60 protein-coding genes and 2 pseudogenes (2 of these 62 running past the window's edge) are annotated in these 57,671 nt (G+C 29.8%); 29 read left to right on the top strand and 33 right to left on the bottom strand.

Annotated elements, in window-relative coordinates:
* The 8 genes from L1S47_RS06615 to L1S47_RS06580 all read left to right on the top strand — a co-directional run.
* A protein-coding gene (locus L1S47_RS06615) for a metal-dependent hydrolase (RefSeq protein ID WP_238882688.1) crosses the window boundary here: on the top strand, positions 1–62 show its 3' portion. The gene continues 337 nt to the left of window position 1, outside the view; only the last 62 of its 399 coding nucleotides appear in the window; its start codon lies off the left edge, out of view; its stop codon occupies positions 60–62.
* Positions 63–168: 106 nt separating this feature from the next.
* A complete protein-coding gene (locus L1S47_RS06610) occupies positions 169–1,035 on the top strand; it encodes a hypothetical protein (protein WP_238882686.1) in 867 nt (288 codons plus the stop codon).
* Positions 1,036–1,219: 184 nt separating this feature from the next.
* Entirely contained in the window at positions 1,220–1,792 is a 573-nt protein-coding gene (locus L1S47_RS06605; protein ID WP_238882684.1) for a hypothetical protein, read from the top strand.
* 250 nt (positions 1,793–2,042) lie between these two features.
* Positions 2,043–2,588, top strand: coding sequence for an NADH peroxidase (locus L1S47_RS06600; RefSeq protein WP_238882682.1), 546 nt, complete (start codon positions 2,043–2,045; stop codon positions 2,586–2,588).
* A 36-nt stretch (positions 2,589–2,624) separates the two neighbouring features.
* The gene (locus tag L1S47_RS06595; RefSeq protein ID WP_238882680.1) at positions 2,625–2,942 is read left to right on the top strand and encodes a DUF1540 domain-containing protein; all 318 of its coding nucleotides are present in this window, start codon (positions 2,625–2,627) and stop codon (positions 2,940–2,942) included.
* Between the two features lie 188 nt (positions 2,943–3,130).
* On the top strand, positions 3,131–4,180 hold the full coding sequence (locus L1S47_RS06590; protein WP_238882678.1) for an ROK family protein: 1,050 nt from the start codon (positions 3,131–3,133) through the stop codon (positions 4,178–4,180).
* A gap of 44 nt (positions 4,181–4,224) precedes the next feature.
* Complete coding sequence (locus tag L1S47_RS06585; RefSeq protein WP_238882677.1) at positions 4,225–5,439, top strand: sugar efflux transporter; 1,215 nt, start codon at positions 4,225–4,227, stop codon at positions 5,437–5,439.
* Positions 5,440–5,664: 225 nt separating this feature from the next.
* Positions 5,665–6,519 carry a GNAT family N-acetyltransferase gene (locus tag L1S47_RS06580; RefSeq protein WP_238882675.1) on the top strand — a complete coding sequence of 285 codons (855 nt, stop codon included), beginning with the start codon at positions 5,665–5,667 and terminating at the stop codon, positions 6,517–6,519.
* Positions 6,520–6,633: 114 nt separating this feature from the next.
* Here L1S47_RS06580 and L1S47_RS06575 read toward each other — a convergent pair whose 3' ends face one another.
* Both L1S47_RS06575 and L1S47_RS06570 read right to left on the bottom strand, forming a co-directional pair.
* Complete coding sequence (locus tag L1S47_RS06575) at positions 6,634–7,911, bottom strand: FAD-dependent oxidoreductase (RefSeq protein WP_238882674.1); 1,278 nt, start codon at positions 7,909–7,911, stop codon at positions 6,634–6,636.
* Positions 7,908–8,900 carry a sulfide/dihydroorotate dehydrogenase-like FAD/NAD-binding protein gene (locus tag L1S47_RS06570; protein ID WP_238882672.1) on the bottom strand — a complete coding sequence of 331 codons (993 nt, stop codon included), beginning with the start codon at positions 8,898–8,900 and terminating at the stop codon, positions 7,908–7,910. The genes L1S47_RS06575 and L1S47_RS06570 overlap by 4 nt, the downstream gene beginning before the upstream one ends.
* Positions 8,901–9,156: 256 nt before the next feature.
* Between L1S47_RS06570 and L1S47_RS06565 the strand changes: the two genes are divergently transcribed.
* From L1S47_RS06565 to L1S47_RS06555, 3 genes are all read left to right on the top strand, one after another.
* On the top strand, positions 9,157–9,651 hold the full coding sequence (locus L1S47_RS06565; RefSeq protein ID WP_238882671.1) for a hypothetical protein: 495 nt from the start codon (positions 9,157–9,159) through the stop codon (positions 9,649–9,651).
* A 189-nt stretch (positions 9,652–9,840) separates the two neighbouring features.
* Positions 9,841–10,275: a MarR family winged helix-turn-helix transcriptional regulator gene (locus L1S47_RS06560; protein ID WP_238882669.1), complete on the top strand. Its 435-nt coding sequence runs from the start codon at positions 9,841–9,843 to the stop codon at positions 10,273–10,275.
* Positions 10,276–10,311: 36 nt separating this feature from the next.
* The gene (locus tag L1S47_RS06555; protein ID WP_238882668.1) at positions 10,312–11,280 is read left to right on the top strand and encodes an aldo/keto reductase; all 969 of its coding nucleotides are present in this window, start codon (positions 10,312–10,314) and stop codon (positions 11,278–11,280) included.
* A 275-nt stretch (positions 11,281–11,555) separates the two neighbouring features.
* Here L1S47_RS06555 and L1S47_RS06550 read toward each other — a convergent pair whose 3' ends face one another.
* Positions 11,556–11,939 (bottom strand): PadR family transcriptional regulator, encoded by a 384-nt coding sequence (locus L1S47_RS06550; protein ID WP_238882667.1) that lies wholly within the window; start codon positions 11,937–11,939, stop codon positions 11,556–11,558.
* A gap of 147 nt (positions 11,940–12,086) precedes the next feature.
* Here L1S47_RS06550 and L1S47_RS06545 point away from each other — a divergent pair, with 147 nt between their 5' ends.
* Entirely contained in the window at positions 12,087–12,311 is a 225-nt protein-coding gene (locus tag L1S47_RS06545) for a hypothetical protein (RefSeq protein ID WP_238882665.1), read from the top strand.
* 34 nt (positions 12,312–12,345) lie between these two features.
* On the opposite strand, the gene L1S47_RS06540 is transcribed toward L1S47_RS06545, so the two are convergent.
* A complete protein-coding gene (locus tag L1S47_RS06540) occupies positions 12,346–13,161 on the bottom strand; it encodes a TIM barrel protein (protein WP_238882663.1) in 816 nt (271 codons plus the stop codon).
* 150 nt (positions 13,162–13,311) lie between these two features.
* On the opposite strand from L1S47_RS06540, the gene L1S47_RS06535 reads away from it, so the two are divergent.
* The 8 genes from L1S47_RS06535 (at position 13,312) to L1S47_RS06500 (ending at position 21,528) form a co-directional block, all read left to right on the top strand.
* The gene (locus L1S47_RS06535; protein WP_238882826.1) at positions 13,312–14,022 is read left to right on the top strand and encodes a pseudouridine synthase; all 711 of its coding nucleotides are present in this window, start codon (positions 13,312–13,314) and stop codon (positions 14,020–14,022) included.
* Between the two features lie 11 nt (positions 14,023–14,033).
* On the top strand, positions 14,034–14,576 hold the full coding sequence (locus tag L1S47_RS06530) for a class I SAM-dependent methyltransferase (RefSeq protein WP_238882662.1): 543 nt from the start codon (positions 14,034–14,036) through the stop codon (positions 14,574–14,576).
* A 90-nt stretch (positions 14,577–14,666) separates the two neighbouring features.
* Positions 14,667–15,569 carry a MurR/RpiR family transcriptional regulator gene (locus L1S47_RS06525; protein ID WP_202766309.1) on the top strand — a complete coding sequence of 301 codons (903 nt, stop codon included), beginning with the start codon at positions 14,667–14,669 and terminating at the stop codon, positions 15,567–15,569.
* A gap of 79 nt (positions 15,570–15,648) precedes the next feature.
* The gene (locus L1S47_RS06520) at positions 15,649–16,872 is read left to right on the top strand and encodes an NAD(P)/FAD-dependent oxidoreductase (protein ID WP_238882660.1); all 1,224 of its coding nucleotides are present in this window, start codon (positions 15,649–15,651) and stop codon (positions 16,870–16,872) included.
* Between the two features lie 71 nt (positions 16,873–16,943).
* Positions 16,944–17,588 carry a (d)CMP kinase gene (cmk, locus tag L1S47_RS06515; RefSeq protein WP_238882658.1) on the top strand — a complete coding sequence of 215 codons (645 nt, stop codon included), beginning with the start codon at positions 16,944–16,946 and terminating at the stop codon, positions 17,586–17,588.
* Between the two features lie 57 nt (positions 17,589–17,645).
* Positions 17,646–19,538, top strand: coding sequence for a bifunctional 4-hydroxy-3-methylbut-2-enyl diphosphate reductase/30S ribosomal protein S1 (locus L1S47_RS06510; RefSeq protein ID WP_238882656.1), 1,893 nt, complete (start codon positions 17,646–17,648; stop codon positions 19,536–19,538).
* A gap of 110 nt (positions 19,539–19,648) precedes the next feature.
* Complete coding sequence (locus L1S47_RS06505; protein WP_238882654.1) at positions 19,649–20,641, top strand: hypothetical protein; 993 nt, start codon at positions 19,649–19,651, stop codon at positions 20,639–20,641.
* A 50-nt stretch (positions 20,642–20,691) separates the two neighbouring features.
* Positions 20,692–21,528, top strand: coding sequence for a GNAT family N-acetyltransferase (locus L1S47_RS06500; RefSeq protein WP_238882653.1), 837 nt, complete (start codon positions 20,692–20,694; stop codon positions 21,526–21,528).
* 28 nt (positions 21,529–21,556) lie between these two features.
* On the opposite strand, the gene L1S47_RS06495 is transcribed toward L1S47_RS06500, so the two are convergent.
* Positions 21,557–22,477 carry a hypothetical protein gene (locus L1S47_RS06495; RefSeq protein ID WP_238882652.1) on the bottom strand — a complete coding sequence of 307 codons (921 nt, stop codon included), beginning with the start codon at positions 22,475–22,477 and terminating at the stop codon, positions 21,557–21,559.
* Between the two features lie 243 nt (positions 22,478–22,720).
* Positions 22,721–22,885 carry a hypothetical protein gene (locus tag L1S47_RS06490; RefSeq protein WP_202766616.1) on the bottom strand — a complete coding sequence of 55 codons (165 nt, stop codon included), beginning with the start codon at positions 22,883–22,885 and terminating at the stop codon, positions 22,721–22,723.
* Between the two features lie 179 nt (positions 22,886–23,064).
* Here L1S47_RS06490 and miaB point away from each other — a divergent pair, with 179 nt between their 5' ends.
* The 6 genes from miaB to L1S47_RS06460 all read left to right on the top strand — a co-directional run bounded on the left by miaB (position 23,065) and on the right by L1S47_RS06460 (position 31,638).
* Positions 23,065–24,399: a tRNA (N6-isopentenyl adenosine(37)-C2)-methylthiotransferase MiaB gene (gene miaB, locus L1S47_RS06485; protein WP_238882651.1), complete on the top strand. Its 1,335-nt coding sequence runs from the start codon at positions 23,065–23,067 to the stop codon at positions 24,397–24,399.
* Positions 24,400–24,497: 98 nt separating this feature from the next.
* Positions 24,498–27,137 carry a DNA mismatch repair protein MutS gene (gene mutS, locus L1S47_RS06480; protein WP_238882649.1) on the top strand — a complete coding sequence of 880 codons (2,640 nt, stop codon included), beginning with the start codon at positions 24,498–24,500 and terminating at the stop codon, positions 27,135–27,137.
* A 22-nt stretch (positions 27,138–27,159) separates the two neighbouring features.
* A complete protein-coding gene (gene mutL, locus L1S47_RS06475; RefSeq protein ID WP_238882647.1) occupies positions 27,160–29,055 on the top strand; it encodes a DNA mismatch repair endonuclease MutL in 1,896 nt (631 codons plus the stop codon).
* Between the two features lie 9 nt (positions 29,056–29,064).
* Positions 29,065–29,991: a tRNA (adenosine(37)-N6)-dimethylallyltransferase MiaA gene (miaA, locus tag L1S47_RS06470; RefSeq protein ID WP_238882645.1), complete on the top strand. Its 927-nt coding sequence runs from the start codon at positions 29,065–29,067 to the stop codon at positions 29,989–29,991.
* Positions 29,992–30,043: 52 nt separating this feature from the next.
* Positions 30,044–30,280 (top strand): RNA chaperone Hfq, encoded by a 237-nt coding sequence (gene hfq, locus L1S47_RS06465; RefSeq protein WP_202766298.1) that lies wholly within the window; start codon positions 30,044–30,046, stop codon positions 30,278–30,280.
* 71 nt (positions 30,281–30,351) lie between these two features.
* Positions 30,352–31,638, top strand: a complete 1,287-nt coding sequence (locus L1S47_RS06460) for a methionine gamma-lyase family protein (protein ID WP_238882644.1) — start codon at positions 30,352–30,354, stop codon at positions 31,636–31,638.
* A 37-nt stretch (positions 31,639–31,675) separates the two neighbouring features.
* Here L1S47_RS06460 and lexA read toward each other — a convergent pair whose 3' ends face one another.
* Positions 31,676–32,275: a transcriptional repressor LexA gene (lexA, locus tag L1S47_RS06455; protein WP_202766296.1), complete on the bottom strand. Its 600-nt coding sequence runs from the start codon at positions 32,273–32,275 to the stop codon at positions 31,676–31,678.
* A gap of 140 nt (positions 32,276–32,415) precedes the next feature.
* On the opposite strand from lexA, the gene L1S47_RS06450 reads away from it, so the two are divergent.
* Entirely contained in the window at positions 32,416–32,847 is a 432-nt protein-coding gene (locus tag L1S47_RS06450) for a hypothetical protein (RefSeq protein ID WP_238882643.1), read from the top strand.
* Between the two features lie 136 nt (positions 32,848–32,983).
* On the opposite strand, the gene L1S47_RS06445 is transcribed toward L1S47_RS06450, so the two are convergent.
* The gene (locus tag L1S47_RS06445; protein WP_238882642.1) at positions 32,984–33,976 is read right to left on the bottom strand and encodes a tyrosine recombinase XerC; all 993 of its coding nucleotides are present in this window, start codon (positions 33,974–33,976) and stop codon (positions 32,984–32,986) included.
* 375 nt (positions 33,977–34,351) lie between these two features.
* On the opposite strand from L1S47_RS06445, the gene L1S47_RS06440 reads away from it, so the two are divergent.
* The gene (locus L1S47_RS06440) at positions 34,352–35,230 is read left to right on the top strand and encodes a hypothetical protein (protein WP_238882640.1); all 879 of its coding nucleotides are present in this window, start codon (positions 34,352–34,354) and stop codon (positions 35,228–35,230) included.
* 190 nt (positions 35,231–35,420) lie between these two features.
* On the opposite strand, the gene L1S47_RS06435 is transcribed toward L1S47_RS06440, so the two are convergent.
* The 23 genes and pseudogenes from L1S47_RS06435 to purB all read right to left on the bottom strand — a co-directional run bounded on the left by L1S47_RS06435 (position 35,421) and on the right by purB (position 55,848).
* Entirely contained in the window at positions 35,421–36,281 is an 861-nt protein-coding gene (locus L1S47_RS06435; protein ID WP_238882638.1) for an alpha/beta hydrolase, read from the bottom strand.
* A gap of 18 nt (positions 36,282–36,299) precedes the next feature.
* Positions 36,300–36,488, bottom strand: coding sequence for a hypothetical protein (locus tag L1S47_RS06430; RefSeq protein ID WP_238882636.1), 189 nt, complete (start codon positions 36,486–36,488; stop codon positions 36,300–36,302).
* A 78-nt stretch (positions 36,489–36,566) separates the two neighbouring features.
* Positions 36,567–37,376 (bottom strand): aminoglycoside phosphotransferase family protein, encoded by an 810-nt coding sequence (locus L1S47_RS06425; protein ID WP_238882635.1) that lies wholly within the window; start codon positions 37,374–37,376, stop codon positions 36,567–36,569.
* 15 nt (positions 37,377–37,391) lie between these two features.
* The gene (locus tag L1S47_RS06420) at positions 37,392–38,012 is read right to left on the bottom strand and encodes an HD domain-containing protein (protein WP_238882634.1); all 621 of its coding nucleotides are present in this window, start codon (positions 38,010–38,012) and stop codon (positions 37,392–37,394) included.
* A 30-nt stretch (positions 38,013–38,042) separates the two neighbouring features.
* The gene (locus tag L1S47_RS06415) at positions 38,043–38,996 is read right to left on the bottom strand and encodes a radical SAM protein (RefSeq protein WP_238882633.1); all 954 of its coding nucleotides are present in this window, start codon (positions 38,994–38,996) and stop codon (positions 38,043–38,045) included.
* On the bottom strand, positions 38,938–39,222 hold the full coding sequence (locus L1S47_RS06410; RefSeq protein ID WP_238882632.1) for a hypothetical protein: 285 nt from the start codon (positions 39,220–39,222) through the stop codon (positions 38,938–38,940). Before L1S47_RS06410 ends, L1S47_RS06415 begins: the two co-directional genes overlap by 59 nt.
* Positions 39,223–40,371: 1,149 nt before the next feature.
* A complete protein-coding gene (locus L1S47_RS06405) occupies positions 40,372–42,090 on the bottom strand; it encodes a methyl-accepting chemotaxis protein (protein WP_238882631.1) in 1,719 nt (572 codons plus the stop codon).
* A gap of 79 nt (positions 42,091–42,169) precedes the next feature.
* Positions 42,170–42,751: a phosphatase PAP2 family protein gene (locus L1S47_RS06400; protein ID WP_238882630.1), complete on the bottom strand. Its 582-nt coding sequence runs from the start codon at positions 42,749–42,751 to the stop codon at positions 42,170–42,172.
* An 83-nt stretch (positions 42,752–42,834) separates the two neighbouring features.
* Complete coding sequence (locus tag L1S47_RS06395) at positions 42,835–43,515, bottom strand: DedA family protein (RefSeq protein ID WP_238882628.1); 681 nt, start codon at positions 43,513–43,515, stop codon at positions 42,835–42,837.
* A gap of 184 nt (positions 43,516–43,699) precedes the next feature.
* Positions 43,700–44,299, bottom strand: a complete 600-nt coding sequence (locus tag L1S47_RS20705; RefSeq protein WP_373689040.1) for an IS3 family transposase — start codon at positions 44,297–44,299, stop codon at positions 43,700–43,702.
* 315 nt (positions 44,300–44,614) lie between these two features.
* Positions 44,615–45,025, bottom strand: coding sequence for an HTH domain-containing protein (locus L1S47_RS20700; protein WP_306796790.1), 411 nt, complete (start codon positions 45,023–45,025; stop codon positions 44,615–44,617).
* A 118-nt stretch (positions 45,026–45,143) separates the two neighbouring features.
* Positions 45,144–46,702: pseudogene (locus L1S47_RS06385) on the bottom strand (IS3 family transposase).
* Between the two features lie 349 nt (positions 46,703–47,051).
* Entirely contained in the window at positions 47,052–47,750 is a 699-nt protein-coding gene (locus L1S47_RS06380) for a DUF421 domain-containing protein (RefSeq protein WP_238882627.1), read from the bottom strand.
* 213 nt (positions 47,751–47,963) lie between these two features.
* Positions 47,964–49,343 carry an ATP-binding protein gene (locus L1S47_RS06375; protein WP_238882625.1) on the bottom strand — a complete coding sequence of 460 codons (1,380 nt, stop codon included), beginning with the start codon at positions 49,341–49,343 and terminating at the stop codon, positions 47,964–47,966.
* Between the two features lie 2 nt (positions 49,344–49,345).
* A complete protein-coding gene (locus L1S47_RS06370) occupies positions 49,346–50,026 on the bottom strand; it encodes a response regulator transcription factor (RefSeq protein WP_373689036.1) in 681 nt (226 codons plus the stop codon).
* Between the two features lie 67 nt (positions 50,027–50,093).
* Complete coding sequence (locus L1S47_RS06365; protein ID WP_238882622.1) at positions 50,094–50,495, bottom strand: PepSY domain-containing protein; 402 nt, start codon at positions 50,493–50,495, stop codon at positions 50,094–50,096.
* Positions 50,496–50,545: 50 nt separating this feature from the next.
* Positions 50,546–51,091 carry a hypothetical protein gene (locus tag L1S47_RS06360; RefSeq protein WP_238882621.1) on the bottom strand — a complete coding sequence of 182 codons (546 nt, stop codon included), beginning with the start codon at positions 51,089–51,091 and terminating at the stop codon, positions 50,546–50,548.
* Position 51,092: 1 nt separating this feature from the next.
* Complete coding sequence (locus L1S47_RS06355) at positions 51,093–51,851, bottom strand: ABC transporter permease subunit (RefSeq protein WP_238882619.1); 759 nt, start codon at positions 51,849–51,851, stop codon at positions 51,093–51,095.
* A 1-nt stretch (position 51,852) separates the two neighbouring features.
* Positions 51,853–52,803, bottom strand: coding sequence for an ABC transporter ATP-binding protein (locus L1S47_RS06350; protein WP_238882617.1), 951 nt, complete (start codon positions 52,801–52,803; stop codon positions 51,853–51,855).
* Positions 52,804–53,083: 280 nt separating this feature from the next.
* Positions 53,084–53,260 carry a hypothetical protein gene (locus tag L1S47_RS06345; RefSeq protein ID WP_238882616.1) on the bottom strand — a complete coding sequence of 59 codons (177 nt, stop codon included), beginning with the start codon at positions 53,258–53,260 and terminating at the stop codon, positions 53,084–53,086.
* Positions 53,261–53,310: 50 nt separating this feature from the next.
* Complete coding sequence (locus tag L1S47_RS06340; protein ID WP_238882822.1) at positions 53,311–53,586, bottom strand: zinc ribbon domain-containing protein; 276 nt, start codon at positions 53,584–53,586, stop codon at positions 53,311–53,313.
* 48 nt (positions 53,587–53,634) lie between these two features.
* Positions 53,635–54,054, bottom strand: a pseudogene (locus tag L1S47_RS06335) (recombinase family protein); the annotation flags it as partial.
* Positions 54,055–54,417: 363 nt separating this feature from the next.
* A complete protein-coding gene (gene purB / locus L1S47_RS06330; RefSeq protein WP_238882615.1) occupies positions 54,418–55,848 on the bottom strand; it encodes an adenylosuccinate lyase in 1,431 nt (476 codons plus the stop codon).
* 143 nt (positions 55,849–55,991) lie between these two features.
* Here purB and L1S47_RS06325 point away from each other — a divergent pair, with 143 nt between their 5' ends.
* Positions 55,992–56,210 carry a DUF378 domain-containing protein gene (locus L1S47_RS06325; RefSeq protein WP_238882613.1) on the top strand — a complete coding sequence of 73 codons (219 nt, stop codon included), beginning with the start codon at positions 55,992–55,994 and terminating at the stop codon, positions 56,208–56,210.
* Between the two features lie 33 nt (positions 56,211–56,243).
* On the opposite strand, the gene L1S47_RS06320 is transcribed toward L1S47_RS06325, so the two are convergent.
* Positions 56,244–56,504: an HPr family phosphocarrier protein gene (locus tag L1S47_RS06320; protein WP_202766281.1), complete on the bottom strand. Its 261-nt coding sequence runs from the start codon at positions 56,502–56,504 to the stop codon at positions 56,244–56,246.
* A gap of 98 nt (positions 56,505–56,602) precedes the next feature.
* Positions 56,603–57,671 carry the 3' portion of a pyridoxal phosphate-dependent aminotransferase gene (locus L1S47_RS06315; protein ID WP_238882612.1) on the bottom strand. It continues 125 nt past the right edge of the window, so the window shows 1,069 of its 1,194 coding nt (coding positions 126–1,194); the start codon falls outside the window, past its right edge — the gene reads right to left on this strand; its stop codon occupies positions 56,603–56,605.

The raw sequence follows: 57,671 nt of genomic DNA, 5'->3' as shown, positions 1-57,671 counted from the left end.
CAGAGGATTTATTTATATCCTTAATACTAATTTATATAATTATATCAGTGATAAGAAAGTAAAAAAAGCTAGGAAAGTTCCTAGCTTTTTTATATTAAATATTATTATCAATTTTGAATGTTAATTCATAATTATAAATAGAATTAAATAAGTATTGGAGGAAATTTTTTGAGTAGAAAATATGTGTATGGAGATGGAGGATCATATGTAGAAGGGAATACACTATACGGAAGAAATGGTGAATATTTAGGGTATGTTAGCGATAGTGAAAAGAATAATGATGATGTATTGCGTGATCGCATAAACTACAATGATCAAAGACAAGAAGAACAAAATAACTACTTTCAAAAAGATTATACTGCGAATAGTAATGAAGTATCAGAAGATAATTCACAAAGTCAAACATATTATAACTACCAATATGATGAGCCATTTATTAACCCATTTGATGATTCTTCAAATTCAGAAAATACTAATAGTATGAAGCAAACTAATTCAATAGATTGTGAAAATATTAAAAAAGCTAATAGTAAATATATGAGGAATGAAATCCAATCTAAAAGGTCTTTACCAAGTTATACATCAGTATCTTTAATCCTATCAATACTTACTATTTTTTTCCTATATATTTTAGAGAAAAAACTAAATAAAGATATTATGCCAGATCCATCTATTAGTGTGGATGTTATATTTTCATATAGTTTTATTGTTGTATTTGTATTTGGGGTATTATCGTTTATAAGATGGATTTTTATCAAGAGTAAAACAAAAAAGTCTTTTCTTTCATTGATATTTTCAAGCTTTATTCAAGGTATCGTTTTGACAGTTTTTCTGTTAGCAATATTTGTTACTCTTCAAGATAACAGTATCACTATTCCATATCTCAGTGGGTATTTTAGTAAATTAATGGTTACCATACTGCAATTATCAAATAGTCGAGATTCTAATACTTTAATAGAGTTACTTTCATCCTTTACTCCAGGTTGGGCATTCTTTTTTATCGTAGGAGTAATTAAGCAACGAGGATTTTATTAGTGCATTATCTTAGCTAGGAATTCCCTAGCTTTATTTTTTTCTAGAAAAATGTCTATAGCTAAAGAAATGCTAATATAAATAAGATGAGTTATTAAATAAAGAAAGCTTCAATTTTTCGTACCAATGAAATTAAAGTTGATTTACTTTTGATGGGTAAATTAGTATGAGAGAATGGGGTGAATGAATGTTTAATAGGATAATTAAGAAATTAACTAAAATGGTTGAGAAAAAAGTTGAGGTTAATGTTTTTGTCTTAATGTCATTATTTCTTGTAGCAGTATTAGTGGGTTCTATGATTACTAAACATAACTATAGCGTGTGGGAGTTTATTCGAAATCAAAGAGGTAATATGATAATCGGAATATCAACAGGGCTTATTTCAGGATTAATACTAACTGATTATTTCAGGAAAATAGATAAAGATATAGAGATGCAAAAGCTATTAAATGAGGTGGTTATGGATTTAATCAGTATAAGATATTCTCTATCTGATGGATTTAAAGGTTCTAATTATGAAAAACTAATGGATATAATAAAATACAATAGAAGGTTTTTTTATGGAGAACTTAAGAAATATAAATTAGATCCAGAGATGAAAAAATTAATTAATATTGCAAGTGAAGTACCGTCTGATATACACCAAGCAATACTAATGCATAAAATTTTAAAAGAAGACTATGTTAAGAAAACAGAAATAAAGTTATTTAGCCTAGCTGGAGCTATAAGGTTTTATCCTAACTGTAAATATGAGCCTTAGGGCTCTTTTTAATTTGTAAAAATACTGAGAAACCAAAAGATTTCACTTAAAATTTTATATAATAAATAGTTTTTGTTTAATAGGAGATAATAGTAATCAAGGTTTTATATACCTATAATTTAGGGTTTTAAGTTTAACTAATAACTTATTCATGCCTGAAAATGTCTAGAAGCCGACATTTTCAAACAAGAATAAATTAAGTTTCCTATAAAAAACCCTATAACTAATTACTGTTATGGAGGAATTTTGAATGAAAAGATTTATTTGTACTGTATGTGGTTATGTCCATGAAGGGGACACTCCACCAGAAATCTGCCCTATTTGTAAAGCTAGTTCTGACAAATTTAAAGAGATGACTGATGAATTAAATTTTGCTGATGAGCATAGAATTGGTGTTGCAGATGGCTGTGACAATGAATTACTAGAAGGATTAAGAGCTAATTTCATGGGTGAATGCACAGAAGTAGGAATGTATTTGGCAATGTCTCGCCAAGCTGATCGTGAAGGTTATCCTGAAGTAGCAGAAGCTTATAAGAGAATTGCATGGGAGGAAGCAGAACATGCTTCTAAGTTTGCTGAACTTCTAGGTGAAGTTGTGGTCCCAGATACTAAAGCTAATTTATCAGCCAGAGTTGAGGCTGAATATGGTGCCTGTGAAGGTAAAAAGAAGCTTGCTACAATAGCTAAACAAAATAATCTAGATGCAATCCATGATACAGTTCATGAAATGTGTAAAGATGAAGCAAGACATGGGAGAGCTTTTAAAGGCTTGCTTGACAGATACTTCAGCAAATAAAAATATTCTTAAATTTATATAAAGGAGTGTATCTTTGTGCAAAAAATTAATTGTAGTGTTACAAGTTGTTCACATAATAAAACTGGAGTTTGTTATTCAAACAGAGTTGATATTGGAGGTGTTACTGCATCCACTGAGAGCGGAACTGTATGTGGTTCATTCTTAAATAGATATGAATACAGCGATTTAACTAATAATACTAATGCTTTTGGACCATGTGATGCTCTTACCTGCAATGTTGTAAGTTGTAATCATAATGAAAACAAACTTTGCAATTTAGACTCGATAAAAGTTGAGGGAACTGAGGCTCATATATATACTGAAACTGAGTGTTCCAGCTTTGATACGAAGTAAAGATGTAAATTTATATGATATTGTTTGATATACGATACATATATAAGAAGCAGCATGATTTCCTATATACTTTTATATTAATATAGAAATTTATTACATATTGTATACGAAATGGTACTATGATAAACTTATTACATAAACTTTATAAAGGTTGTGTAATAAGTTTTTTTGTATTCTGGAGGAACAAAATGAGGGAGATTTCAGGAAGACCTAATATTTTAAAAAGATTAAATAGCGATTTGATAAAAAATACCTTAAAGGAGTTAGGTTCGGCAACTAAGGCGGAACTGGCTAAAGAAACTGGTATAAGTCTCACAACGGTTGGGCTTATACTAAGCTCACTTGTAGCTGAAGGTGAAGTTTTAAATCAAGGATATGATGAATCAAGCGGGGGACGAAGAGCGGAGCGGTATACTATAAATGTTAATTATTCTCTTGTGGTTGCTCTTTGTGTGGAAGAAAAATATATCAATTATGCAGTAGGCAACGCCACTGGAGAGATATTTGAAGAGAGCAGGGTTGAGATTGAAGAACCTAGATATACTGAAGCTGTAGAAGAACTTATTGATTCCTTGATTGCAAGATTCAATTCAATAAAATGTATTGGTATAGGGGTACCTTCAGCTGTAGATAATGGAATGCTATTTACTGGGGAGAAACTTAAGGAATGGCATAGCTTTAATGTTAAAGCTCATCTTGAAGATAAGTATAACCTACCAATTATAATGGAAAATGATCTTAATGCAATTGCTACAGGGTTTGCTCATAATAGGCTAAAAGAAGCTGAACTTACAACTTCACATGCTTTAAACATGGTTTATATTAATTTCACTACCACTGGAATAGGGGCAGGTATTATTACAAATGGCATGCTTGTAAGAGGTTTTTCTCATTACGCTGGAGAAGTTGCTTTTCTTCAACTTGGTAATGGTAAAACCCTTTACGAAGTTGCTTGGGGAGAGCATACAGATGAAGAATATGCTGATACCATTGCTACGGCGATTGCCAATATAAACTGTATAATAAATCCTGAGTATGTTGTTATTGGAGGAGAAGGCTTTGAGCTTAATAATCTTGAGTTAATTGAAAGTTATTGTTCTCGATATATACCGGAAAATATTAGACCGGAAATTATGCATGTAGAGGATCCTCTAAAGGATTATATTGCTGGAGTAATGTATATTACAATTGAGGAAATGAATTCTGGAATCAAATTAGTTACAACAAAAAGGTTATAAAATTAAAATAGAAAGTTTTATGTTTACTTAAGGGGGAATGGGAATTGTTTAAAAAATCAAAAAATTTGTTTGGAATCCAAGGATATATGTTACTTACCATTTGTATGCTATTGATGGGTATAGGAGTCTCTGTTACAATGCCATATTTGTCGTTATATTGCACAGAAGAACTTGGAATGAGCGCAGGATCATTTGGTATTTTTATGGCGTTTAGTTCAATAAGTGGAGTTATTGTGAATTCCATTATTGCTAAACGTTCAGATAGCGGAATGGATAGAAAAAGAGTCATTATTTTATCTATGATTTCATCGGCTATTGGATATACATCTTTTATATTGTTTCATAATTTCTTTATACTAATCATAGCTGTAACTCTATTTAATGGATTAGGGGCAGCCTCAATGCCTCAAATCTTCGCTTACGCACAAGAATCTGCAAATGAAAGTAAGTCTGATAATAAGACCTTTGCAATGTCTGCATTACGCTCACTTTTCTCTCTTGGATTTTTAATAGGGCCTTTAGTAGGAGCATTGATTTTCAATGGTATTGGATATAAGGGACTATTTTTAGGAACAGTCTCAGTCTTTATAATTATTGCGGTTGTTGTATTGCTATTTTTGCAAAAGCGAAATGTTGTTCAAAATAACATCAGTAGGGAAGATAATGCAGATTCTTCATTATTTAAAAACAAGAAGATAATGAAGCCATTTATTGCACTTACCATTTTATTTGGTTTGAATGCTATTAATGGAATCAATACACCTCTATTTATTGTAAATAGTCTTCATGGTTCCATTGAAAACGTTGGACTAGTAGCTAGTATTTCAGCAGGTTTGGAGATTCCAATAATGCTTGCGTTAGGAGCTATAGCAAAAAAAATATCAAATCATAAACTAATGATTTATAGTTGTTTTGTTTCATTAGCCTATTATGGAGTATTAAGTATAGCTACACAACCTTGGCAGATTATCGCAGCACAGATACTTCAGGCAACAACTGTAGCTGTAGTATTTGGAAACGGATTAGGCTATTTTGCAGAATTACTACCTAATTCACCAGGAATGTCAGCAACAATGTATTCTAACGGTTCTACCATAGGAAGACTTGTAGGAACTCTTGGAGGAGGTATGGTTGCACAATTTGCAGGATATCGTAATGTTAACTTGGTGTGTTTGGGAGTTGTGGTTATCTCACTAATTATACTCTTGAGAACAGAAGTGAATGTTAATGTGGAAACAACTGTAGGACAGGATGTATAAGCCTAGAAGAAAATATCATAAAGTGTATTTAATATAAGGAGGAGTACCAAGTTCAGATGGAGGAGGTGCTCCTTCTTATTTTGTTTCTAGAAGAAAAAATTCTATAAATATAAAATTTGCAAATTATCAGTGGAGAAAATAGTATAATATGTTATAATTAGTGCCGAAATTTATATTACTACAAAGTAATATATATACAATTCTTTAGGTTAGGAGAGAATAAGAATGTTTATTTACAACACAATTGAAAATATAAGTATTGAAAAATTACATAATACATTTTTAGATGCATTTTCAGATTATCAAGTAAAAATGGATTTACCTCTTTTAAAGCTTCAGCAGATGCTCCAGCGAAGAGGTTATGTTGCAGAAGCTTCAATAGGGGCATTTAACAATAATATTTTAGTTGGATTTCTTTTAAATGCAATTAGACAATGGAATGGAAAAGTAACTGCCTATGATACAGGAACAGGTGTTATAAAGAACTATAGAAATCAGGGGATAACAAGTAATATGTTTCTGAATGCCAAAGAATTACTAAAAAAAATGGGAGTAGAACAATATTTACTCGAAGTAATTCAATCAAATACATCTGCAGTTAATATCTATAAAAAACAAGGATTTGAAATTTTAAGAGAGCTTGAATGTTTTAATTTAGATAAAAATAATTATGAATCTATAAAAACACATAAGGTTGAACATATAAATATAATCACTGAAAGTATATGGCAAGAGTTAATGAAGTTTTGGGATTTCAAACCATCTTGGCAGAATTCTATTGATTCAATTAATGCTGTATCAGATAACTTTATGTATTCTATTGTAAACATCGAAGATACTATTGTTGGCTATGGAATCATAGATAAAAATACAGGAGATATTCCTCAAATAGCAGTAGATAAGATTTATAGAAGTAAGGGGATTGGAAAGAGCATACTTATAGACTTATTGAAACTTACAGAATCAGATAGTGTTAAAATTCTAAATGTAGATAGTAAGAGCGATAGCATGAAGAGTTTCTTAATAAATTTAGGGTTTAATCAAAATGTTAAACAATACGAGATGGTTTTAAAATTATAAAATAAAAAAGGGTAATTATATATTCAAATATTGATATACAAAATAAACTATGAATTAAAAAGAAGAGTAAAGTTTAGAAAATAAATGGAACCCAAAAGGGTTCCATTAAAATTCTTATATAAGTTTTTGATTAAATACACTATCTAAATTAACTTTTCTCACTCTGTTTTTGATCTCTTCAACATTAGTACTATATAAATTTAATGATTTCATTCTGTTAAAATAATCAGAACCAGCGAAGGTATATCTTGTTTTTCTACCTTCACGAGTTTTAGATTTTTCATTAGCATAGGATATTAAATCTCCAATGCATAGTGAAGAGGGTAGAGTTAATAGTGGAATACCCAAAGCTAATCTTACAGCATTATGGCCTGCAAGTGCTCCTGTACACATAGCTTCAGTGTGTCCTACAAAAAGACCAGATTTTTCACCTGCACAGAATAAATTATCTACGCCTATAACCCTCATATTATTATCTCTAGGAGCAACTGATAGATATCTTATGGAATTTCCTATAGAACCAGCAAGAGGATCCACATATCTTGCTTTTTCAAGTCCAGGGATTTTTCTTAGCTTTTCTAGTGGATAATAGGTTGTCATTAATTTTGCATGGCCAGTATCTAATAAAACAATATTTTCAGCAAATTCCTTTAAAGCATATTGTTGACATACCTTAGCTTCAAGCTTTCCATAATTAACATCTTCAGGGGGAACCTTTAATACTGCAACTCCTTCTTTTTCTAAAACTTCTTTTAACTCTTCTGAAAGACTATCTTTTGCAACTTCACAAGAACCAGAAAATGCACCTAATTTATCATCATTTCTTTCTCCAGAAAAATCCTTAACGCCAGCTCTTTCACTTATAGATATTCTAGGCCCATATGAGGGACATCTAAGTATACACATAGCACAGCCGTTTCCGAAGCGCTGACAATTACCCATAGGACCTGTTGAGCCTGTGGTTTCTATAATAACATCTCCCTCGATATATTCTCCACTAGAAAGATGTATACCCTTGATGCTTTTATCAGTTTGATCTATATCTGTAACACGTGTAATTAGGTGTAAGTTAATTCCCATGTCTAATAGTAGTTTTTTAACATCAGGTTCAATTGATGTAACATCGTATAATGAAGCATGTTCGTGTCCTGGGAACTTTATATTCTTATGTTTAGAGTTATTATCACATATTTCCATAAGTTCACCACAGCCAAGTTCAATTAATTCTTCAGCAGCAGTAAAACGTCCATTATTACGCATAATTCCGCCTATATTACCTAAACCTAAAAGTAAATCAGTCTTTTCAAAAACGTGTACCTCTGCACCTGCTTTTCTAGCTGAGATTGCAGAAGAAACTCCAGCCCAGCCTCCACCTACAACTAATACCTTCATATAAATCTTCTCCCTTCAAAAATATCTCTTGGATCTGCTTGAACTTTACATAGTCTTTTTACTCTGTGACCAGCAAATCTTGCAGTGCAACTTCCACATACTCCTTCTCCGCAACACATTTTAGAATTATTACAACAGGATAATTTAATACTTTTTTCACCTATAGAATCTAAGTATTGCATCACTTTAAAGGTTAATATATCTGCACCTCCACAATGTATTAATTTGATATTATTATTTTCAATGGAATCTTTTATATAGGCTTTACATTTATCAGATAGCTTTCCAGCATCAAGTAAAGACATTTCGTTATAAGATAATCCAAGATTAGATAATATATCATTAACATATACATCATCAAATGGTGCTTTATCAATAAGAATATCAAGATCATTTCCTTGATTTTTAAGAGCCTTAATTACTGGAATCATAGGAGCCATTCCAATACCTCTAGCTAGAATTAAACATTTAGAATTTGTAGTATTCTTTATATTTTTTAACCCAAAGACTCCATTCCAATAGGGACCTCTTATTACTAGATTCTCAACTGATTTTGTATTTATAAGGTGTTTTGTTTTAATACCTCTTATCTCAATTAATATACTAGCAGTGTTAGCATCAGTGTCACATTCCATTATAGAAATTGGTATATCAAAATAAAAATTATCATCAGTTCTTAGAAAAATAAAACTACCTGGCGTTGTTAAATCAAGAGCTAGATCTTCAGGTAATTTGAATTTAATAAGTAATAGATCCTTTTGAAGTAATATCCAGTCTTCTATTTTACATGAGTAAGTTTTTCTTCCTTCCTTTGGTTTAGAGCCGTTAGCTATCCATCCTTGATAAATACATACTCCTTTCCAGTTTAGACAGTCGCAAAAGCATTCCCCGTGTAATTGGGAACATAATAAGCATTCATTTGCTTCTGCTAGATGGCAAGGACAAAATTTACTCCCACTATCTATACAATCAATTTTTTCACCTTTCATTGTTCCTCCAAAAGAGATTATTCTATTATTAAGGTATTTATATTTATTTCATTTGTTACAAATAAATATATTGTTTTTTACTCTTGCCTAATTTCCTAATATGCTATTAGAAAGTCAGATGCAGAAAAAATCGACAGCTTATAATGGATTTGAGGATTTTTTTTAAGAATTTATTGTAGGTTAGGAAAATAGTGCTATAATATAAGTAGACTTAAGTATACATATGCGCTATTAATTAGATCTAGGAGGAGAAATTATGGGAAAACGTATCGATAACTATAATAAATATAAGACACAAATCAGCAATATTTTTGTAGAGAACTTAAAACAATTGGATCTTGATGCATTATTTAACCAAGTACAAGAAAGCTTAGATAATAGAGACCCTAAGCATGAATATGGAGTTCTATGGGATAATAGACCTTTCCTAAGAATTAATTTAGAAGAATACAAAGATATTGATTTATACATACCACATGCAGAAACAATTGCAATACTTAAAGAAGCTGACAAGGAAACTCTAGATAATACAGTTTTCTTTAGATATAAAGATAGTATGTCAGGAACACACTACTATAACAATACTTTTGATGTAATATATAATAAAGCTAAAAAAGAGCTTATTTATGATGGCCCAAGAGGATATTTAAAAGTTCAGTTAGATGAAACTACATCAATTGAAAAAGGTTGCTACGATAAAGAGTACATACTATTTATTTTAAGTACAATTTCTGATTACTATAATGTATAAATAATTGAATTATATAGGATGGTTTAAGGTTTATTACCTTAAGCTATCCTTTTTTGTTTGTTTTGAACACCCTTTTTTGAATGATTTTAAGAAAATCGCTAAATTTGGTTTAAACAGTTGTTGACTGGTCAACTATAAAGTAATAAAATAAGTGTTGACTAGTCAATTAAAATAAAGGTGGTTTTATTTATGGAAAAAGAAAGCATGCATTTCATAATGCTAATTAGTAAGATTTTTAGAAACACGCAAATTTATTTGGATAAAGTTTTATATGAATATGAACTAAGTAGTGGCTCTTGTTCATATTTAATTGTTTTAGAAAAAAATGAAGGTATAAGTCAAAATAAACTGAGCGAAGAAATAGGTAATGATAAGGCAATGTCAGCAAGGACTATTTCAAAATTAATAAAGCAAGGCTATGTATATAAAGAGCAGCATGAAAGAAATAGTAGAGCATATAAGTTATATCTAACAGAAAAAGCTAAAGGGATTATGCCTAAGATTCATAAAGAAACTCAAGCTTTGGTGAATTTAGCAGCAGAAGAATTATCAGAGGAAGAAATGCTTATTACTATGAGGTCTTTAAAAAAGATATTTAACAGCACCCATAGAGTTCGGGAATGATGAGAATTGCCTTTGAATTAAATAGGAGGAATTAAAATGAAATATAAAAAAAATGACTTAGAATTAAATAAACTTGGATTAGGCTGTGGAGGGATGATAACTGATGATAATAAGTCTGAAAATATAGCAACAATTCATGAAGCGTTAGATTTTGGAATAAATCATTTAAATACAGCAGACTTTTACGGTGCCGGCAAGAGTGAAATGGTGATTGGTGAAGCACTTAAAGGTCAAAAAAGAGATAAAGCTTTTGTATCTGTAAAGTTCGGTATGCAAGTTGCACCTAATGGTTCAATGTATGGTTTAGATGTAAGACCTCAAACAATAAAAAATTATCTTACTTATACTCTTAAAAGGTTAAATCTAGATTATATTGACCTTTATGAGCCCGCGCGAATTGATCTGGGTATTCCAGTAGAAGAAACAATAGGAGCTATTTCTGAACTGGTTAAGGCTGGCTATGTGAGACATATTGGGCTTACGCAAGTTGATGCCGATATCCTAAGAAGAGCAAATTCTGTGCATCCAATAAGCTTTCTAGAGGCGGAATATTCCTTATTTAATAGAAGTATAGAAAAAGAAATTCTACCAACTGCAAGGGAGCTTGGTATTGGGGTAGTAGCATTTGGTGCGCTAGCTCATGGATTGCTTAGTGGTACATGGTCAAAAAGCAAACCACATGCATACAATTCTTTTATTCCTTTATTTTTTGAAGAAAATATAGAAAATAATCTTAAACTCGTAGAAGAATTGCGTAAGATCGCTGATGAAAAACATATAACTATACCACAACTTTCTCTTGCTTGGCTTTTATCCAAAGGAAATGATATTATAACATTAGTTGGAGCTTCTAGACGAACTACACTAAAGGACTCACTAAACTCTATAGCTGTGAATTTAAGTGAAAATGATATTCATAGAATTGAAAAAGTAATTACTGAGGATAAAATTGCTGGTGCTAGTTTTCCTAAAAGAGAATTTAGAAATGGTGTAGCAGTTCGATAGTATATGTACCAAACACTAATTGGTGCTCAGAGAAGGGGATAATGTAAAGAAAATATATTAGAAGTTATTAGATTGGGTAGTTTTTCGGAAGGAATTAATCAATCTTTTATAATATGGAGCAATATGGTTAATGAATTATGAAAATTGTGTAATAAAGATTGTGATTAGTCTACTAAGAATATGATAAAAACATCATTAATACATTTAATATTAATGATGTTTTTTCGATTTGCCCTCAAAATGTAAGTCATAGTACGATTATAAACTATTTCTATTTATTTAATCATATTAATCATAATATCCAAAGTGCTCTTAGTCTTATTTAGATTATCAATATAGTCAGCTATATGTTTTTTATAATATTCAATACCTGCATCGGTAATTGAGTATATCTTCTTACTTCTTTTATTTAAAAACTCATCCCCAAGCCAAGTAGAATTAACATAGCCCATCTCTTCTAAATAGAATAGAGTATCATATACCGTTGATGAAGAGACAGGGAAAGGAAGTGAAGAACTCTCAAATCTGCTTTTAAACTCCTCTAAAACCTTATTTCCGTATATAGAATTACCTTTATATAGCTCTCCTAGAATATAAAATATATAAAGTTGTTTAGTATTAACAACGTTTCTAGGGGCAACTAATCTATTTCTACTCATAATATCACCTCTTACTCTTATTATACACTAATATGATATCCTCGTAAATGAGTATAACATTCTAAAAAAACTTAAATTTGAGATTAATTAACAACAATCAATAGGATGGAATAGTATGTAATATACAGAAGAGAAGGAGTGATAAACATGTCAAGAAGGAGAAATTGCTGTTGTAATAGTTACTACGGAGGTTATCCAGGGTGCGGATTTGGAGGTTATCCTGGAGGATTTGGGTTTGGAAATAACTGTGGCTGCTATACAGGCGGTTGTGGTTATCCCTACAATTCACTTATAGGAAATACTTGCTTATTTAACAGCCCTTTATTAATAGCTCTACTATTACTAGGCAACAACAGATTCTTTAGGTGTTAGAAAAAAGCCTTGCCCAAATTGGGCAAGGCTTTAACTATAGACTGTTATAAGTTTCTTTTAAAAGTAAAGCATCATTCTCTAAAATAGGGCTTTCGCAAATAATACAGCCCTTTATATCAAAATCTACGAAGGCTTTAAGACAAGCCTTATAGTTAAAATCACTTTCTTCAAAAGGCAGATGATTTCTTTCACCTTTTGCTGTGTAGTTTATTCCAGATAAATGAATGTGCATATCTTTTAATGCAGCATCTCCTAGATTTGTACCTACATAATCTAATATTTTAGCAAAGTCAGAATAGTCCTTTAAGGCTCCATTTCCCCTTGCATGTAAATGAGAAAAATCTATACATATATTACAACTTGGAACATCCTTTGCTATATTAACTAATTCATATATGTCACCAAATTGAGTAGCTTTTCCTGTAGTTTCAAGTCTATATGTAACATTTCCTTTAGGGAGTGTACTTAATTCTCTTTTAATATTATCTAATGTATCTTCTTTAGATGAATCTAAATAAAACCCAGCATGGAATACTAAACTTCTTCCGCCAACGGATTCCAAAGCATAAGCTCCCTTTAAAATCCTTTCTTTTGATTTTTCTATTTTCTCATCTTCCTTAGCATTTAAGTTTATGAAGTATGAACCATGAGCAGATAAATACATGCCAGTTTCTTCTTTAACTTTAAGAATAGAATCTCTATTTTTTGATGTAACATTTACAGAGCGTACAAATGGTAGCTCCATAGCATCCAGTCCTATATTATGTAAATATTCTAATCCAGTACTATAATTAAATTTTTCACCTTTGCCTAATGGAATTCCTGAAATTCCAAATAGTAGTTTATCCATGCTTATCACCCTTTATATATATTATTGGTAAGTAGTATAACAAAAATATAGAATTTCTTCAATCTCCTAAAATTTCCCAGGAAATTCCAATTTGATTTTTTTATGTTAAGTATTTATAATTATTAAGAATACAGCAGGATAGGTGATTTTATAATGGAAAGATTACAAAAATATTTGGCAAATTGCGGAGTGGCATCACGAAGAAAATGTGAAGAGTTAATTTTAGCTGGAAGTGTTAAGGTTAATGGAGAAATCATAAAAGAATTAGGTACTAAAATCGATATAGAAAAAGATATTGTAGAATATAACGGGAAGCTTGTGAAGGCAGAAGAGACTAAGAGATACATCATGCTTAATAAGCCTGTTGGAATAATATCTTCTGTTAGTGATGAAAAAGGCAGGAAAACTATAATAGATATAATAAATGCTAAGGAAAGAATATATCCAATTGGAAGACTTGATTATGATTCTTCTGGGCTTTTATTACTTACAAATGATGGTGAAATTTATAATAAAATAATACATCCAAGAAGGGAAATTCATAAAACCTATATTGTTAAGGTTAAAGGAGTTTTTACAGATAAAGAGATGGAAACTTTTCAAAATGGAGTTGATATAGGTGGATATATCACTGCTAAGTCAAGTATTAAAATTCTTTGGAAAGATCAAAATAACTGTAAGGTTGAAATTAAAATACATGAAGGCAAGAATAGGCAAATAAGAAAAATGTGTGCGGCATTAAATCACGATGTAATTTCCCTTAAAAGAGTTGCTATTGGAGAAATTAATATCGGAGATTTAGAATTAGGTAGCTTTAGAGAGCTTACAGACTCAGAGCTTAACTACATTAAATCTTTGTAAGGGTAAATAATATGTTTAAATTAGTGAAGGATATTAGTTCCTTATCTCATGATATCATTGACAAATATATTGAAAACAAAAACTTAGCAATAGATTGTACACTTGGTAACGGATACGATTCTGATTTCTTATCTGAAAGCTTTAATAAGGTAATTGCTTTTGATATTCAAGAAATGGCTATTACTAATTATAAGAATAAAAATAAAGATAATGTTTATCTTATACATGATTCTCATGATAAGCTTAATGAATATGTAAAGGAAAGTGCAGATTGTATAATATATAATTTAGGATTTTTACCAGGTGGAAATAAAGAGATCACAACCATGAAAGACAGTACAATGAACTCTATAATTCAGGCAGTAGATTTACTGAATGCAGGGGGAATTATTTTAATTGCTATTTATTCTGGACATAATGAAGGTGCTAGAGAAAAAACTTGCATTTTAGAATTTGCTGAAAACTTACCCAAGAATAAATATGGGGTAATGAAATTTGAGTATGTTAATCGCAATAATAATCCACCAATGCTATTATGCATAGAAAAAAAGTAATTTTATAATTAAGGTTGATGTAATTAATTAATGATGTTAAAATGAATTTATATTATAAATAAATTGCAAAAAGGATAGGAGTAAGGGTAAATGGATTATTTCCAAGAAAAGCTAGAAGCAAATCAAGATTTAATGAGAATTATTCAATTAAAATTTCCAAGATTAAGTAAAGGGCAAAAGCTTATTGCAGAATACATATTAAAAAATTATGATAAAGCAGCCTTTATGACTGCAGCTAAATTAGGAGTTTCAGTAGGTGTTTCGGAATCCACTGTAGTTAGATTTGCAAATGAGCTTGGATTTAGTGGTTACCCTAAGCTTCAAAAGGAATTACAAGAACTTATAAAGAATAAGTTAACAACTGTTCAAAGATTAGAACTTACAAATGATTATATTTCAGAAGAAAATGCTTTAAAAGGAGTTTTAAAAGCAGATATAGAAAATATAAGAGCAACACTTGAAAAAATAAATCACAAAACTTTCGAGGAAGTAGTTCAGTCCATATTCGATGCAAAGAGAATATATATTATAGGACTAAGAAGTTCAACTGCTTTAGCTGAGTTTTTAGGTTTTTATTTAAATATAATTCTTGATAACGTAAATATTGTAGCTTATGGTATTTCAGATATATTTGAACAAATGATTAATATCAAAGAAGGAGATTTAGTAATAGGTATAGGCTTCCCAAGATATGCAGCAAAAACAATTGATGCTTTATCATTTGCACAAAGTAGAAATGCAAAGGTAGTTGCTATAACAGATTCGCTATTATCGCCTTTAGCAACACAAGCGGACTATAGCTTAATTGTTCAAAGTAACATGGCAAGTTTTGTTGATTCACTTGTGGCACCGCTATCAGTCATTAATGCGTTAATAATAGCTGTAGGAATGAGAGAAAAAGAAACTATAGCAAATACATTTAATAATCTTGAAAGTATTTGGAAAGAATATAATGTTTATTCATATAACAGGGGTAATGTGTTAGATGAATAATTTCAAAAAAGAGGCTTTGCCTCTTTTTTCTATTAAATAAGATGTTATAATATCCTTAAGAAAGTTTAGAGGTGATATTTTGAAAAAAGTTATAGTGATAGGCGGAGGTCCAGCTGGAATGATGGCAGCAATTACTTCAGCTAAAAATGGTAATGAAGTAATTTTAATAGAAGGAAATGATAGGCTTGGGAAAAAGTTATTTATAACTGGAAAGGGAAGATGCAATGTAACAAATGCAAAGGATATATCAGAATTCTTTGAGTATATTCCTGGTAACCCATATTTCTTATACAGTGCTCTTTATACATACACAAATCAAGATGTTATGAATTTTTTTGAAGGAAAGAATATAAAATTAAAAGTAGAAAGAGGAGATAGGGTATTTCCTTTATCAGATAAGAGTTCAGATATAATTAAAGGCCTTGAAAATGAATTAAACGATTTAGGAGTGAAAATTCACCTTAAATCTAAAGTTAGTGATATTGTTATTGAAGGCAGTACAGTTAAAGCTGCGGTTTTAGAAAATAATCAAAAAGTATCTGGAGATCATTTTATTATAGCAACTGGAGGAAAATCCTATCCACTTACAGGCTCTAGAGGTGAAGGATATAAATTTGCACAAAAGTTAGGACATAAAATTGTTTCATTAAAACCCTCTCTAGTTCCAATTGAATTAAAAGAAGAGTGGGTAAAAGAGCTAATGGGATTAAGTCTTAAAAATATTCAAGTGAAATTAATTAGTTCTAAAGATAAAAAAGTGCAGTATAAAGAACAAGGTGAAATGCTATTTACGCATTTTGGTATCTCTGGTCCATTAATATTAAGTGCTTCCAGATATGTAAAAGATAATATACCTATGGAGATATCAATAAACTTAAAACCAGCTTTAGATAATCAAGAACTAGACAAAAGAATTCAAAAAGATTTCCAAAAGTTTTTAAATAAGGATTTTAAGAATTCTTTAGATGAATTACTTCCTAAGAAACTTATTCCTATAATAATAAATTTATCTGGAATTGATGAAAATAAAAAGGTCAACTCAATAACAAAAGAAGAAAGAAAAAGGCTAGTAGAGTTGATTCAAAACTTGACCTTTACTGTAAAAGGGTTAAGACCAATTGAAGAAGCAATAGTAACTGCTGGTGGGATTGATACAAAAGAAATAGATCCATCTACCATGAAATCAAAATTAATTTCAAATATTTCATTTGCTGGTGAAGTTATGGATGTAGATGCATTTACGGGTGGATATAATGTTCAAATTGCATTATCTACTGGTTATATAGCTGGAACTTCAATTTAATAATTTATTTTTATTTCCAATATGATATAATAGAAATTGGTAATGTTTTAAAAAAGAAAGGAAGTTTTGACTTGAGAATTTCAGTAGCAATAGATGGACCAGCTGGTGCAGGGAAAAGTACCATTGCAAAGATAATAGCAAAAAAACTAAATTTAATGTACATAAATACAGGTGCTATGTATAGAGCAGTGACACTTGAAGCCATAAAAAGTGATATTTCTTTTACAGATATAGATAAACTTTCATCATTAATTGACAAGATGGAAATGCATTTTGAAAGGGATAATTTAATCTTAAATGGAATAGATATTCAAGAGGAGTTATCTACACTACAAGTAAGTAGTAATGTTTCAAATTATGCACAAGTACCTGAAGTAAGAGAAAAACTAGTTTATTTACAACAAGATATGAGTAAAAAGTTTAATGTTATTATGGATGGTAGAGATATTGGCACAGTGGTTTTAAAAGATTCTCCATATAAGTTTTTCTTAACAGCCTCTTCAGAAGAAAGAGCTAGAAGAAGATATGAAGAATTGATATCTAAAGGGATGAAGGTAGAGTTTGATGAAATCTTAGAAGATATGAAAAAAAGAGATTTTATTGATACTCATAGAGAAACAGATCCATTAAGAAAAGCAGACGATGCTATCGAAATAGATACTACTGGATTAGATATTGATGGTGTTGTAAACAAAATTTTGGAGTATATTAAATAATGAACTAATTATAAATATATTATTTTAGATTTATACTCTATTTATAAAGGTGATAGAATGAGAAAAGTAATTTTAGCAGAAAATGCAGGATTCTGCTTTGGTGTAAAAAGAGCAGTTGATGAAGCACTTAAGAATAAAGAAGTGTTTAATAAGAAAATATATACTTTAGGACCACTTATTCATAATAATGATGTGGTTGAAATGCTTGAAAGCAATGATATTCATGCTGTTAATTTTGATGATATTTCTTCATTGTCAAAGGATGATGTTGTAGTAATTAGATCACATGGAGTATCAAAGAAAGTATATGATGAACTAGAAAATAGAGGACTTACAATAATAAATGCTACATGTCCCTTTGTTACTAATATTCAAAAAAAGGCTAAAAAATATAGTGATGATGGATATAGAATAGTTATCATGGGAGACGAAAAGCATCCGGAAGTTGTAGGCATAAATGGTTGGTGCGATAATAAGGCAATCATAACTAAAAATGGAGATATTGATGAGTCTAATCTTGAAAAAGTTTGCTTAGTCTCACAGACTACTGAAAAAAAAGAAAACTGGGAAAAAACTTTAAATAATATTAGCAATAGGTCAAAGGAAGTACTTTCTTTTAATACCATTTGTTCAGCTACAGATGTAAGACAAAAAAGTGCCGATGAAATCTCTAAACAAGTTCAAGTAATGCTAGTTATCGGTGGTAAGAATAGTTCTAACACAACAAAATTGTATGAGATTTGCAAGAAGAATTGTGATAGAACATACTATGTTGAAAATGCTAAGGAAATCCCCTTAGATTTAATTAATGATAAAGAGATAGAGTTAGTTGGAGTAACTGCTGGAGCATCTACTCCTGACTGGGTAATTAAGGAGGTAATTAATATTATGGAAAACAACAACTCAGAAGTTAATCAATTAGATTTGATGAATGAAATGGATAGAAAATTAACTATTGGTGAAGTTATAAGTGTTGAAGTATTAAAAGTTGATTTTGATGCTGCATATGTAGCTATTCCAGGATATAAGTTAGATGGTAAAATTCCTAAGAGTGAATTTACTTTTGATAAATCAGAAGATATATTAGAAGTAGTAAAAGTTGGAGATGAAATAAAAGCTAAGGTTTTAAGTTATAACTTTGAAGGTTATGTTCTATTATCAAGAAAAGAAATTCAAAGAGAAGAAGCCTTAGAGGAATTAAAAGATGCTAAAGAAACTGAAAAGACATTAGATATTGAAATAACTGATGCAGCTAGAGGTGGATTAGTAGCATATTATAAGGGTGTAAGAATATTTATACCTCAATCACAAATATCAGTTGCTTTTGTAAAAGACCCAGCTAGTTATGTTGGAAAAGTATTAAATGTAAAGATACTAAACCTAGAAGAAGGTAATGTAATTGCTTCTAGCAGAATTATTGAAGAAGCTGCTAAAAACGAAAGAGAAGATGCTGCATGGGGCTCTATAAATGAAGGTGATGTATTAAAGGTTAAGGTGTTAAGATTTGCAGAGTTTGGTGCTTTTGTAGATGTTAAAGGTCTAGATGGATTAATTCCACTATCACTTATGAGTTATGGCAAAGTTTCAAAGCCACAAGAGCTTTTAAAGCTTGGAGAAGAAGTTGAAGCTAAAATAATAGCATTAAATAGAGAAGATAATAAACTAACATTAAGTATCAAAGATTTACTAGAAGATCCATGGATTAACATAGAAGAAAAATATCCAGAAGGAACTATAGTAGTTGGTAAAGTAGTAAGAATAGCTGATTTTGGTGCTTTTGTAGAATTAGAAAAAGGAGTAGATGGATTACTACACATTTCTCAAATTTCTAGAAAGAAGATAAACCATCCATCAGAAGTACTAAAAGTTAATGATGTTGTTAAAGCTAAAATATTAAGCGTTGACAGCGAGAAAAAGAAAATTGGATTAAGTTCAAAGGTTATAGACTAATAGTTTAAGTGTATATTAAAGAGTTCTTTCATTAAGAAAGAACTCTTTTGTTATTATACGAGAATTTATTGAATATATTTAATTAGTAATAATATTTTAGGAGGAATTTTATGGAGCACATCATTCAAAGAGTATTATTAAATTATAATATCATTGGATATAATGCAATTAAGAATGGGAAGTGTTACATAATTGATTGTGGAGAAGATAAATTTATTTTAAATTCCCATAGAAGAAATAAAAAAGGTATTAAGGAATTATTTCAGTTTAAAGAAGATATATACAACAATGGTTTTAGGAAAACTTCACGTGTAGTTAAAAGTAACAATGGAAATAGTTATATAATAACAAAAGATAGAATTTATTATTTAACTACTTATATTGAGAATGAGAACAAAATGGAACTTGCTCAGTTTTACAAATCAACTATGCAAGTACTCAGAAATTTTCATAGGTGTACTAAAGAATTACACCCTGAAAAATACAGATTAAAAAGAGAATATGGAAAAACAATAGATAAATATATTAGAAGGTTAGTTTTCCTTGTTAACTTGAAGCAAGAATTAAATATGAAAATTATTAAAGCTCCATTAGATTCTAAGGTTTATGATATATTAAATGCTTACGATAATATATTTGAAAAATGTTTATTAATATTAAGAAGTGTAGTACCTAAAAGTTCTGAAAAACTACTTAGATATAAATTTTGTATTTCTAATTTAGGATTAGATAACTTTGGAGAAGTTGAAGGGAAGATATTGCTTAGAGATATACCTAAAATTAAGCAATCCTACTATCTTACTGATTTAGGTTCATTATTAAATAGCATAGAAAATAGCTCTTCTATTAAATGGAGTTATAGTTTTTTTGAAGAGTTAGTTAAAACTTATAATAAAGAAGAAGCCTTTATTGACGAAGAAATTTATTTGCTTTATTGCTTTACCATATTCCCCTATAGGCTATATGAAATTTGTAAAGGTATATATAAAAAGCAAAATACAAGCAACATAAATATATTAAGAAATGAATTTGATTATTTAATAGAAGTAAAAGAAAATCTTGATTTATGGATTAAAAAATTCGAGGAAAAGTATAATATGTAGATTTAATATATGGTATAATAATTATATTTTGATGGAGAGATGTGGTTAATATGAAGATCAAAAAAGTTAGAAAATTTGATTTGAATCTTATAAAAGAAATATCAGATGAAGCAATAGAAATGAATCCATTAAATGAAGATTTTGAGGAAGCATATACTAAAGCAAATATATTGGATAAATTAGTGCTTAGAACTAATCTAAAGGTATATAGCTATGAAGATAAACTAGGTATGATATGGAAAGAAAATTTAAGAGATGATTATGTGAATTTGCGTAGCTTATACTTTCAAGATGGTTTTGAAGAGTTTCCTCTAAATGAGTTTAAATCTAATAAATTCTATTCCTTTGAAACAACTGCGACTGAAGGTAATACAGAGCTATTAAATAAGATAGGTTTTCAAATTTCAGATGAGAGCATCGTTCTCCTTAAAAAATTAGGAAAAGTTGATTTCATAAAAGCTGAGGATGTGGAGTTTAAAGTAGTCCAAAATAATGCAGACATAAAGAAACGAGCAGAGATACAAAATTCTATCTTTAAGGATGTAAATAGAGCTGATTTAAAGGTAGCAGATATAGTTAATGATATGAAGCAGTCTTATTATATTGATGATTTGTCTATTTTGATTATGCATAAAGGTGTCTCAATAGGATATGGACAAGTAATATATTTGAATAAACAGTATCTTGTAGTTAATTTTGGAATAATCGATGGGTATAGGAAAAAAGGCTACGGAAGAATACTTTTAAATAGGATAATAGCTACATGTACTGAGAAAAATATAAAGGATTTATATATTAGAGTTTCTGAAAAAAATATTCCAGCAGTAAACCTATATAATTCAGTGGGTTTTAATTATTATAATAAAGTTATTGGGTGGATTAGATAAAAAGAGATAGGATAGTTCCTATCTCTTTCTATTTCTTTTCTATTTTTGGCAAAACACTTTTTGCATCACCTTTTAATTGAAAGAATAAAATTAAAAAACCTATCAATGAAATAAATAGACTTAATTTTACGTTTAATCTAAACATTGTGGCTAGTCCAGAAATACCAAATAGTCCTATTAAGTCACTATATTCTATAGTGGTCCCATGCTGTAGCATCATAATTTCAACAACCATGAGTTGAGAAATTATTACTGAAATAAATGTACAACCAGCAATTATCCATCTTGTAGCACGACCTAATTTACCTTTAAAAAAATAATAAGCTTTTAATAAGCCAACGCTTAAGAAAAAAGAAAAAATTGCAGCTAAATTATCATCTAAATACACTTGAGCCAAACTCCAAAGTATGGAGATTATAATGCCACCTATTAACGCACCGATTGTTCCTCTAAAATAGTTTTTATCTTCTGATTCATATTCTCTTGCTGCCGTTTGGAGCATTTGGACCTCTTGGGTGTAACATTCACTGTGTGCTGAATACATTATATTTTCAAAGTAAATAGTTTCATTTGCATTATCATGACCACAGAATATGCAGCATTCCTTACCTTTTATTCCTAAAGAGTTTAAAAGATTAGTTAATTCAAGTAATAAATTATTCATAGTTTCAATTTTAGTGCGTCTATAATTCTCTTTAAATTTTATAATTAACACATCATGGTCGAATAAAAAACTGCTAATTTTTAATAGCTTTTTATTATTAGCTAAATGATTTAAAACCGGGCTCTTACTTTCTTCATTAATGGATGGTAATGGACAAATAAAAATTTTCACTCCTTGTCCAGAAATTACAGTAAATAAGTAGTTGTTCTCTTCTCCTGATGCTATGTTTTTTTCGAATTTCCAACCTTTTAGTGAAGCAAATTCTTTAAGTTTTGAAAGTGCCATTTAATTATATCTCCTTAAAGTATAAAATTTATCATATATTTTAATATATAGACAGTGTACATTTTTTAAAACCAAACAAGATAATCAATTGAAAAATATAACAATATTACTGTTACATCGTTCTATATTACTATTGTATAAAAAAAATATATCATTTTACAAGTATTGGCAATTATAGAATTATAAAAAAGCCTATGGAATTTCACATCCTATAGGCTTATTAGTTAGAAAATATACTGGGGATTATAACAAATCATCAGTTGGTACGTAGGAAGTTTTAGTACCTAGTACAGATGATGTTAGCTTATCATTAAAATATCCCCTATCACTTATGTCACGCTTTTTATCCTTTGTATTTTCTGGATTAACATACTTATCTGGATGATCTGTTACTTTAGCATCATACATACTATCACTCCTTTTATGATAGTATTCTTCTTTTTTATATTTTTTATGAATAATTTATACATCAATTTTATTAAACTCTTTCAAAATCTCTCTAAATTATATATAATTATTTAATGAACAAAATTTATAATCGAAAGATTAAAGGATAAACCTTGAATTATTTTATAAGGAGTGTAAAGATGTTACAAAATACAGAATTAAAATACTATATTGAAACTTGGGGTTGCCAAATGAATGAGGAGGACTCTGAAAAACTGTCTGGAATGCTTAAAAGAATTGGCTATTCTAATACTGAGGTAAGAGAAGAAGCTGACATTATTATATTTAACACATGTTGTGTAAGAGAAAATGCTGAAAATAAAGTTTTCGGTAATCTTGGACTATTAAAAGCAATGAAGGAAAAGAAACCAAACTTAATAATAGCTATATGTGGTTGTATGATGCAGCAAAAAGGTATGGCAGATAAGGTACTTAAGACCTTCCCATATGTAGACATAATATTTGGAACTCATAATTCATATAAGTTCCCTGAGTATTTAGATATGGTACAAAAAGAAGGAGTTCAAATTAAGGAAATCATAAATAAGGAAGAAGGAATTGTAGAAGGTCTTCCTATAGATAGAAAAAGTGACGTAAAAGCTTTCGTAACTATTATGTATGGATGTAATAATTTCTGTACTTATTGTATAGTTCCTTATGTTAGAGGAAGAGAAAGAAGTAGAAAAGTTGATGATATACTTAAGGAAGTTATGGAATTAGTTAGCTTAGGCTATAAAGAAGTAACTTTACTTGGACAAAATGTTAACTCCTACGGAAAAGATTTAGGGGATGATATGTCTTTCGCAAAATTATTAAGAGTAGTAAATGAAGTTGAAGGGTTAGAAAGAATAAGATTTATGACATCTCATCCTAAAGATTTAAATGATGATGTAATTCAAGCAGTAAAAGAATGTGATAAGTTATGTGAGCAAATTCACTTACCAGTTCAAAGTGGATCTTCAAGAGTTTTAAAGGAAATGAATAGAAGCTACACTAAAGAACAATATATAGAACTTGCTAAGAAGATAAGAAACGAAATACCAGGAGTTTCAATATCTACTGATATTATTATAGGCTTCCCAGGAGAAACAGAAGAAGACTTCTTAGATACATTAGATTTAGTTAAGGAAGTTGAGTACGATTCTGCATTTACGTTCATATATTCTAGAAGAAATAACACACCAGCTGATAGAATGGAAAATCAAATTTCTGAAGAAGTAAAACATGAGAGATTTAATAGACTAGTTAAGCAGGTAAATGAGATTGTTGAAAAGAGAAATAAGGAATATAATGGAGAAGTAGTAGAAGTTCTTGTAGAAGGTAAGAGTAAAAATCAAGAAGAAAGATTAATGGGAAGAACAAGAAACGGAAGACTTGTTAATTTTGAAGGTAGTCAAGAAAATATAGGCAAGCTTGTAAATGTAAAAATAACAAAAGCTGGATCATTTTCACTTACTGGAGAAGAGTATAAATAAATTTATAACTAAGGAATTCTAAGTTGAGTATAAGCTTACTTAGAATTCCTATAATAAAAGCTCTTTCATAGGGCTTTTATATTTATTAGGAGGTTTGTATGGGATTAACTCCAATGATGCAACAATATTTTGAGATAAAAGAGAATTATAAAGATTGCATTCTGTTTTTTAGACTTGGGGATTTTTATGAAATGTTTTTCCAAGATGCTGAAATTGCTTCAAAAGAATTAGAATTAGTTCTTACAGGAAGAGATTGTGGTCTTGAAAATAGAGCTCCAATGTGTGGTATACCTTATCATGCATCTAGTAACTATATAGGTAGACTTATAACTAAAGGGTATAAAGTAGCTATATGCGAACAGGTTGAAGATCCTGCTTTAGCTAAAGGAATAGTTAAAAGAGATGTAATTAAGGTAATCACGCCTGGTACTTTTAATGATACAGCTTTTATTGATGACAGTAAAAATAATTATATAATGGCTCTATATTTTAATAATAATGAATTTGCACTATCTTCCTCTGATATATCTACGGGAGAATTTAAATGCACAAAGTTTTCTAATAACTTTGCGTTGGTGCAGGATGAAATAGCTAAATTTAAGCCTTCAGAGATAATAATAAATAAACTATTTGATGAGAGTTTTAGAAGTAATTTAACAGAGTCATATCAAGGATTGATTACTGTAAAAGATGAAGAATACTTTTCGGAAGATTTTACTGACTTTGATAACCAATTTAAGAATACTGAAACTAATGAATTAAATTCATTTATCAAGGTTTCAGCAAATGGATTAATAAAGTACATAAATGAAACTCAGAAGATTACGCTATCTAATATAACTTCTATTGAAATATATGAAATTGAAGATTATATGACATTAGATTCCTCTTCTAGAAGAAATTTAGAGCTTACTGAAAGCTTAAGGGAGAAGAATAAAAGGGGTTCCCTACTTTGGGTTTTAGACAAAACTAAAACAGCAATGGGTTCTAGAACCTTAAGACGTTTTATAGAGGAACCATTAATAAATAAAACTAGAATAGAAAGTAGATTAAAAGCAGTTCAGGAACTTACAGACTCCATTTCTATGCTAGAAGAACTTAGAGAAGCATTAGACTCTATTTACGATATAGAACGTATTATAGGAAAGATATCAAATAGAAATGTAACACCTAAGGATTTAATTAGTTTAAAACTATCCTTGAATAAGGTTCCGGAAATTAAGGAAATTATATCTAACTTTGATGCATTACTTTTCAAAGAGTATTATATGAAAATTGATGAATTAAATGATATTAAGGAACTTCTTGAGAGTGCTATCTTAGATGATCCATCTCTTACTATTAAAGAAGGTGGAATAATAAAAGATGGCTATGATGAAGAAATAGATAGATTGAAAAATGCTAAGCTTAGAGGTAAGGAATGGATTGCTTCCCTTGAGAATAATGAAAGAGAAGTAACTGGAATTAAATCCCTTAAGGTTGGTTATAATAAGGTATTCGGTTACTATATAGAAATAAGTAAAGCTAACTTTAGCTCTATTCCAGAAGGAAGATATATTAGAAAACAAACTCTTGCAAATGCTGAAAGATTTATAACAGATGAACTTAAGAAGATTGAAGATGATATTTTAGGTGCTGAAGATAAATTAGTGAATTTAGAATATCAAGCCTTCTGCGATATTAGAGATAAAGTAGATTTATCTATTGAGAGACTTAAAATAACAGCTAGAATTATTTCTGAACTTGATGTTTTAAGTACTTTTGGAAAGATATCTTTGGAAAATAATTATGTTAAGCCTTCTTTAAATGAAAAAGGAATAACAAACATTATTGAAGGAAGACATCCTGTAGTAGAAAAGGTTATTCCTTCAGGAGAGTTTATTTCAAATGATACTAAGCTTAATTCAGAAGATAATCAGCTTTTAATTATTACTGGACCAAACATGGCTGGTAAATCTACTTATATGAGGCAGGTAGCATTAATTACTCTTATGGCTCAAATAGGGTGCTTTGTTCCAGCTAAAGAAGCAAATATTGGTATATGTGATAAGATATTTACTAGAATTGGTGCATCTGATGATTTGGCTGGCGGAAAGTCTACCTTCATGGTTGAAATGTGGGAGGTTTCTAATATTCTTAAGAATACAACTTCTAATTCACTTGTACTTTTAGATGAAGTAGGAAGGGGTACCTCTACATATGATGGATTAAGTATTGCTTGGGCTGTTATAGAACACTTATCTAAAGGAAATATAAAGCCAAGAACTCTTTTTGCTACACATTACCATGAATTAACTCAGCTGGAGGATAAAATTTCAGGAGTTAAGAATTATTCTGTAGCAGTTAAAGAACTTCAAGATAATATTATATTCTTAAGAAAGATTATACCAGGTGGCGCTGACCAATCTTATGGCATTGAGGTTGCAAAGCTTGCTGGATTACCTAAGAATGTAATTGAGAGAGCTAAAGAAATTTTACTTAATTTAGAAAGTAATATGCAATCCAAAGAAGAAATCAGTATAAGTAGTAATAGTGAAATTACTAATAAAACAGCTAACCACGAGGTTAAACCAAAAGAAAAGGTTAAGAAAACTGAAACAATGCAGCTTGATTTTACTGCTATAGAAAAGGATAGTTTTATAAATGAAGTTGCTTCACTAGATGTTTTAAATATGACTCCAATGGATGCTATGAATAGACTCTATAAACTAATTAAGGATGCAAAGGAAATACTATAAATTAAATGTGAGGTGATGGGGATTGAAGAGAATAAATATTTTAGATGATAATACTTCAAATAAAATAGCAGCTGGAGAAGTAGTTGAGAGACCTTCCTCTGTGGTTAAGGAGCTAGTAGAAAACTCAATAGATGCTAATAGTAAGAATATTATAGTTGAGATAGAAAATGGCGGAGAAACTCTTATTAAAGTAATAGATGATGGTGATGGAATACATCCAGAAGATATTTCAAAAGCATTTCTTCCCCATGCAACTTCTAAGATTAAAACTGTTGAGGATATATATTCTATAAGTACATTAGGTTTTAGGGGGGAAGCTTTGCCATCAATTGCTTCAGTGTCTAAAACTCTTCTAAAATCTAAACCTAGGGATGTTGAAACAGGAAATGAGATATCTATAACGGGTGGTAATATTGATTATATTACTGAAAGTGGAGTTAATTATGGAACTACAATAGAAGTTAGAGATATATTTTATAATGTACCTGCTAGAAAGAAGTTTCTTAAATCCTCTTCTAGGGAAGCTGCGTTAATTAATGATATAATTACTAGAATTGCAATATCTAATCCTGATATATCATTTACATTAACTGCAAATGGTAAGAAGATGCTTAATACTTATGGTAATGGAAAGATAGAAGATGTAATTAGAAATATTTATGGGAAAACAATCTTAGAGAATGTGGCATATTTTCAAGGTGCTAATGATACCTTAACTATTCACGGATATATAGGTAGTGAAGAAATATCTAGAGGCAGTAGAAATAATCAAAGTATTTATATTAACGGAAGATATATTAAAAACAAAACTATTACAGCAGCTGTAGAAACTGCTTTTAAATCTTTTGCTACAGTTAATAAGTATCCATTTTTTATTATAAACGTAGAAACTTATCCTGAATTTGTAGATGTTAATATACATCCAACAAAAGCAGAAGTTAAATTTAAAGATGAGAGAGAATTATTTAAGATAATATTTGATACTGTACATAATAAGCTTAAAGAAAATGTTAGGTCATCCTTTATGGAGGATGAAATTAATAGAGATTCTGAAGAAAAGCTTGAAAATTTAAGTTTTTCACTAGAATATGAAAAGCAAGCAAATGCAGCAACAGAAAGAGCGTCATATTTTAAAAATACTTACTATGAAGAACCGAGTGCAATAGTTGAGGTTAAAATACCTGTTGATTTAAAAAATGATGTAGTAAAAGAAGAAGACAATGGTGATTTTAAGGAAATAATAGAAGATGTAAAGGAAGAGATAAATGAACCTCCATATTCTATAAATGAGGATACTTCAAAAGTTACTTATGAAAGTATAATTCCTAATGCGCCTAAAATACCTCCTCTTAATGTAATTGGTCAATTTAATAAAACTTATATCTTGTGTGAGTATGCTGACACATTATATGTAATTGATCAACATGCTGCGCATGAAAAATATCTTTTTGAAAAATACTATAAAGATATAAAAAATAGACATGTAGAAATTCAACCATTATTAATACCAAGTATAATTCAACTTACTTTAGATGATTATGTATATTATGAAGACAACATGGAAATATTTAAAAATGCAGGCTTTGTAATTGAACCTTTTGGTATTAACACAGTATCAGTTAAAGAGGTTCCATATTTCTTAGGTAAGCTTGATCCTAAAGGATTGTTTTTAAGTATTTTAGATAACTTAAAAAATCTTGGTACTGGTCAGACTGTTGAGGTAAAATACAATAGAATTGCCACTCTTTCATGTAAATCTGCAGTAAAAGCAAATAATGAATTAACTATTGAAGAAATGAAAAGCTTGGTTAATGATATGAGAGAGATGGAGGATCCCTATCATTGTCCTCATGGAAGACCAACAATCATTAAGTTAACTAATTATGAACTAGAAAAGCGATTTAGAAGAATAACCTAAGGAGTATATATGAATAATAAACTTTTAGTAATTGCAGGGCCAACAGCAGTAGGAAAGAGTGAGACTGCTGTAACTTTAGCAAAAAAATTAAATGGGGAAATAATATCAGCAGATTCAATGCAGATATATAAGTATATGGATATTGGATCAGCCAAAATTACTAAAGAAGAAATGGATGGTATTCCTCATTACATGATTGACTTTTTAGATCCAATGGAAGAATATACAGTTTCTGAATATAAAGATGCTGTTATTAATATAATTGAAGACATACACTCAAGAGGTAAGTTACCTATTATTGTTGGTGGGACAGGATTATATATAAATTCTATAATTTGTAACATGACCTTTGCAGAAGGGGAAAAGGATGAAGAGTATAGAGCTTATTTAAATGATTTAGCCGAACGTTATGGGAATGAGCATATACACAATATGCTAAAAGAAGTCGACAAAGTAAGCGCAGATACTATTCATCATAATAATAGAAAAAGAGTAATTAGAGCTTTAGAAGTCTTTCATCTAACTAAAAAACCTTTTTCTTCCTTTGATATGGGCGATAGCATTTATACATGTAAGTATGATTTAAATTATTATGTTTTAAATATGCCAAGGAATGAACTTTATTCTAGAATAAATCAAAGAGTGGATATAATGATGGATTTAGGTCTTTTAAAGGAAGTAGAGTATTTAAAAGCTATGGGTCTTAATGAGAATATGCAATCCATGAAGGGAATTGGATATAAAGAGTTATTTGAGTATTTAAATGATAAAGTCTCACTTGAGGATGCTATAGAGAGCATAAAGCAGGGCAGTAGAAATTATGCCAAAAGACAGCTTACATGGTTTAGAAAAGACCCAAGAGCTAAGTTTATTAATAGAGAAGAATTTAAGAATCAAGATGAAATTGTAACCAAAATAACTAATGACATTATGTAAAGTAAAGAGTATAATAGAATTAATTCGTTAATGAATATGGAGGATGAGTTGAATGAATAAGCAAAGTAATAATTTGCAAGATATATTTTTAAATGGTGCTAGAAAGAATAAAATTGCAGTTATCGTATACTTAACAAATGGTTTTCAATTAAAGGGATATGTAAAAGGTTTTGATTCCTTTACTGTAGTATTAGATTCTGATGGCAAGCAAATGATGATATATAAACATGCAATTTCAACTATAAACCCAGCTAAACCAATTTTGTTTAATAATGAAACAACAGTATAAAATACTCTCTATGCTCTGCATAGAGAGCTTTTATTTGAGTCTGGGAATAATTTAAATGGAGGACATTTTTAATGCTAGATTTAACAGTAAAATATTTAAAAGAACAATATAAGATTAATGATGAAACTTTAGATTTATATTCAAAAGCAATGGAGGATATAAAAGGAGAGTTTGAGATATATGATGAAATAAGAGAATATAATCAGTTCAAAGTCCTAAAAGCTCTTCAAGAAGAGAGGATAAGTGATTCTCATTTCACTAATTCATCAGGATATGGATATGGAGACATAGGAAGAGATTCATTAGATAAGGTTTATGCTAGGATATTTAATTGTGAAAGTGCACTAGTTAGACCTCATTTTGTAAATGGAACACATGCAATTGGGGCAGCTTTATTTGGTAACTTAAGACCAAAGGATACTTTGCTAACAGTTACAGGAACTCCTTATGATACTTTACATAACATTATAGGAATTGAAGTAGAAGAGAATATTGGTTCTTTAAAGGACTATGGAGTTAATTATAAACAAATAGATTTAAAAGATGGATATTTTGATTTGGATAAAATCGCTTATGAGTTAAAAAATGATCCATCAATTAAAATGGTACATATGCAAAGAAGTACAGGCTATGGATGGAGAAACTCATTTAATATAAAAGATTTAGAGGTTGCTATATCACATATAAAGAGCATAAGACAGGATGTTATAGTTTTTGTTGATAATTGCTATGGTGAATTTATAGAAACTTTAGAACCTACTGATGTTGGAGCAGACTTAATTGCAGGCTCATTAATCAAAAATATCGGTGGCGGTATTGCTCCTACAGGAGGATATATTGCAGGAAAAGAAGCGTGTGTTGTTCAAAGCTCCTATAGACTAACTATCCCTGGAATAGGAGGGGAGTGTGGTTCTACTTTTGGTGTAATGAGAAGTTTTTACCAAGGATTGTTTTTAGCACCGCATGTAGCTATTGAAGCGGTAAAGGGAGCAGTATTCTGTGCAAGAATAATGGAACTTGCAGGATTTGAAGTGTTACCAAAATATAATCATAGAAGAAGTGATATAATTCAGGCAGTTAAGTTTGGAAATGAGGAAAAGCTTATTGCTTTCTGTAAGGGGATTCAAAAAGGTTCTCCAATAGATTCTTTTGTGGAATGTGAGCCATGGGATATGCCTGGATACAAAGATCAGGTTATAATGGCTGCTGGAGCATTTATACAAGGCTCAAGCATTGAATTATCAGCAGATGCACCAATTAGAGAACCATATATAGCTTATTTACAGGGTGGTTTAACTTTTGATCACGCAAAGCTTGGAATAATGATTGCTTTATCTAAGGTTTTAGAAATAAAATAAAGTAAAGAAAAAATACTGGCTAAATGCCAGTATTTTTTTAATATGCTCTAAAAAGTCCAACAAGCTTACCTAAAATTGAACAATCATTAACTATAATAGGTTCCATTGTACTATTTTCAGGTTGTAGTCTTATTCTTCCTTTTTCTTTGAAAAATCTCTTAATCGTAGCTTCATTATCAATTAATGCAACAACGATTTCGCCATTTAAAGCAGTTTGACATTGCTCAATTATAGCTAAATCTCCATCATTGATTCCAGCTTCAATCATACTTTCACCAGATACTTTAAGCATAAATAGTTCGCGATCATGCTTAATATAATCTATTGGTATTGGGAATGAGTCTTCAACATTCTCAGTTGCTAAAATAGGTACTCCAGCAGTAACCTTTCCTACTAAAGGTATGTTAATCATTTCCCTTTTAGGAGAGTTTAGTTCAAGGATCTCTAAGGCTCTTGGTTTAGTAGGGTCTCTACGTATTAAACCCTTCTTTTCAAGTCTTTTTAAATGTCCATGTACAGTTGAAGTAGATTTAAGACTTACGGCATCACATATTTCTCTTACTGAAGGTGGATACCCTTTATTTTCTGTATAAATTTTAAGAAAATCATATATTTCAGTTTGTTTATCCTTAGACATAGTTAACACCTCTCTAACTTATGTTCCCATTATAGCATAGTATATGTAATTAATCAAACTTATGTTCTCATAAAAAATTTGCTTATATTGTACTTATTTGTTATAATCTCTAAAGAATGATTTAAAGAGGAGTAGTGTGCATGAGAGAAATTTGTATATTTAATTCAAATAAAAAGTGTAATGACTGTGGCGAATGTGATTATTGCGTTTATGATAATAAAAAACTTTGCAACAATTGTGGTAAATGCTTAGAAGATGAAGGAATAGATATAAAGGCAATTAGAATAGAAGAGATAGCAAAAAATGTTGAAGAGAATGAATTCGTTGAAAATGAATTTGTCGAAGATGAATTTGTAGAAGTAGAAGAGTCTGATGATACTCAAGATGATGAGGCTGATTTTGAAGAAGACGTGGAATTAGCATTTACAGAATCTAATGAGGAGTACGAAGATGCTTGGGATCATATTGAATATGTAGAAGATTTAGATGGGTTAGTGGAAGATGAAACTTACTTAGAAGAGAATTCAAGTGAGGTTTTTCCAGGCTTAAGAAGAATAAAAGGAAATATTTAGAAATAAAAAAGGTGTACTTTGTATTTTAAGTACACCTTTTTTATTTAATATTTAATTTTTGTCTATTCGATAAATTTTAGGAACATTACACAGTTTGAATACAATGTAATACGTAGTAATATAATGCATTACAATATTACTTTAAGTTGGCAAGTGGATTTGATTTCACCGCATTTCTTAAGTCTTCATCATCTACGTGGGTGTAGATTTGAGTAGTGGAGATGTTTTCGTGGCCTAGAATATCCTGTAAGCTTCTGATATCAACGTTTCCGTGTTTATACATTAGTGTTGCGGCAGTATGCCTTAGTTTGTGAGGGGTATATTTTGCATCTGTTAAACCGGCTGATTGAGTGTATTTTTTTACTATTTTCTCAACACTTCTTTTGGTGATTCTAGTACCGTAAGAGCTGATAAATAGGGCGTCTGCGTCGTCTGGAGTCTTTGTTTTAAGCTTAATTCTATCCTTCATATAATTGTCGATTGATTTTAGTGCTGCAGGAGTTAAATAAACAGTTCTTTCTTTATTACCTTTACCGATTATATTTAATGTATCGCCTTTAAGCTTAGAAATATTAATGCTACAAAGCTCTGAAACTCTAAGTCCGCAATTCAAGAACAAAGTAATCATACAATGATCTCTAGTGTAATATTTATATGTTTTATCCATTGAATCCAGCAGTGTAAGAGACTGATCTAAAGTTAGGTAAATAGGGTGTCTGGAGCTGATTTTCGGGGATTCTAACTCTAATGCCGGATTATCCTTTATTATGCCTGCTTTGCCTGTTAAAAACTTAAAGAAAGACTTGAGTGCTGCAACTTTTCTAGTTCTTGCATAAGTGCCATTTTCCCTTTGTTTTTCAGTAAAAGATAAGAAGGCATACATGTCTGAAAGTCTTATTTTATTTATGAAATCAGCATCTATATCCTTGATGTTTACTTGGCTAAACTCAACATCTTGCTTGGAATAACCTTTATATATCATTAAAAATCTAAAAAACATAGATAAATCAATCCTATAGCCGTTAATTGTATTTAAAGATTTACCTTTGATTGTTTCTAAATAATTTAGAAAATCATTTAAATCTGGTGGTAAATCGTTATTTTTCATGGTTTCTATGTAATATTTCAAGTAAAAAACCTCCTAATAATGTCATTAATATAATTTTACAGGAATTTTATATAAATTACAACAATAAGTTCGCTAAATGTATATTTAGCGAACATTTTTATATGAGTTTTTAGGAAAAATTGATATAATTCTTAATTCATGCGCTTTTACACCTGATTTAAAAATCTATCTTCTTTTATGTGCAATTCATTTTAATGGAAAGATAATTTTGAAAATAACTAAATGTACATTTGCATGCTTTTAAATACGTTCAAATTTGAAAACTTGTCAGAATTGATACTTATAAAAATAATTAGTTATATACTTTCGAGAATTCTTGAACATGTAATACATATGTATTATAATGTAGTATATAGTATTACATAGGAGGAAAACATGGCAGATTTAAAGGCAACAACAATGAGGTTATCAGAAGAAACAATTAAGAATTTTAGAGAGGTAGCTGAAAAAGAAGGCATAACTCAAGAACAATGTATGGCTAGTTTGCTTCAAGTGTTTGAGATGCAGCAGGCTAAAAGTACTCTAAAAGACAGAAAAAGAGAAATCGAAACCTTTGAGGAATATATATCTAGACTTCAAAACCTATATTTAGCTTCTCTAGAAATGAATGTTACGGCTGAAGAAAAAATAAGCAAAGAATTATCTGAAAAGCTTAACGAAAAAAATGATGTTATATTATCTTTAAATAAAGAAATAAATAATTTAAAAAATCAAATATCAGAAATAAAAGATACAAATAAAAGACTTGAGGAAAGTTTAAAAGAAAAAGATTCTGTTACAAAGTCTACTGAAGAATTAAATGCACAAAATAAATTCTTATTAAATCAAGTTAATAAAGAAAATGAATTGTTATATAGTAAAATTGATGAACTTAAAAGTTTAGAAGAGAAATTTTCTAATATTAGCTTAGAGAATAAAAAACTTAATGGTGACTTCTCTACTCTTTCTTCTAAGCTGGCTGAGAAAGATATTTATATATCATCCTTATTAGATAAGATCTCTTTTCTAGAATCAAATCTAGAGCAATCTACAAGTGATATTAAGGATATAAGGTTAGAACATAAAGAAGAAATCCAAAGTATATCTAAAAACTATAATTTAGATAAAGAAAATTCCTTAAAACAGCAAAAGGAGAATTTGCAAGAATACTACTCTAGAAAAATTGAAATGGAAATTGAACATATAAAGTTAATTAAAGATACAGAAATTAAAAACTTACAAGATAAATTGGATGGTATTAAGAATAACAAATAAGCGAACTTTTAGGGAGGTGTACTACACTTCCCTACTATATTTTGCTGATTAAAATGAGGTTAATATATGTTTCTAAGGATAACTACTCTTCTCTACCATTTATGCGATTTATATAAAAACACTTGGATGAAGAATTAAGTTCACCCAAGTGTAATTTATTTTGTTATTTATGGAATTAATAAACGGAATACTATAATCCTTGAAGCCAATTTTCACAAAGTTTTGGCCAGATCGCTACCGTAGGTTCATCCTCACCTAATCCTAAACCATGGGGACCTTTGGAGAATATATGAAAATCAAATGGTAGATTTAGCTCATTTAGAGCTTGAGCAAAAAGTAAGTTTTGGCGCTGAAAATTCCAGTGATCGGTGGCTGTAATCCATAGAAAAGTCGGTGGTGTTTTCGCTGTAACATGTTTATGATTTGAAGTAAAGTCTATAAACTCATCCACTGTAATATCTTTTGTTAATAGATAATCTGGTGGCAAATTTTCCTTAGAAAAGGGGGATGTCTCAGCATAACATAAAATGATCGCATTAAGTTTAGAACTCGTTTGATCAATCGGATCGTTAAAATCCGGTTCTCCCAATAGCATTGACGTAATTTGCGCATTTCGACTATCCCGTTCTATAATTCCATTATCAAAACGAGTTCCTACAAAAGCGGTGAGATAACCGCCAGCTGAAAATCCTATCATGCCGATCCGATCCGGATCAATATTAAATTCTTGGGCATGATATCGAATATACCTAACCGCTCGTACTGCATCTTTGGTTGACGTAAATGGAGTAAAAGGAGCAACCCTATAATTTAAAACAAAAGCATTTATTCCTATTTGATTTAGCCATTTTGCAATTGGTTTTCCTTCATTAGACGCTCTAAATTGAAATGATCCGCCCGGGCAAACAATAATTGCAGGGCGAGGTTTCTCCCCTTTTAATAAATAAGGGGTCAAGGTAGGTAACCCTTCGTTATTCAAGTCCCCAATAGTAGAAATTAAGTCGGCATCAGGAACATTTTTTCCCCAAAGTTTTATATCTTTTAATCCCATCGATATTATCCTCCCATTTTAATCTGCGGCTCGGATGACCGCGGCTTTTCGAGATATATCATATAACGGTTTGTCAAAATTGCCATTTGGGAAATTTATCTTAACAATAAACTTGCCAACTATTTTTCTTATAACATTAGTACTTATTCCCTCTTGGTGAATTACAGCATCACCGTATTTATCTGCAATTATAGCATGTAAGCCCATATTAGGAAAATAGATATGAAAATGCTAACACTTATTTCTGCGTTAACCTTATATAATAATTCTCAGATAGTTACTAAGTTACTCCCATTCTTCAAAATGTTCTTCTAAAAAAGTAATTTCTTTCTCATAATGCTTTAAATGTCCCTCTTCTATCATCTTTTCATACGCTATGTTTCCTTGTTTAGCACCAGAAGTTAATGTATCACACATTGCTTTGATTCGGCATATAGTCCACTCTTTAAGATTGTTAGGGATTTTCATTCCATATGCATTAAAGAATAGATGAATTCTACGTTTACGCTCTACTCTATGTGATTCCCTAATATAAGGTACTGATTCTCCTGTATTATAGTCTATTGAAAAACTTGCAAGTGGGATAGAAGTATAAAGCATATATACAATATCCCAAATACGTGGACCAGGCGCAGCTAAATCAAAATCTATTAGTGCTATGGGTTCTTCATCTTTATAAACAATATTATATGGGGCTGCATCATTATGACAAATCACTTCATCTTCCCAACTATTTATAGCAGGCAGTTTAACTTCGAACTTAGTTTCAGTAGAAGATACTTTAAAGCATTTAACTGCATTGTGATAATTTCGTAATAATTCAGCACTCTTTATAAGAGAATTGTCACTCCATATATACGGCTTAAAATCTGGGTAGTAATCACCAGGTACTTCGCCAGGAATAAATGATAGTACTTCTCTACCTTTATCATCTATACCTAGAAACCTAGGAGCACCTTCAAATTCTTGTTTTTCTAAATATATAAGAAGTTCATGAACAAAGGGAATCCAGTTAGTACTACGATGAACAGCATTCCCTTTTCGAACTACTTCATTAACGTTACCTCCATGAAGAACCTCTTCATTGTTATGCATAATAAATTCCCCTTCCTATAATCCAAAGGTATTCTCTATTACCCCAGGAAGAATACTATAGACCGATTTTCCCATCTTACGTTCAAAATAATCTTTTATTTCAAAGGTTGCATTCCATTTATGAGTTGTATATTCATTTGTACCATGTCTTAAAACTGCTTCAACCATTCTCTTCTCTATAAGACAATACCCATTTGTAAACGCTAATGCATCGCATAGCTGAATAAGCTTATCATAATCATCATATTGTATATTCTCTAAATACTCTTTTACAAAGTTAAATTCTTCTTTAGAACAATCCCATATACCAAAAGCAGTCTTTATATTTTTGCAATCAAAAGAATGAGTTAAACATACTTTTGCAGCTCTATCAAATCCCTTTTCCCTTAAGAAGTTATAACCATCTAGTATATGTCTTAGTCCAGTTATTCCATTCCTTCTACCTATATCATGTAATAAACCACATATATAAGCTGTAGTTGGATCTATATTATCACAATTTTCTGCTATAAGCTTTGCTGCATTAGCTGCATATTTAGAATGGTCAACCCATTGTCCAGGATTTAAAATTGAAGCTTCGTAAAGCAAAGCTTCTGCTTCTTGTAATGTAGGGATACCACTATTATTAGTTATCATATTTGTATCCTCCTAATGCTTTTTGAAAGATTAATTATTCTCAAACTTACTTTTTGTACCTTTAAGGCTTATCTTATATCGCAAATTTACAATTAAGTTATAGATTATATTAGTTTTAGATTTTCTCATTCTTTTATAAATAGATTTTAAAGAATAGAATTCTCTTCTAAACCATATGTAACCTTCAAATAATTCTTCTCTGCTCATGTTTTTAGGAATAAAAGCTACTCTAGTTTTTCCATTGTAATAACTCCAATCCCCTGTTATTAACCTATTTTCTTCTTTTAACTGAGAATATATCGGTGTTTTAGGTAAAGGTGTCAATATACTTACAGTGGCTCCATCTATACCTAACTCATTGCAATCATCCAATGTTTTCTTGAATACATCTTTTTTATCTGTGTAAAATCCAAATATTATCCCTGCTTGTACACAAATTAGGTCTATTATACTTTTGTATCTATTAACATTATTTATACCTTTATTTACACTACCTAAACTTTCCTGAGAAAAAGATTCTATTCCAACAAAAAAGTATACACAACCAGCCTCTTTAGCTAATTTAAATAATTCTTCATCTTTACATCTCTCTAATGTTACTTGAGCCACCCATTTTTTATTAAGCTTTTTTAATTCCACTAATAATTCTTTAGCATAGTTTATATCTCCAAAAGAATTATCATCCCAAAATACAAAAAATTTATTTTTCATTGTCTTTATTTCAAAAATGACTTCGTCAATAGGTCTAGTCCTAAACTGCTCACAATATATCTGCTTTAAATTGCAATAGCTACATTTATAAGGACATCCTCTTGAAGAGATAACAACTCCCTTTGTAAAGTATCTCCTATGGATTAGATCTCTTCTTACTATTGGCATATTTTTAAGGTTAGGTACTTCTTTGCAAATATACTCTGATTTTGCTTTATCTTGATAAAAATCCTCTAAAAATTCTGGCCATATAAGTTCCCCTTCTCCAACCATTATATAATCGCAATGTTTCTTTACCTCTTCTGGTACTAATGTTGCATGAGGTCCCCCCCATTACAACTTTAGTATTTTTATTTCTAAATCTCTTGGAGATATCGTAACAATGCGTAGCATTTGAAGTATTTATGGTTATTGCAACTAAATGAAATTTTTCTTTAAAAGGAACTATTTGATTATATTCATCTACTAAAGTTATTTCATATGGTGTCTGTGTTTTCATTGCTTGACCCATGTAGTTTAATAACTCACCTTCAGTATGAAAACTATTAGGAAAAACATACCATTATATACATTATTTGAAATTAACTTGCTTTAATATTATTGAATAAGCCATATAAATATCAATGCTTTAAATAATACTTTCTTATACTCATATATATTTTACAATAATAAATTACATACTTCTACACAATATGGAACTGTTTACAATTATGTAGAGAAAGTATCAAATATATTCATCTTATTTAGTTCAAATATCTCTGAGTATTTCTTTAAATTAATCGTTTCTTAGATGAAAAATAGAAAGAAAAAAGATAATCTCAGTGGCAAATAAATGGAAAACAAAAAACACCAAGTACGAATCCTAATGTTTTTCATAGAGAAATACGTCTATATGCCGAGTTCTGTATTGAGGAGAGCTTGAACTTAATCATATTCTTTTATATTTTAAACATTGATGGGTGCTAGGTTTTAATACATATTATATTTTTTTGATAATTCACTATAATTTATAGTATTTTTATTCTAAAGGGAAGGTTGAGGGAATTATCTCTTGAATAATAACTGGATATTTTAAAATATATATTAAATAATACTAATCTATATGTTTATCATGACCTTTTTTAAAATATCTTGTGATTACCCTGTCAACTTTTACTCGCATATCTTGATTGATTTTCATTGTGAAATTTGAATCTCACCGGATGAAGCACTCTCTCCTTACAAACCATGCACCCATAGCTAGGGGCTTCTCAACAATATTCACATAAATAACTTCCCTTATAACAAATCATAAAATACAATTTCAGAATCCTAAAATAATTTTTAATAACTACCTATCAAGTAATATCAACTTCTCATTCAATTAAAAACAAAGCTGACACCATATGAGAAACGATGTCAGCTAACATATATTTAGATATTCTACGATAGTGTCCTATTTACCTGTGTTTTATATAATCTCAAGTTCTACAAAATCTAAAGCCATTCCTGTTTGCTTTCTTGTAATACTTTCATCTTGCAAACTTATTTAGACTGCAACAGTACCCTTTTATGTGAAAGCTTTCTTCAGATTACAATTAAGGCAATGACAACAGATTGAGTATCAAGCTTTGGGTAAACAGTCACTCTAGACTACTTTCCATTATTTTTAAACTATAAATTTATTAACTTTCTCTGATACTTCTTTTGAAGACATATCAAGTGTTTCTGCCGACTGATATATTTTATCTGTAAAGCTACTTATTTCTTGCGAGGTTGCTGCTATCTCTTCTGTAGAGGCTGAAATGTTCTCTGATACTAAAGAAACTTGATTAATTCTTTCTACAATTAAGTCCTTGTCATCATTAATTTTTATAGACATATTATTCATTGATTTAATTTTTGGGGTTACTTCATCTATTGAACAAATTATATCTTCAAAAGAAGTTATTGAATTATCTAATATACTTCCTTGCTTATTTAATTCATTATTCATTAATTCAGTGGTTTTTATAACTACGCTTGATTCTTCCGTAATATTGGTAATTAGCATTGCAATCTTGTCTGAAGATATTTTAGATTGTTCAGCAAGCTTTCTAATTTCATCTGCAACAACAGCAAATCCTTTTCCAGCATCCCCTGATCTAGCAGCCTCTATAGCTGCATTTAATGAAAGTAAATTAGTCTTATCAGCTATATTATTTATCAAAATCATGATTTCATTAATTTCTTTTATATTATCCCCAAGATCTTGAATACGTCCTTTAACATCTATAAAAGATTGCATAACTTCATTAACAGAGTTTATTAATGCTTTAAAGTTATTATTTCCATTTTTAGCTTGTCCATTAATAACCTCCGTATTTGTATTAACTTCTTCTATTAAATTGACTATTTCTGATATTTTTATACCAAAATTAGATACACAATCATTAATGCTAGTTAAGTTTTCTGATTGTGATAGAGCTCCATTAGATACTTCTTGTATCACACTTGCTACTTCCTTTGAGGAGCTTGAGATTTCATTTGATAGCTCTAAAAGTAAGGTTGATTGATTGTCAACAATATTTGATGTACTATTTATTGATTGAATCATTGACTTAATTTTTTCTATCGAAACTGCTAATTGCTTTTTCATTAATCCAAATTCGCTAGTATTATTTGCATCAATTTTAATAGAAAAATCGCCTTCTGCTATAACATTTAAAGTGTTTGAAAAGTCTTTAATGGAACGTTTTATTAAATTTATTATTTCAATAACTATTGCAACTAATACTACAACTGAAAATATCAATAAATATAGAAATAACTTATAGCTATTTGACGCCTTAGTATTTGTATCAACTCTCAAGGTCTCTGCATCTTTTGTTCCATAGCTGATCATGTCGTCTACCGCACTATCTACCTCATTAGCTATAGAATCAAAAGTTTTAATATCCTCTGCACTCAACTTTTCACTTACACTTAACTTAGACTTTATAGTTTTCCAATCATTGTTATATTTATCATAAGCTGCTTTTACTTTTTGAATGTAATCTTTTTCTTGTTTATCAAGACTTCTATTTTCATACTTGCTTATTAAATCTCTAATTTCACTGTCTATCTTATCAATCTTTTGAACATATTCATCTTTATATTCAACTGATGTAACTTTTGTTATGAAAAGCTTTGATTCCATTAGGTTTGCTTTAACCTCAGAAGCCTGAGTGCTTGGAATCAACGCATTTCTATACATATCATCTTGAAGTGTTTTAATATTATTAATAGTATAACCTGCCACACTTCCTAAAATAAGAAATGCTCCTATAGACACTAGCAGAATAATATACAGTCCTGTTTTAATTTTAAAATTATTAAATAATACCTTTTTTCCATTAGTCTTCATCATGACATTCTTCCTCCTATTTCATTACGCAGAATAGTTAATTATGTTATTATTAGGCCAAATATTACATGTATAATTAAATCTAATTATACAACGCCTTAAATCCTAACTTATATACAACCGTTTTCTCTAAAGTTTCATATAAATACTCAACTTTATTCCTAAGCTTCAAATTATAAATATAGTTGGATATAAAAACCACTGCATATGCTGATATAACATCTGCTGGATAATGGAGACCTACATAAACCCTTGAAAATCCAACAATTAGAGATAGTAGACTTAATGTTAAGCTAATTGCCTTATTGTATTTTCCTAAGCCAAGTGCAATACTTATCGTACCTGTAGCATGATCACTTGGTAAAGATGCATCCTTTGCATGTGGAAATAAAAGATTCACTTTATTATGAACAAATGGCCTGTCTACATAATAAATACTTCCAACTATGAAGCTAATAAAAAGATTTATTATTGTAAAAACAAAAGTACTAACCATACTCTTTCTATACTCACTATTTTTCTTGAAAATTCCTATCATATATACTATAGCTATTACCGACATAAATAAGTAGGGAACATACTTAGAAAAAACAATCATAATTACATCTAATGCACTATTTTTATAAGCTATATTATTTATAAGCTTAAAAAGTTCCATATTCAACTTTAACACCTCTTTATAATATGTTTTGGTATAAAACTGCAGATTTTTCTATATAACCACTTTCATTACGAATTAATATAAAATTATCCAACCTTTGAAGTAACGACATCATCATTATCATCTCCACCTTTTTTTCTCTTCTCCTTTATAATTGTTATAACTGCAGGAAGCATTGATATTAAAATAATTGCTATTAATACGTAAGAGAAGTGTTTTTGTATAAAAGGTAGATTACCAAAGAAATACCCACCACCTAGAAATAAAGTTACCCATAGTCCGCCACCCAGCATGTTATAAGGTATAAACTTGGTATAGTTCATCTCTCCTATACCAGCTACAAATGGGGCAAAGGTTCTAATTATAGGGATAAATCTTGCCAAAACAATTGTCATAGAGCCATGTTTTTCATAAAATGCCTGAGCATTATTTAAATACTCTTTATTGATAAATCTAATCTCTTCTTTTTCTAAAATTTTATTTCCTAACTTTTTGCCAATATGATAATTTACAGTGTCACCTAGCACTGCAGCAATATAAACTACTATAAGAAGAGTAAATATATTCATAGCGCCCATAGCTGCAATAGCTCCTGCTGCAAACAGCATTGAATCTCCTGGTAAAAAGGGTGTAACAACTAATCCTGTTTCCATAAAGATTATTAAAAAAAGAATTAGATATGTTAACATTCCATATTGTTGTACTAGTAAATTTAGATACTTATCAATGTGCATTATTCCGTTAAAAAGATTAATTAAAATGCTCATAATTTTTGTCCTTTCGTTTAAAACTACATATCAGTTTTTCCTTGTTTTATATTATGAAATAAATACATTAAAATTAGATTAAAAAGAACTTAGATTTGTCTTAAGATTTTTTATGTGCTTGTTCAAATAAAAAAAGCCATGTACTTTTTAAAATGTACCCTTTTTCAGGGACAGTAAAAAAAGGTTAAGCAGTATTAAGAAGATGATTTCTGTATTTAACAGGAGTCATCTTTTTTAAATTCCATTGAGCTCTATAATTATTATGATAGTCAACACAATCATCTATTTCTTTAACTAAATCTTCAAAAGTTTCACAGCCTTTAATATTTGCCTCACCCTTTAAATGACCAAAGAACGATTCCTGCGGGGCATTGTCCCAGCAGTTCCCACGCCTAGACATGGATTGACCTATTCCCTGGGCCCTAAGTCTCTTCTGAAAAATTGGACTTGTGTAATGAGCACCTTGATCAGAATGGATAAATGCATCTTTATGTAAAAAAGAGTTTGTATTCAACAATAGCTTATCAATTGTATCTGTAACAATATTTATTTGTAGGCTTTTAGATAAATTATATGCTAATACTTCATTTGTAGCTCCATCTAAAACGGTCGACAAATAAGCCTTTTGTCCATCTTTATAAAATAGATGAGTTATATCTGTTAGCAACACTTTAGCTGGAGTACATTGCTTAAATTCTCTATTCAATAAGTTTGGTAAGACTGTATGTTCTTTAGTGGCTTTCATCATTCTTCTGTATGGGTTTGCTTTTCTATGCGGACAGATAATATTATATTTTTCTAATGCGCTTTAAATTGTAGTTAATTTCAAATAAGTTTTGTAAAGTCATCTTTATTTGTTTAGCACCTTTTTTACGATTTTTAAAATTAAATGCCGCCAGTATATTACTGTATATTTCTAAATCTTTTTCATCTTGATTGCAACGGTTAGAAATAGATGCTTTTGAAAAATAATTATAATAACCCGAGCGTGAAACGTCTGCTAATTTGCACAAAAATCCAATTTTGTTTTTGAGTCTATTCTTCTTTATTGTCTCTTCAATAATTATAAATTTCTCTTTAATTAATAAGTTTATTTGTTTTACTTCATCATCCTTTCCAGCATTTCTAACTTTTTTAAAAATTCATTTTCAGCCTCTAATAGCCTGACTTTAGCCTCAAGTTTTTCATATTTTTCTTGTAGCGACAAATCTTTTTCTGTTGGTCGTCCCGTATTAAATTTTCTGTTATCCTGTAATTTAGCAACTTCATTTCTACGAAATGCGGAGAGCCACCTTTTACCTGATGACCAAATTCGGTGCATGCCAATTATATTTATATCAAAGCAATGTTTCTCGAAAATTTGTCTAGGTAATTCTCCGTTACTATTTTCAGTTATAAATATTCGTTTAAATTCATCAGTGTATGTGATTCCTTTATTACTAACACTTTTTACATATATATTTTTTGATAGAAGTGCCACTTCTTCATCTGTAAATATCTTTTTACTCATCAAAATTCGCTCCCAGTATTATTTATTTCATTATACATAAAAGTACCCTATAGGATAGAAACTTTTTATGTCTGAACTGCTCCCTGTCAAGTAGACAGTGTAAATATTAAAATTACATTTAAGCGGCTAAAGCCCTAAATTCCATTGGGCTAAGGCCGTTTAACTTTTTTGCAATCTGTTATTATTATAGAAGTTTATATATTCATCAATTGCGATGGAAAGAGAGTTATATGTATGATATTTGTTTAAATAGTATTTTTCACATTTTAGAATTCCCCAAACTGCTTCCATTGGTTCATTATCTATACACCTGCCAACCCGTGACATACTTTGTGTCATTCCAGCTGTAACTATTCTACGTTTAAATCCATATAAGGTATATTGAAATCCACGATCACTATGAATCATCGGGCTTGCGCCGGGCGAAGCTGCCAAAGCAATATCTAAAGTCTTAAAAACAAGATCATTATTGTTAGAATGTCCAAGTACATATGCTACAATAGATTTATCATGAAGATCCAATATTGCACTAAATATGCTTTTTGAGACTTACCATACTTAAGTTCAGTAACATCTGTAACCCACTTTTCATTTAATTTATTAGCGCTAAACTCACGGTTCAGAAGGTTTTCTGCTACGTGCTGAGGCGTCGATTTTATATAACGTTTCCTTTTTCTACGAATTACAGACTGCAATAATGAGAGTTTCATAAGTCTATAGATACGTTTAAGATTAAACTTTTTATTCAATCTACGATTTAAGTTCATAGTCATTCTACGATAGCCGTAGATTCCATCTACTTCCGAATAAATTTTAGAGATTTCCATAGTTAACATCTTATTCTCAATATCTAGTTTAGAATCCTCGCGATTTAACAATTTATAGTATGCAGCACGTGAAATCTTAGCTATATCACACAACATTGAGATAGAAAACTTATCTTCTTTATGAAGCTCTGATATTACGATATATTTATTTTCTTGTCTTAGTCGGCTTAAAAACGCCCCCTTTCTAGTTGCTCCAATTTTTTTAAGAATTCATTCTCCGCTCTTAATCTCTCATTTTCTGCTTCAAGTTTTTTCATTTGAATCTTTATTTTCTCTTCAGTAGTTAGTTCCATTTTAGACTTCTTTCGGCCTCGTAAATCTTTTAACGCGTTTTCTCCACCAGATTCATATTTTCTAACCCAATGATATACTTGTTGATATGAGACCTGATAAACCTCGGCAGTATGCTGGTAATCATTATTGTGAGCAATACACTATTCTACAGTTTCTATTTTTTCTTTCAAAGATTTTTTTCTCCCTTTAATCATAGATCGGTTCATTCCTTTCCCGGTTGCCTTTATTTCTCTATGACTATTATACTTTTTTATCCATCTTTTCAACACTGACTTATCTGTTAGTTCATATTTCTCTGTAATCTCACGTTGTGAGTATTGTCCAGAAAGGTAATCTTCTACCGCGTGTCTCTTTAAATCTGCGGAATATCTTTTCCATGTCTTATATTCTTTCAATCCATCTATTCCATAGTTTTCATAGTTATATCTCAAACGATAAAATGCATATGCATCCATGTCAAATTTAGTCATAATTTCTTTATACTTCCGAATCCACTCTCATAAAGCTTTAAAATTTCGTACTTTTCTTCTGCTGTATATTTAGTTCTTCTAGACACAAAAATACTCCCCTTTCTAGTAGAAGATTTTTTATTTTTAATCTGTTTACTATAAGGGGAGCATATCATTGTCTATTCTACAGGGTACTTTTTATATTAAATAAATACATAGCTTTTTATATCCGTTGATGAATTTTTTTAGAATATTGTGCAACAACACTATAGTTTCTCCCTACGTTTAGTAAAATATATCAATTCATTAAATTTTAATCTTGTGTTAACCAAATAGCTTCAAATTGGACACTTGTATTGAAGCTCAAAGTAAACTCCCTGGCAAATATAATGATTGCAAGTATATACTTTATTATTCCTTGAAATATAACTATTGGAATTACAGCAAGCAGAATTATTATGTTACTTCATTGCTTTGTTTTTCTGAAACATATAAAATTCCTGAGTCACTTAAACCAGCATAGAAAACTTCCTCTAGATTATAAATATTATGAGTTTTAAGCTGTTCTTTAACCCATTGTTCATCATGATTAATTGACTTCAAATTATTATACATTATTTTGCCATCTATAATTAGATCTCTCATTAACCCAGTATATTTTCTTGAAATATTTAAGTCACCGGTTGTTATTGGTTGTTTATTCACTTTTGGTAATACTGTCAATTCTCCATCACTTTCTATAGCTGCAAGCGCCACATCGTCTATATTAAATATGTCTTTTTCTCTTAATTGCATCATTAATTTATTTATAGTAATTCTTATTTTTTTTAAATTATAATCTAATATTTTTCCATTACTTATTAGTATAATCGGCTCACCATCAACTAATTTTCTAAAATTAATACTTTTAATATCTAAATAATCTGTAATAACAACTAACAAAGAAATAACAAATACTGAAATTGTAGCTAAAAATGGCGATTCCTGTGAACCTAATGCTATTCTTACTGCAATAGACCCAAGGGTAATTCCAACAATAAAATCAAAAAATGTTATTCTTGATATCAATTTTCTTCCAATTATTCTTCCAAAGACTAATAGAATAATGTAAGTAGAGGCGCTCCTGAAGACTATTTCTATAATTTTTCTTATCATAGAATACTCCTTATATAAATATTTTCATATTTATATATTTACCTCAGTCTTAACAAATATTCATTTTCTTTGTTTATACAATAGATGGTTATAATGTGCAAAAATCAAGAGTTATTCTCATTTTATATTTATTTAAACGAATCTCTTAGCCACTTATCTAGAGCTACTATGCTGACTTCAAATTTTCTTAATAGAAATATTACTTTAAATTCATTATAATTTTCTCTCTAGAACAACAGATATTGTTGTTCCCTTTCCTTCATCACTATAAACTTTTATAAAGCCTTGGTGCACATCAGCAATCCATTTTGCTATAGATAATCCAAGTCCACTTCCACCTTTATCTTTAGATCTTGATTTATCTACGGTATAAAATCTATCAAATATATTTTTCATAGATTTTTTAGGTATACCTATGCCATTATCGCTAATAGTTATCTCTATACCTTTATCTTTAAGCCGTGAACTTATATCTATTCTTCCTTGTTCTGATGTAAATTTAATGCTATTATCAATAAATATCCTCAGCATTTGTTTTATCATTTTAAAATCTGCAAATACTTTTACTGTATCATTATTATCATTTGTTATTATTCGGTTAGGGCAAATCAATTTGCTTTCTGTTACAACTTCATTAATTAGCTCATTAAGCCAAAATTCTTGCTTTTCTATTTTCTGTTTTCCGCTATCACCTTTGGCAAGAAACAATAGCCTCTCTACTAAGTTACCCATATTATTAGCTTCTAATTTAATTGCATAGATGGATTTTTCTAAAGCTTCTTTATCATCCTTACCCCATCTATCAAGCAAATTTGCATAACCTTGTATAACTGCTATAGGAGTTCTAAGTTCATGTGAAGCATCGGATACAAATTGAATTTGCCTGTCAAAGGATTCTTGAAGTCTATCTATCATTTTATTAAATGTATCTCCAAGCCTTTTTAACTCGTCTTCAGGACCTTTTACAACTATTCTTTCTTTTAAATTGTTAATACTTATGCTTTCTGCAGTTTTAGTTATATAATTAATTGGCCTTAACATTTTCTTGCTTATGAAGTATCCTATAATAATTGAAGCAATTACACCAATAAAATCTGCTATGGCCATGAGTACAAACAAAATCTTCATAAAATCATACTCATTATCCATATCTTTAACTATTTGTAAATATGCTGTCCCATAATCCTTATTATCAATCCTAATATTCTCAAATAGTATATGTTTTTCTCCTGCTTCTTTTTCAAGTATTTTCCCATAAGGTTCTTTTATTTCAATTTTATACTTAAACTTATCTGAAGAATTAATGACGTTTCCATCTTGTTTTATTATCCTTATATGAATATTATCATTTGATGGAATATCAGTAACTATTTCTTTGTCAGATAAACCGACATGTTCATTTTGGCCTGTAATCTTATTTGTTATTATAGTTTTTATATCTTCAAGCTGCTTGTTGCTTTGACTATAAAGATAGTATTTAACGCCATACAAGATTGAAGCATTTAAAACCAGCAGGAGTAACGAAAACATAAAAGCATATATTATTGTAAGCTTCACCGAAATTTTAGCGTTTTTAATAATTTTTAAGTTCATCATTAATCACCCTTAATTACATATCCTACTCTTCTTATAGTAGAGATAAGCTTTTCATCATATCCTTCATCGATTTTGCTTCTTAAATATCTTATAAACACATCTACCACATTAGTATCCCCTACATAATTATAACCCCAAACTCTCTCAATGAGCTGTTCTCTTGAAAGGACTATATTTTTATTCCTAAGAAGCATTTCCAAAATATCATACTCTTTCTTTGTCAGCTCAATTTCTTTGCCGCTTCTCCATACTTGATGAGTTCTATTGTTCATAATAATATCTTTCACTTTAAGCTCCTCAGTCTTATTAATTATAGACTTATCTCTTTCATAAACTCTTATTCTAGCTAAAAGCTCTTCTATGGCAAAAGGCTTGGTAAGATAATCATTAGCTCCTACATCCAAACCTATTACTTTATCAGACACATCACTTTTAGCAGTTAACATTATTATAGGCACCATTGAATATTGCCTTATTCTTTTACAAACGTCTATTCCATTTATATTAGGAATCATTATGTCTAAAAGTATTAAGTTATAATTATTATTCTCCGCCTTTTTCATCCCCTCTCTCCCATCGTAAGCTATGTCTACCTTATACGCTTCATGCGTTAATTCCATTTCTATAAACATAGACATCTGTTTTTCAGCCTCTACTAATAAAATCTTAAAGTCTCGCACATTAACACCTCCATAAGAAAATAGTGAGCTGTTTGCTCACTACTAAATATTAATATATACCATTTCGCTAGTCTTCGCCATGTCTACTTTCCTCTTTATCATGACTATCTTTATTTTCACCATTAGATTTTTCGTTATTTTCTCTTAATATTGCACCACTTTGAGAATCCAACTTTACTTTCTGAAGCATATTTTCTTTGTCTTTAATACTAAACTCGTATTCATAAACTGCCTCTTCAAAATTCAATTCTTTTTCAACCTTTACAACCTCACCTGGTATCTTGCCTAAAGCAATTTTCTGCAGCTGCTCTTGTGTATATTTTAAGTTGCCTTTTGCTTTAGAATATACTACTCCAGCTGCTGTTCCACCCACAATTATTACTGCAGCAATACTGCTTGATATGATCTTTATTATCCTTTTTTTATGGTTCCTGCAAAATTCCTTTACTTTTATAAAAATATTTTTCATTATATTTTCCCTCCTGCCTTATTTTATAAAAATCAATTAATTTCTTAATTTCATGCTTTCTTACTGTATTTCTTTTTTAGCATTATAAATACTGTCCCTAATACTAATAGGATTGGCTCTATATAAGATATTGCCAACACCATGTTTTTATCGACTTTTGTATTTCCCATAATCTTTATAGGAATAGCATCACTCGAAATAACTTGATTATATTCTTTAGAAACTGCTGTAGTATAAAGATAATAGTTACTAGTATATACAAACCTTATAGGTAGTTCTACAATTTTTGTTTCACCCGGATTAAGTATATCAACCTTTATAGGTTTATCTGCACTATAGTCTTCTAAGTTAACGGTCATGTTCTTTTTCGTATCTGCCATGGTAATATAGACAAGTAAGTCCTTTATGGGCTTATCCGTGTTGTTTTTAACTTCTGCCTTAACTAGTGTTTGCTTCCCTGGGTAATCTCTAACATTAGAAGGAGATGTTATCGAGATACTTAGTTTTTCTGTATTTAAATCCTTAGCATATACATTTGTTAATGGAGATAAAGCCAGAATCAAAAGCAGTGTAAGTGCTATATATATCTTCCTCATGCTATTCTCCTCCTTTGAATGCAATTTTCTTTGTTCCGTAGATTAAAAACATATAGGACAAGACTGCAAATATTAATATTGGAATTATAAATTTTGTCATTCCTGCAAAGCCTTGTTTTTCAATTATTACAGCCTTCATAAGATTGAATGTATTAGATAACGGACTAATCTTTTCAATCACAGCTCCAAATCCTGCTTTTTTAATTGAAGTAGATAATAAGCTTGGCAATCCGGTCATTATAAAAAATATTATTGAAGTTATTATAGAATTCTTAGATGAACCCAATAAAATTGAAAGAGCAATAGAAATATTAGCATAAGAAAATAATACAATGCTACCTATAACAACAATAAATATTACCGCTCTAGCAATAAGTCCTGTTCCATAACTTAGTGTTGCAATATACGGAATTGCTATAGCAAAAACTGATATTCCCATCAAAAACACTCCAACAAGTTTTGCAAAAGCTAACTGCATCCTTGGTACAGGTGTAAGCATCAAACTTTCCAGTGTACATTCTTCTTTTTCATTTGAAAAAGTTACTGCTGAAAGAACTATTGTTATCAGTAATGCTAATCCTACAACTAATTTACTCATTGTAACTATAACTTCTGTTTGAGCAAGTAGACTTAACTCTTTCATAGATACAAAGCTATAGGACATTATGCTAAATATAATTGCTATAATAATTAACCATAAATTCCCTTTCATGGCATAAAAGTTTTCTCTAAGTTCCTTTTTAATTATTGAAAGATTCATATTAACTTCTCACCTTCTTATCAGTAAGTTTAAAAAATATATCTTCTATCGTTGTCTCTACTTTGCCAATCTCATGGATATCAATAGAATTTATAAACAACTTTTCAACGATATAATGCTTTGCTTCATTTAACAAATTGTTGCTACTGGCTTTATTGATATAAAAGTATATATTCTCATCTTTTAACTCAGATCCAACAAACATCTTATTTTCTTTTAAAAACTGATACGCCTTTATATTATCAGATGTTTTAATTTTTATTGTTTCATTTTCAGAATACTTATCCTGAAGTTCCTTAATACTTCCCTGTTCTATAAGTTCTCCATTTTGAACTATCGAAACTCTATTACAGAGCACTTCAATATCTTTAAGTAAATGAGATGTAATAAATACTGTTACATTCATTACTTTATTTATTTCAAAAATAAGATTTTGAATATCTTTCTGTCCTATTGGGTCAAGTCCTAAAGTAGGCTCATCAAGAAAAATTATTTTAGGATTATTTATAAGAGATTTGGCAATACCAAGTCTCTGCTTCATTCCCCTTGAATAATGACCTATAGGAACTTTCTTCTTATCGCTTAATCCTACTTTTTCAAGTAAATATTCAATATGGCTTGTATATTTTGATTTATCTTTTCCAAAGAGTTCTGCAAAATAGCTAAGGTATTCTATACTATTCATCCAGTTGTAGTAACCATGAGATTCTGGCACAACCCCTATGATTTTCTTAATCTCATTTTCATTTGAAGCAACATTAAGTTCATTAATAAAAACTTTTCCTCTACTTGGTTTTAATAATCCCGTTAACATTCTAATAGTTGTGGTTTTTCCTGCGCCATTGGGACCAAGAAAACCAAAAATATCTCCTTCTGCAACATTCAGATGTAAATTTTTTACTGCTGTAAATCCATTTTTATATGTCATAGTCATATTTTCAGTTTTAATCAAAATTTATACCTCCTTTTTAATTTAGTTTCAATATTTCTTAACTTATATTTGTATGTTAAATTTCCTAAATTAAAAAGGACTAAAGATAATATTAAAATCAGATTAAAATCGCAATAATAAGCAAATTATTTTGAAAATTCATTTTAAATTGTAAAACTTTATTAATATTCAATAGTTTTAAATCAAAAAGAGCCAGATAAAACTTAATTTACCTGACCAATCATATCAATAATAATTATGAAGCACCTTTTATTGTCCCATCTGGTATATCTTTTTAAATCTATTCAATTATAGATTCTATCTCAGTTCCCTCTAAAAGAATAACTATAACTTTTTCTCCTTCAAACACGGTCATCTTTTCAATAATCCTAAAAAACAAATCCATATCAAAGCTTTTTATAACCTCTGCATAATTTTTTATTTCAATAAACTGTTTCGCTTTATATCTTTGAAGCAAGTTATCACTTTTAAATATTCCTTCTACTTCTCAATAAAATAATTCTTATTTTAAATAATTGCATTAAAGGTATTTATAAAAGCTTGGTATAAAACTCTATCATCTATATGCTTATTCTCGCAGCTCTTCTCACCTTTTATAGTGTACTTCTTATTACATCTCCAAATAATTCTTCTAAGCCTTTCATTGTTGGAGTTCCATACCTTTCTCCCCAAGGTACTTCCACAGTGTCCACAAATAACTCTTCCAGCAAAAGGATTATCAACTGTGGCATAATCTATTTTGCTAATGTTATATTTTTCAGCAAATACTCTTCTTCTCTCCATTTCAAGCTGTACTGCCTCCCACATTTCTTTATCTATTACGGCAGGATGGCTCTCTTCAACATAATATTGAGGAACCTCACCATTATTCTCTACCCTTTTCTTTGTAAGGAAATCCACCGTGTAGGTCTTTTGAAGCAGTGCATCTCCCTGATACTTTTAATTACTAAGTATTTTTCTTATGCTGCTTTCATACCACTTTGATTTGCCATTCCAATTAGGAACTCCTTCATCTTCAAGTTCTCTAGCTATTCTATTTGTGCCTTTGCCATCAAGGTAGTCTTTATAAATTCTTCTTACTATTTTTGCTTGTTTTTCATTTATAATAAGGTTACCTTCTTCATTTTTATCATAATCTAAAAATTTATTATGGTTTACTACTACCTTACCTTGTTCAAATTTTCTTCTTATTCCCCAGGTAGAGTTCTCACTTATTGAACGACTCTCGTCTTGTGTAGTATTAGGAAACATATCTAAAGAACAAACTACTTAAATAATACTCAAGTCGTATCCAAAACAACCTTCCTAGGAGAACTCCCAAGGCATAAATTCATATCCATTAGCTTCAATAACGGCATTAGAAATAGATTGATTATAATAATCCAAAATGATTTTCCTTGTTACACCAATAACTTTGAGGTATTCTACATTTTTTTAATTGAAAAGCTCTATATTCATTTGTATAAGCCTTCATTAAATATATAACTTTAAATTTCTATTTAAGTAACTGTAAAGTTACTTCAGTTTGTTAAAAACCATCGTGATTTTAAATCAAGTTTTTTTCAACAAAAAATAAAAAAGACCTTAAAAGGTCTTTTTATAATTAGTATATTATTATACATTTATTTCAGCTTTTGCACCTAGCATATCAGCATTATCATTTAATATAGGGTCAATATATTCATCAATGAACTCTACAACTTGACTAGGAGCTCTACCTATAAATTTCATTGGATCTATTATATCTAAAATTTGTTCCTCAGATAACTTAAAATCAGGATCAGCTAGTATTCTATCTATAAGATCATTATTTAAGCCTTCTCCTTTTACTCTTTGAGCTGCAGCCATAGAATGAACTCTTATCTTCTCATGAAGTTCTTGTCTGTCTCCACCTATTTTAACAGATTCCATCATTATATTTTCAGTTGCCATAAATGGAAGTTCGTTATTAACGTGAGCAGCAATTACTTTTTCATATACTACCATGTTTTCAGCGATATTCATATATAGATTTAGAACACCGTCAAGAGCTAAGAAAGCTTCAGCAACAGCTATTCTTTTGTTTGCAGAGTCATCTAAAGTTCTTTCAAACCATTGAGTTGCTGCAGTAATAGCAGGGTTTAAAGAATCTACAATTACATATCTAGCTAGTGCACTTATTCTTTCTGATCTCATAGGATTTCTTTTATATGCCATAGCAGATGAACCAATTTGATTCTTTTCAAATGGCTCTTCAACTTCTTTCATGCTTTGAAGTAATCTTAAATCATTTGAAAATTTATATGCACTTTGTGCAACTTCTGATAAAGTATTTAAAACTATTGAATCTAATTTTCTTGGGTATGTTTGACCTGTAACTCCAAAACTCTTTTGGAAGCCCATTTGAGTGGCTACCATTGTATCAAGAGCTTTAACTTTTTCTTCATCGCCTTCAAATAAAGTCATAAAGCTTGCTTGAGTTCCAGTTGTACCTTTAACTCCTCTTAGCTTTAGAGTGCTTAATAAGTGGTCTATATTTTCTATATCCATAACTAAATCTTGCATCCATAGTGTAGCTCTTTTACCTACTGTAGTTAATTGAGCAGGTTGGAAATGTGTAAAGCCAAGTGTCGGCATATCTTTATATTTTAATGAGAAATCTTTTAATAGTTTTAATACATTAACAATTTTCTTTTTAACTAATAAAAGTGCATCTCTCATAATAATAATATCTGTATTATCCCCAACATAACAAGAAGTAGCTCCTAAGTGGATAATTCCTTTAGCAGAAGGACATTGTAATCCATATGCATAAACATGACTCATAACGTCATGTCTAACTTCTTTTTCTTTTTTTATAGCATCTTCATAATTAATATTATAAATATTAGCTTTTAATTCATTTATTTGTTCGTCAGTTATGTTTAAACCTAGTTCTTTTTCGCATTCAGCTAGTGCAACCCATAGCTTTCTCCAAGTAGAAAATTTCATATCATCAGAAAATATGTAACTCATTTCTTTTGAAGCATATCTAGAATTTAAAGGTGTACTATATAAGTTTGTCATAAAAAACCTCCATACGAATAAAATTTAAAATTCATCTAATATAGTTCGCTATTATTATATCATATTTTCTACATAATATCAGTTATATTAAGAAAAAAAGTTGAATATAAATTAGTATAAAAATAGTTGGGAGTTGTATGGATATGTATAAAATAAGTGTCTTAGACAAAGTTTCTTTTATTTTAGTTATTATAGGGGCCATAAATTGGGGGACAATTGGGTTATTGAATTTTAACTTTGTTCACTTTCTATTTGGTATCTTACCCATTATAGAACGAATTATATATATATTAGTATTTGTTGCTGGAATAAATTTAGTAGCTATTTTTGTTAAAAGTAAATTCGTTATGAAAAAATCGTAAAATAAAAAAAAGGTTCTATCGAACCTTTTTTTATTATTCTTCTAAACTGTCGATTAATTTTACGATTTCTTCAACAGCTAAAGTTTCATCATCACCAGAAGCGATAACTTTTACTAAAGCGTCTTTAGTAACTCCTAAAGAAAGAACTCCGATTAAGCTCTTAACATTAGCTTTCTTACCATTGTACTCAATTTGAACATCAGACTTAAATGATGATGCTTTCTTAACTAATAAAGTTGCAGGTCTAGCGTGTAAACCTGTAGCATTTTTAACTAATACTTCTTTAACTACCATTACATTCACCTCTTTGTATATTTTGTTATAAACATAATAACTTACTTTATTATATATTGTTTTCTAAACAATTTCAACTGTATTCTAAAAATAACGAATTATTTTATGCAAGAAACAAATAAAGATAGTCTTTTTAGTCCTTCTTCTATAATACTATTTGAAGTAGCATAGGACAATCTAATATAATTTTCAAGACCAAATCCGGCTCCAGGTACTACTGCAACTTTATTTTCATCAAGCAATATGTTCGAAAATGTTAGTGAGTCATTTATCATTTTACCATTATAGCTTTTACCAATAAAGCTTTCTATATTCACCATGATGTAAAAAGCTCCTTGAGGATAAATATAGCTTATTCCATCCATTTTATCTAGCAATGAACTCATTAAGTCACGTCTCTCTTGGAAAACTTTAATCATAGAGTGTAAATCATCCTGTGGCCCTTCTAACGCTTCTAACGCCGCATATTGAGATATAGAACATACATTAGAGGTCATATGACTTTGGATATTGCTCATAACCTTTATAACATCCTTTGGACCTGCTGCATAACCTACTCTCCAGCCAGTCATTGCATATGATTTAGACATTCCATTTATAACAATTGTTCTATCATATACTTCCTTACTTAAGCTTGCAATACTTATATGCTCTTCAGAGCCATAAATTAATTTTTCATAAATTTCATCAGAAATTATAAATAAATTATGCTTTACAGCAAAATCTGCAAGTTCTTTTAATTCTTCTTTTGTATATATAGTTCCAGTTGGGTTATTTGGTGAATTAATCAAAATTGCCTTAGTTTTCTCGTTTATATACTTTTCTAGAATGCTAACTTTAAATTTATAGTTATCTTCCTTCTTACAATCAATAAATACTGGAACTCCATCAGCTAATTTAGTTAATTCAGGGTAACTAACCCAATAAGGTGTTGGTATAAGAACCTCATCTCCAGGATTTAGTATGGCAAGAAAAGCATTTGCTAAACATTGTTTAGCTCCTGTTGAAATTACTATTTGAGATTCGTCATATGTTAAATTGTTATCTTTATATAATTTAGTAGCTATAGCTTTCTTAAGGCTTGTTATACCAGCTGCTGGTGTGTATTTTGTATACCCTTCTTCCATAGCCTTAACTGCTGCATCTCTAATATTTTTAGGAGTATTA

It is taken from the genome of Clostridium sp. YIM B02551 (assembly GCF_022324735.1).
GTDB lineage: Bacteria > Bacillota > Clostridia > Clostridiales > Clostridiaceae > Clostridium_T > Clostridium_T paridis.
This window is presented reverse-complemented; position numbering and strand designations above follow the sequence as displayed.

Bases quoted from the DNA above. Each gene is read 5' to 3' on its own strand.
- L1S47_RS06605 (WP_238882684.1), top strand. From the start codon at position 1,220: ATGTTTAATAGGATAATTAAGAAATTAACTAAAATGGTTGAGAAAAAA.
- L1S47_RS06600 (WP_238882682.1), top strand. From the start codon at position 2,043: ATGAAAAGATTTATTTGTACTGTATGTGGTTATGTCCATGAAGGGGAC.
- L1S47_RS06590 (WP_238882678.1), top strand. From the start codon at position 3,131: ATGAGGGAGATTTCAGGAAGACCTAATATTTTAAAAAGATTAAATAGC.
- L1S47_RS06580 (WP_238882675.1), top strand. From the start codon at position 5,665: ATGTTTATTTACAACACAATTGAAAATATAAGTATTGAAAAATTACAT.
- L1S47_RS06575 (WP_238882674.1), bottom strand. From the start codon at position 7,911: ATGAAGGTATTAGTTGTAGGTGGAGGCTGGGCTGGAGTTTCTTCTGCA.
- L1S47_RS06570 (WP_238882672.1), bottom strand. From the start codon at position 8,900: ATGAAAGGTGAAAAAATTGATTGTATAGATAGTGGGAGTAAATTTTGT.
- L1S47_RS06565 (WP_238882671.1), top strand. From the start codon at position 9,157: ATGGGAAAACGTATCGATAACTATAATAAATATAAGACACAAATCAGC.
- L1S47_RS06560 (WP_238882669.1), top strand. From the start codon at position 9,841: ATGGAAAAAGAAAGCATGCATTTCATAATGCTAATTAGTAAGATTTTT.
- L1S47_RS06555 (WP_238882668.1), top strand. From the start codon at position 10,312: ATGAAATATAAAAAAAATGACTTAGAATTAAATAAACTTGGATTAGGC.
- L1S47_RS06550 (WP_238882667.1), bottom strand. From the start codon at position 11,939: ATGAGTAGAAATAGATTAGTTGCCCCTAGAAACGTTGTTAATACTAAA.
- L1S47_RS06545 (WP_238882665.1), top strand. From the start codon at position 12,087: ATGTCAAGAAGGAGAAATTGCTGTTGTAATAGTTACTACGGAGGTTAT.
- L1S47_RS06540 (WP_238882663.1), bottom strand. From the start codon at position 13,161: ATGGATAAACTACTATTTGGAATTTCAGGAATTCCATTAGGCAAAGGT.
- L1S47_RS06530 (WP_238882662.1), top strand. From the start codon at position 14,034: ATGTTTAAATTAGTGAAGGATATTAGTTCCTTATCTCATGATATCATT.
- L1S47_RS06525 (WP_202766309.1), top strand. From the start codon at position 14,667: ATGGATTATTTCCAAGAAAAGCTAGAAGCAAATCAAGATTTAATGAGA.
- L1S47_RS06510 (WP_238882656.1), top strand. From the start codon at position 17,646: ATGAGAAAAGTAATTTTAGCAGAAAATGCAGGATTCTGCTTTGGTGTA.
- L1S47_RS06505 (WP_238882654.1), top strand. From the start codon at position 19,649: ATGGAGCACATCATTCAAAGAGTATTATTAAATTATAATATCATTGGA.
- L1S47_RS06500 (WP_238882653.1), top strand. From the start codon at position 20,692: ATGAAGATCAAAAAAGTTAGAAAATTTGATTTGAATCTTATAAAAGAA.
- L1S47_RS06495 (WP_238882652.1), bottom strand. From the start codon at position 22,477: ATGGCACTTTCAAAACTTAAAGAATTTGCTTCACTAAAAGGTTGGAAA.
- L1S47_RS06490 (WP_202766616.1), bottom strand. From the start codon at position 22,885: ATGTATGATGCTAAAGTAACAGATCATCCAGATAAGTATGTTAATCCA.
- miaB (WP_238882651.1), top strand. From the start codon at position 23,065: ATGTTACAAAATACAGAATTAAAATACTATATTGAAACTTGGGGTTGC.
- mutS (WP_238882649.1), top strand. From the start codon at position 24,498: ATGGGATTAACTCCAATGATGCAACAATATTTTGAGATAAAAGAGAAT.
- miaA (WP_238882645.1), top strand. From the start codon at position 29,065: ATGAATAATAAACTTTTAGTAATTGCAGGGCCAACAGCAGTAGGAAAG.
- hfq (WP_202766298.1), top strand. From the start codon at position 30,044: ATGAATAAGCAAAGTAATAATTTGCAAGATATATTTTTAAATGGTGCT.
- L1S47_RS06460 (WP_238882644.1), top strand. From the start codon at position 30,352: ATGCTAGATTTAACAGTAAAATATTTAAAAGAACAATATAAGATTAAT.
- lexA (WP_202766296.1), bottom strand. From the start codon at position 32,275: ATGTCTAAGGATAAACAAACTGAAATATATGATTTTCTTAAAATTTAT.
- L1S47_RS06450 (WP_238882643.1), top strand. From the start codon at position 32,416: ATGAGAGAAATTTGTATATTTAATTCAAATAAAAAGTGTAATGACTGT.
- L1S47_RS06440 (WP_238882640.1), top strand. From the start codon at position 34,352: ATGGCAGATTTAAAGGCAACAACAATGAGGTTATCAGAAGAAACAATT.
- L1S47_RS06435 (WP_238882638.1), bottom strand. From the start codon at position 36,281: ATGGGATTAAAAGATATAAAACTTTGGGGAAAAAATGTTCCTGATGCC.
- L1S47_RS06430 (WP_238882636.1), bottom strand. From the start codon at position 36,488: ATGGGCTTACATGCTATAATTGCAGATAAATACGGTGATGCTGTAATT.
- L1S47_RS06425 (WP_238882635.1), bottom strand. From the start codon at position 37,376: ATGCATAACAATGAAGAGGTTCTTCATGGAGGTAACGTTAATGAAGTA.
- L1S47_RS06420 (WP_238882634.1), bottom strand. From the start codon at position 38,012: ATGATAACTAATAATAGTGGTATCCCTACATTACAAGAAGCAGAAGCT.
- L1S47_RS06415 (WP_238882633.1), bottom strand. From the start codon at position 38,996: ATGGTTGGAGAAGGGGAACTTATATGGCCAGAATTTTTAGAGGATTTT.
- L1S47_RS06410 (WP_238882632.1), bottom strand. From the start codon at position 39,222: ATGAAAACACAGACACCATATGAAATAACTTTAGTAGATGAATATAAT.
- L1S47_RS06405 (WP_238882631.1), bottom strand. From the start codon at position 42,090: ATGATGAAGACTAATGGAAAAAAGGTATTATTTAATAATTTTAAAATT.
- L1S47_RS06395 (WP_238882628.1), bottom strand. From the start codon at position 43,515: ATGAGCATTTTAATTAATCTTTTTAACGGAATAATGCACATTGATAAG.
- L1S47_RS20700 (WP_306796790.1), bottom strand. From the start codon at position 45,025: ATGAGTAAAAAGATATTTACAGATGAAGAAGTGGCACTTCTATCAAAA.
- L1S47_RS06380 (WP_238882627.1), bottom strand. From the start codon at position 47,750: ATGATAAGAAAAATTATAGAAATAGTCTTCAGGAGCGCCTCTACTTAC.
- L1S47_RS06375 (WP_238882625.1), bottom strand. From the start codon at position 49,343: ATGAACTTAAAAATTATTAAAAACGCTAAAATTTCGGTGAAGCTTACA.
- L1S47_RS06365 (WP_238882622.1), bottom strand. From the start codon at position 50,495: ATGAAAAATATTTTTATAAAAGTAAAGGAATTTTGCAGGAACCATAAA.
- L1S47_RS06360 (WP_238882621.1), bottom strand. From the start codon at position 51,091: ATGAGGAAGATATATATAGCACTTACACTGCTTTTGATTCTGGCTTTA.
- L1S47_RS06355 (WP_238882619.1), bottom strand. From the start codon at position 51,851: ATGAATCTTTCAATAATTAAAAAGGAACTTAGAGAAAACTTTTATGCC.
- L1S47_RS06340 (WP_238882822.1), bottom strand. From the start codon at position 53,586: ATGGAGAGAAGAAGAGTATTTGCTGAAAAATATAACATTAGCAAAATA.
- purB (WP_238882615.1), bottom strand. From the start codon at position 55,848: ATGACAAACTTATATAGTACACCTTTAAATTCTAGATATGCTTCAAAA.
- L1S47_RS06325 (WP_238882613.1), top strand. From the start codon at position 55,992: ATGTATAAAATAAGTGTCTTAGACAAAGTTTCTTTTATTTTAGTTATT.
- L1S47_RS06320 (WP_202766281.1), bottom strand. From the start codon at position 56,504: ATGGTAGTTAAAGAAGTATTAGTTAAAAATGCTACAGGTTTACACGCT.